Origin of the sequence: Amycolatopsis taiwanensis DSM 45107 (assembly GCF_000519205.1) — a bacterium.
Lineage (GTDB): Bacteria > Actinomycetota > Actinomycetes > Mycobacteriales > Pseudonocardiaceae > Amycolatopsis_E > Amycolatopsis_E taiwanensis.
The window spans coordinates 1-51,319 of record NZ_JAFB01000051.1 but is presented as its reverse complement, the minus strand read 5'-3'; the positions used below and the strand labels follow the sequence as shown (position 1 = coordinate 51,319).

The 51,319-nt window shown below is 67.6% G+C and carries 48 protein-coding genes; 18 read left to right on the top strand and 30 right to left on the bottom strand.

Translation table 11 applies throughout. From position 1 onward, the window contains the following. The 4 genes from A3CU_RS0132190 to A3CU_RS0132175 form a co-directional block, all read right to left on the bottom strand. A partial coding sequence (locus tag A3CU_RS0132190; RefSeq protein ID WP_027945718.1) for an IS701 family transposase occupies window positions 1–659 on the bottom strand: 659 nt, incomplete at its 3' end. Between the two features lie 67 nt (window positions 660–726). Then, on the bottom strand, window positions 727–1,332 hold the full coding sequence (locus tag A3CU_RS0132185) for a transposase (protein ID WP_245617448.1): 606 nt from the start codon (window positions 1,330–1,332) through the stop codon (window positions 727–729). Continuing rightward, window positions 1,311–1,820 carry a winged helix-turn-helix domain-containing protein gene (locus tag A3CU_RS47805; RefSeq protein ID WP_156960670.1) on the bottom strand — a complete coding sequence of 170 codons (510 nt, stop codon included), beginning with the start codon at window positions 1,818–1,820 and terminating at the stop codon, window positions 1,311–1,313. Before A3CU_RS47805 ends, A3CU_RS0132185 begins: the two co-directional genes overlap by 22 nt. A 199-nt stretch (window positions 1,821–2,019) precedes the next feature. Next, window positions 2,020–2,754 carry an SDR family NAD(P)-dependent oxidoreductase gene (locus tag A3CU_RS0132175; RefSeq protein WP_027945715.1) on the bottom strand — a complete coding sequence of 245 codons (735 nt, stop codon included), beginning with the start codon at window positions 2,752–2,754 and terminating at the stop codon, window positions 2,020–2,022. Between the two features lie 81 nt (window positions 2,755–2,835). On the opposite strand from A3CU_RS0132175, the gene A3CU_RS0132170 reads away from it, so the two are divergent. From A3CU_RS0132170 to A3CU_RS47800, 3 genes are all read left to right on the top strand, one after another. Beyond that, the gene (locus A3CU_RS0132170; RefSeq protein ID WP_027945714.1) at window positions 2,836–3,771 is read left to right on the top strand and encodes an AraC family transcriptional regulator; all 936 of its coding nucleotides are present in this window, start codon (window positions 2,836–2,838) and stop codon (window positions 3,769–3,771) included. A gap of 309 nt (window positions 3,772–4,080) precedes the next feature. Further along, on the top strand, window positions 4,081–4,950 hold the full coding sequence (locus tag A3CU_RS0132165; RefSeq protein ID WP_027945713.1) for an alpha/beta fold hydrolase: 870 nt from the start codon (window positions 4,081–4,083) through the stop codon (window positions 4,948–4,950). Between the two features lie 393 nt (window positions 4,951–5,343). Then, complete coding sequence (locus A3CU_RS47800; protein ID WP_052372542.1) at window positions 5,344–5,901, top strand: GlxA family transcriptional regulator; 558 nt, start codon at window positions 5,344–5,346, stop codon at window positions 5,899–5,901. Between the two features lie 62 nt (window positions 5,902–5,963). On the opposite strand, the gene A3CU_RS0132155 is transcribed toward A3CU_RS47800, so the two are convergent. The 7 genes from A3CU_RS0132155 to A3CU_RS0132125 form a co-directional block, all read right to left on the bottom strand. After that, on the bottom strand, window positions 5,964–6,308 hold the full coding sequence (locus A3CU_RS0132155; protein WP_027945712.1) for an MmcQ/YjbR family DNA-binding protein: 345 nt from the start codon (window positions 6,306–6,308) through the stop codon (window positions 5,964–5,966). A gap of 58 nt (window positions 6,309–6,366) precedes the next feature. Further along, the gene (locus tag A3CU_RS0132150; protein WP_027945711.1) at window positions 6,367–8,148 is read right to left on the bottom strand and encodes an FtsX-like permease family protein; all 1,782 of its coding nucleotides are present in this window, start codon (window positions 8,146–8,148) and stop codon (window positions 6,367–6,369) included. Between the two features lie 4 nt (window positions 8,149–8,152). Beyond that, window positions 8,153–8,896 (bottom strand): ABC transporter ATP-binding protein, encoded by a 744-nt coding sequence (locus A3CU_RS0132145; RefSeq protein ID WP_043843296.1) that lies wholly within the window; start codon window positions 8,894–8,896, stop codon window positions 8,153–8,155. Beyond that, window positions 8,893–9,432 (bottom strand): PadR family transcriptional regulator, encoded by a 540-nt coding sequence (locus tag A3CU_RS0132140; RefSeq protein ID WP_211246569.1) that lies wholly within the window; start codon window positions 9,430–9,432, stop codon window positions 8,893–8,895. The genes A3CU_RS0132145 and A3CU_RS0132140 overlap by 4 nt, the downstream gene beginning before the upstream one ends. Window positions 9,433–9,574: 142 nt before the next feature. Then, on the bottom strand, window positions 9,575–13,717 hold the full coding sequence (locus A3CU_RS47795; RefSeq protein WP_156960669.1) for a hypothetical protein: 4,143 nt from the start codon (window positions 13,715–13,717) through the stop codon (window positions 9,575–9,577). A gap of 79 nt (window positions 13,718–13,796) precedes the next feature. After that, window positions 13,797–15,275 carry a DUF6461 domain-containing protein gene (locus tag A3CU_RS52960; RefSeq protein ID WP_027945708.1) on the bottom strand — a complete coding sequence of 493 codons (1,479 nt, stop codon included), beginning with the start codon at window positions 15,273–15,275 and terminating at the stop codon, window positions 13,797–13,799. Between the two features lie 106 nt (window positions 15,276–15,381). Next, complete coding sequence (locus tag A3CU_RS0132125; RefSeq protein WP_027945707.1) at window positions 15,382–16,050, bottom strand: TetR/AcrR family transcriptional regulator; 669 nt, start codon at window positions 16,048–16,050, stop codon at window positions 15,382–15,384. Window positions 16,051–16,233: 183 nt separating this feature from the next. Here A3CU_RS0132125 and A3CU_RS0132120 point away from each other — a divergent pair, with 183 nt between their 5' ends. Continuing rightward, window positions 16,234–17,067 (top strand): SDR family oxidoreductase, encoded by an 834-nt coding sequence (locus A3CU_RS0132120; protein ID WP_027945706.1) that lies wholly within the window; start codon window positions 16,234–16,236, stop codon window positions 17,065–17,067. 300 nt (window positions 17,068–17,367) lie between these two features. On the opposite strand, the gene A3CU_RS50230 is transcribed toward A3CU_RS0132120, so the two are convergent. From A3CU_RS50230 to A3CU_RS0132105, 3 genes are all read right to left on the bottom strand, one after another. Next, complete coding sequence (locus tag A3CU_RS50230) at window positions 17,368–17,763, bottom strand: hemerythrin domain-containing protein (RefSeq protein ID WP_052372537.1); 396 nt, start codon at window positions 17,761–17,763, stop codon at window positions 17,368–17,370. A gap of 92 nt (window positions 17,764–17,855) precedes the next feature. After that, window positions 17,856–19,103 (bottom strand): HNH endonuclease, encoded by a 1,248-nt coding sequence (locus A3CU_RS50670; protein ID WP_084144055.1) that lies wholly within the window; start codon window positions 19,101–19,103, stop codon window positions 17,856–17,858. 216 nt (window positions 19,104–19,319) lie between these two features. Further along, window positions 19,320–19,919: a TetR family transcriptional regulator gene (locus tag A3CU_RS0132105; protein ID WP_027945705.1), complete on the bottom strand. Its 600-nt coding sequence runs from the start codon at window positions 19,917–19,919 to the stop codon at window positions 19,320–19,322. A gap of 86 nt (window positions 19,920–20,005) precedes the next feature. Here A3CU_RS0132105 and A3CU_RS0132100 point away from each other — a divergent pair, with 86 nt between their 5' ends. Continuing rightward, window positions 20,006–21,202, top strand: a complete 1,197-nt coding sequence (locus A3CU_RS0132100) for an FAD-dependent oxidoreductase (RefSeq protein WP_245617447.1) — start codon at window positions 20,006–20,008, stop codon at window positions 21,200–21,202. 131 nt (window positions 21,203–21,333) lie between these two features. On the opposite strand, the gene A3CU_RS0132095 is transcribed toward A3CU_RS0132100, so the two are convergent. Then, window positions 21,334–22,173, bottom strand: a complete 840-nt coding sequence (locus tag A3CU_RS0132095; protein WP_027945703.1) for an LLM class F420-dependent oxidoreductase — start codon at window positions 22,171–22,173, stop codon at window positions 21,334–21,336. Between the two features lie 239 nt (window positions 22,174–22,412). Between A3CU_RS0132095 and A3CU_RS52955 the strand changes: the two genes are divergently transcribed. The 3 genes from A3CU_RS52955 (at window position 22,413) to A3CU_RS0132085 (ending at window position 25,288) form a co-directional block, all read left to right on the top strand. Continuing rightward, window positions 22,413–22,601, top strand: coding sequence for a hypothetical protein (locus A3CU_RS52955; protein WP_156960667.1), 189 nt, complete (start codon window positions 22,413–22,415; stop codon window positions 22,599–22,601). 135 nt (window positions 22,602–22,736) lie between these two features. After that, complete coding sequence (locus tag A3CU_RS0132090; RefSeq protein ID WP_156960666.1) at window positions 22,737–24,383, top strand: LuxR C-terminal-related transcriptional regulator; 1,647 nt, start codon at window positions 22,737–22,739, stop codon at window positions 24,381–24,383. Between the two features lie 98 nt (window positions 24,384–24,481). Then, window positions 24,482–25,288, top strand: a complete 807-nt coding sequence (locus A3CU_RS0132085) for a class I SAM-dependent methyltransferase (protein WP_027945701.1) — start codon at window positions 24,482–24,484, stop codon at window positions 25,286–25,288. Window positions 25,289–25,312: 24 nt separating this feature from the next. Here the strand turns inward: A3CU_RS0132085 and A3CU_RS47780 are convergent, their stop codons facing one another. Then, on the bottom strand, window positions 25,313–26,149 hold the full coding sequence (locus tag A3CU_RS47780) for a helix-turn-helix transcriptional regulator (protein ID WP_043843315.1): 837 nt from the start codon (window positions 26,147–26,149) through the stop codon (window positions 25,313–25,315). An 84-nt stretch (window positions 26,150–26,233) separates the two neighbouring features. Between A3CU_RS47780 and A3CU_RS47775 the strand changes: the two genes are divergently transcribed. After that, window positions 26,234–27,637 (top strand): MFS transporter, encoded by a 1,404-nt coding sequence (locus A3CU_RS47775; RefSeq protein WP_084144053.1) that lies wholly within the window; start codon window positions 26,234–26,236, stop codon window positions 27,635–27,637. A gap of 43 nt (window positions 27,638–27,680) precedes the next feature. Here A3CU_RS47775 and A3CU_RS54095 read toward each other — a convergent pair whose 3' ends face one another. Then, a complete protein-coding gene (locus A3CU_RS54095; protein ID WP_211246568.1) occupies window positions 27,681–29,534 on the bottom strand; it encodes a plasmid pRiA4b ORF-3 family protein in 1,854 nt (617 codons plus the stop codon). Between the two features lie 307 nt (window positions 29,535–29,841). Between A3CU_RS54095 and A3CU_RS0132065 the strand changes: the two genes are divergently transcribed. Continuing rightward, the gene (locus A3CU_RS0132065) at window positions 29,842–30,453 is read left to right on the top strand and encodes a TIGR03086 family metal-binding protein (RefSeq protein ID WP_052372534.1); all 612 of its coding nucleotides are present in this window, start codon (window positions 29,842–29,844) and stop codon (window positions 30,451–30,453) included. A 90-nt stretch (window positions 30,454–30,543) separates the two neighbouring features. Here A3CU_RS0132065 and A3CU_RS0132060 read toward each other — a convergent pair whose 3' ends face one another. Both A3CU_RS0132060 and A3CU_RS47770 read right to left on the bottom strand, forming a co-directional pair. Then, a complete protein-coding gene (locus A3CU_RS0132060) occupies window positions 30,544–32,712 on the bottom strand; it encodes an MMPL family transporter (protein WP_027945698.1) in 2,169 nt (722 codons plus the stop codon). Window positions 32,713–32,739: 27 nt separating this feature from the next. Beyond that, the gene (locus tag A3CU_RS47770; protein ID WP_052372532.1) at window positions 32,740–33,138 is read right to left on the bottom strand and encodes a DUF6223 family protein; all 399 of its coding nucleotides are present in this window, start codon (window positions 33,136–33,138) and stop codon (window positions 32,740–32,742) included. A 197-nt stretch (window positions 33,139–33,335) separates the two neighbouring features. On the opposite strand from A3CU_RS47770, the gene A3CU_RS0132050 reads away from it, so the two are divergent. The 3 genes from A3CU_RS0132050 to A3CU_RS0132040 all read left to right on the top strand — a co-directional run bounded on the left by A3CU_RS0132050 (window position 33,336) and on the right by A3CU_RS0132040 (window position 35,876). Further along, window positions 33,336–34,454 (top strand): sensor histidine kinase, encoded by a 1,119-nt coding sequence (locus A3CU_RS0132050; protein WP_027945697.1) that lies wholly within the window; start codon window positions 33,336–33,338, stop codon window positions 34,452–34,454. Next, entirely contained in the window at window positions 34,451–35,113 is a 663-nt protein-coding gene (locus A3CU_RS0132045; protein WP_027945696.1) for a response regulator, read from the top strand. The genes A3CU_RS0132050 and A3CU_RS0132045 overlap by 4 nt, the downstream gene beginning before the upstream one ends. A 145-nt stretch (window positions 35,114–35,258) precedes the next feature. Continuing rightward, a complete protein-coding gene (locus A3CU_RS0132040; RefSeq protein ID WP_027945695.1) occupies window positions 35,259–35,876 on the top strand; it encodes a nucleotidyltransferase family protein in 618 nt (205 codons plus the stop codon). 12 nt (window positions 35,877–35,888) lie between these two features. Here the strand turns inward: A3CU_RS0132040 and A3CU_RS50225 are convergent, their stop codons facing one another. Next, entirely contained in the window at window positions 35,889–36,323 is a 435-nt protein-coding gene (locus A3CU_RS50225) for a hypothetical protein (RefSeq protein WP_052372530.1), read from the bottom strand. A gap of 201 nt (window positions 36,324–36,524) precedes the next feature. Between A3CU_RS50225 and A3CU_RS0132030 the strand changes: the two genes are divergently transcribed. Next, window positions 36,525–37,199 carry a GntR family transcriptional regulator gene (locus A3CU_RS0132030; RefSeq protein WP_043843293.1) on the top strand — a complete coding sequence of 225 codons (675 nt, stop codon included), beginning with the start codon at window positions 36,525–36,527 and terminating at the stop codon, window positions 37,197–37,199. A gap of 93 nt (window positions 37,200–37,292) precedes the next feature. Here A3CU_RS0132030 and A3CU_RS0132025 read toward each other — a convergent pair whose 3' ends face one another. Further along, on the bottom strand, window positions 37,293–38,117 hold the full coding sequence (locus A3CU_RS0132025) for an alpha/beta fold hydrolase (RefSeq protein ID WP_027945693.1): 825 nt from the start codon (window positions 38,115–38,117) through the stop codon (window positions 37,293–37,295). A gap of 59 nt (window positions 38,118–38,176) precedes the next feature. Further along, window positions 38,177–39,490, bottom strand: coding sequence for an alkyl sulfatase dimerization domain-containing protein (locus A3CU_RS47760; RefSeq protein WP_052372528.1), 1,314 nt, complete (start codon window positions 39,488–39,490; stop codon window positions 38,177–38,179). 59 nt (window positions 39,491–39,549) lie between these two features. On the opposite strand from A3CU_RS47760, the gene A3CU_RS0132015 reads away from it, so the two are divergent. Both A3CU_RS0132015 and A3CU_RS0132010 read left to right on the top strand, forming a co-directional pair. Beyond that, a complete protein-coding gene (locus A3CU_RS0132015) occupies window positions 39,550–40,188 on the top strand; it encodes a TetR/AcrR family transcriptional regulator (RefSeq protein ID WP_027945692.1) in 639 nt (212 codons plus the stop codon). A gap of 127 nt (window positions 40,189–40,315) precedes the next feature. Next, window positions 40,316–41,776: an MFS transporter gene (locus A3CU_RS0132010; protein WP_027945691.1), complete on the top strand. Its 1,461-nt coding sequence runs from the start codon at window positions 40,316–40,318 to the stop codon at window positions 41,774–41,776. A gap of 24 nt (window positions 41,777–41,800) precedes the next feature. Here the strand turns inward: A3CU_RS0132010 and A3CU_RS0132005 are convergent, their stop codons facing one another. From A3CU_RS0132005 to A3CU_RS0131975, 7 genes are all read right to left on the bottom strand, one after another. Next, entirely contained in the window at window positions 41,801–42,334 is a 534-nt protein-coding gene (locus tag A3CU_RS0132005; protein WP_027945690.1) for a nuclear transport factor 2 family protein, read from the bottom strand. Continuing rightward, window positions 42,331–43,083 carry an SDR family NAD(P)-dependent oxidoreductase gene (locus A3CU_RS0132000; RefSeq protein ID WP_052372526.1) on the bottom strand — a complete coding sequence of 251 codons (753 nt, stop codon included), beginning with the start codon at window positions 43,081–43,083 and terminating at the stop codon, window positions 42,331–42,333. Before A3CU_RS0132000 ends, A3CU_RS0132005 begins: the two co-directional genes overlap by 4 nt. Window positions 43,084–43,085: 2 nt before the next feature. After that, window positions 43,086–43,559, bottom strand: a complete 474-nt coding sequence (locus A3CU_RS0131995; protein ID WP_027945688.1) for a nuclear transport factor 2 family protein — start codon at window positions 43,557–43,559, stop codon at window positions 43,086–43,088. Then, window positions 43,556–44,437: an LLM class F420-dependent oxidoreductase gene (locus A3CU_RS0131990; protein WP_027945687.1), complete on the bottom strand. Its 882-nt coding sequence runs from the start codon at window positions 44,435–44,437 to the stop codon at window positions 43,556–43,558. Before A3CU_RS0131990 ends, A3CU_RS0131995 begins: the two co-directional genes overlap by 4 nt. Before the next feature lie 41 nt (window positions 44,438–44,478). After that, window positions 44,479–45,123, bottom strand: a complete 645-nt coding sequence (locus tag A3CU_RS47755; RefSeq protein ID WP_052372524.1) for a TetR/AcrR family transcriptional regulator — start codon at window positions 45,121–45,123, stop codon at window positions 44,479–44,481. Between the two features lie 41 nt (window positions 45,124–45,164). Next, the gene (locus A3CU_RS0131980; RefSeq protein WP_027945686.1) at window positions 45,165–46,040 is read right to left on the bottom strand and encodes an IclR family transcriptional regulator; all 876 of its coding nucleotides are present in this window, start codon (window positions 46,038–46,040) and stop codon (window positions 45,165–45,167) included. Window positions 46,041–46,448: 408 nt separating this feature from the next. Beyond that, entirely contained in the window at window positions 46,449–47,936 is a 1,488-nt protein-coding gene (locus tag A3CU_RS0131975) for an FAD-dependent oxidoreductase (RefSeq protein ID WP_052372522.1), read from the bottom strand. Between the two features lie 206 nt (window positions 47,937–48,142). Here A3CU_RS0131975 and A3CU_RS0131970 point away from each other — a divergent pair, with 206 nt between their 5' ends. Both A3CU_RS0131970 and A3CU_RS0131965 read left to right on the top strand, forming a co-directional pair. Beyond that, entirely contained in the window at window positions 48,143–49,618 is a 1,476-nt protein-coding gene (locus A3CU_RS0131970; RefSeq protein ID WP_027945684.1) for an MFS transporter, read from the top strand. A 9-nt stretch (window positions 49,619–49,627) separates the two neighbouring features. Then, window positions 49,628–50,602: an alpha/beta fold hydrolase gene (locus A3CU_RS0131965; RefSeq protein WP_027945683.1), complete on the top strand. Its 975-nt coding sequence runs from the start codon at window positions 49,628–49,630 to the stop codon at window positions 50,600–50,602. Window positions 50,603–50,674: 72 nt separating this feature from the next. Here A3CU_RS0131965 and A3CU_RS55275 read toward each other — a convergent pair whose 3' ends face one another. Beyond that, entirely contained in the window at window positions 50,675–50,803 is a 129-nt protein-coding gene (locus A3CU_RS55275) for a hypothetical protein (RefSeq protein WP_281174171.1), read from the bottom strand. Window positions 50,804–51,319 lie beyond the last annotated feature (516 nt).

The window sequence follows — 51,319 nt, the reverse complement described above, 5'->3', positions numbered from 1 at the left end:
GCCAGCACATGCCAGGCGTCCTGATCCTCCAGCCAGGCGCGCAGATAGGGTGCTTGCCCGTAGGCCTCGTCCGCGGTGACCCACGCGAAGGGCACCCCCGCCTCCATCGCCCGCGCCAGCATGGCCATCAACTGNNGNGGCTTGGCCGCAAACTCCACCTCGTCAGGGATACCCGCAGCCCGGCACCGCTGGCGATCCGACGTCCAGGACTCCGGCAGGTACAACTCCCGATCGATCAACGCGTGCCCATGCACCGAGGAATACGCCAGAAACGTCCCGATCTGGCAGTTCTCGATCCGCCCCGCAGTCCCGGAATACTGCCGCTGCACCCCAGCGGAGCGGACACCCTTTTTCAGAAAACCGGTCTCGTCTCCGATCAGCACCCCCTGCGCATCACCCAGGTGCTCGATCACGTAATCCCGCACATCGTCGCGAACCCCGTCAACATCCCAGTCCGCGCGGCGCAGTAACCGCTGCATCCCATCCGGGCTGACCTCGCCCGCCCGCTCCGCCAGCGTCCACCCGTTCTTCCGCTCCAGGCCCGCGACCAGCCCGGACACATACTCCCGCACCCGAGCCCGCGGCTCCGACCGCCCGAACCGGCCCGCGATCCGCTCGCACAACTCATCCAACTGACCCACGACAAGATCCAACACCACGCACACCATGATCCACTACAGACCAAGCAAGTGCCGTTGCAGTATTACAGAAGTTGAATTGTTGGGATTAGGGTGGATCGGGGTCGAGGGTCAGGCCGGTTTGGGTGAGGAAGCTGGTCAGGAGGTTCGGTCGGTATTGGATGCGTTTGAGTCGGTTGCGCACGATCATGGCGAGGTGGTCCACGGTGGTGACGGCGAGGTTGCCCAGGCTGCGTTTGACGTGTGACCAGACACTTTCGATCGGGTTGAGGTCGGGGGCGTAGGCGGGTAGTTGGATGACGTGCAGCCAGTCCCGGGCAGCGACCAGCTGGCGCATCGCAGTGCTGATGTGGGTGTTGAGGTTGTCCCAGATCAGCACGATCGGGGCCTTGAGGTACTGGTGCGCGGCGTCGATCAGGGCGGCGTAGTCGGTCTCGGCGAAGCTGCGGCGTTCGCCCTTGCGGCCGCGGTGGATCTTGGCTCGGTAGAGCAGGTGGGGGCGTTGCCCGGAACGCACGCAGCACAGTCCGGCCACCGAGATCCGTCCGGATCCCTTGCCTGATACCGGAATCACCGGAGTGTTTCCGCGCGGCGCCCAGGTTCGTGCCTTCGGCGGCCGAAGCGTATGACCTGCCTCGTCTTCGAAGCAGATCCACGCCCCACGCTCGACCGCTAGCTTTTTGCCTGCTGCCACGCCTCCCGCCGCCAGTTGGCGACCGCTTCCTCGTCACGTTCGACCGGCCGATGCGCGGGCATCTGCGGGCTGAACCCCATCCGATGCAACAACAACGACACCCCACGAAGCGTGTAACGGATGCGGAAATGTGTGGCGATCAGGTCGGCGACCCTGGCCAGGGTCCACCGCTGATCCTCGGCATAGCCGTGCGCGGCAGGCCCTTCCTCCATCATGACGGCCAACCGATCCAGCTGCGCATCCGACAGCCGGCAGCCTGTGCCCGAGGGGCCCTTGGACGCCAACCCGGCCTCACCCTCAGCCAGCCAGCGTCGCCGCCACACATACACCGCATTCTGCGACACCCGCAGCCGTCTGGCGATCTCCGGCACCGGCACCTTCTGCGCCAGCATCTCCGCTGCCTGCAACCGAACCGCCTCACGCCGGGCCCGGCCCTCAGCCGTCAGCCCACCACCATCGGGATAACGCACCCAAACCACATACAGCATCCAACGCCCACAGACCGACCGACACGCCGAACCCCAACCCTGACAATTCAAGCTGGGTAGCTCACTTTCTCTCGGAGATTCACAGATCGTCGACTTCATCATCTCGGGGTCGGGTTTCTGCACGATCTACTGTCCCTCGTCGCATTCATCGCGCTGGCCGTGGCCTGTTTCGTCTGCGCCGGAGACGGGCCACACTTGATCAACCGTCGAGAAATCCTTCGGGTACCACCATTTCCCGCGGTTTCCGGTCGGTGTGCATGCTCCAGAGCAGTTCGGCCAGTTCGACCGGGTCGGCGGCGGGCAGGTCGGGCATCGGCTGACCCGCGGCCTGCGCCTCCCGGAACCTCGCTTCGAAGGGGGTTCCCGTGATGCGCGCGCCGATATACAGCAAGCCGACGTACACGCCTTGATCGGCGACCTCGGCCGCGAGGGACTGGAGGTAGTTGCGCTGGGCGGCCAGCACTGGCGGCCAGCCGCTCATATGCGGGCGGCCCTGGACGGCGGCGGCTCCCTGGGCACTGAGGATCGCGCCGTCGCCGCGCTCGATCATGGCGGGCAGGAATTCCCCGACCAGCGCCAGCAGGGTATAGAGCGTCATCGGCATCAGTTCGTGCAGTCGTTCGGGCCGCAGTCCGGCCGCGCTGGTGAACTCCGGGTCCCGTGCGGGCCCGTAGTAGAAGACAGTGGGGTCACCGATCTTCGTGCGAATCCGGTCGGCGAGGGCGGGCACGTGGGCGGTCTCGGACAGGTCGGCCGTCACGACGTGCGCGTTGATGCCCTGTGCGGTCAGTTCGCCGGCGAACTCGTCCAGTGGACCTTGGCGGCGGGCGACCAGGACGACGTCGTACCCCGCTTGTCCGTATCGGCGGGCGACCGCCCGGCCGACGCCGGGACCGGCTCCGAACACTGCGATGGATTTGGGTGTGTTGTTCATGTCATGAGCCAACCTCAGCGCAGGCAGACGATCCATGGGTGATCGTCGAGAACTCCTTTGTGAACGTCTAGTGTCGAGGTTGTGGACGTGCTGACCGACCTGTTGCACCGGGCCCGCGCCAGGACCGCGTTGGTCCGGCAGTTGATCCAGCGACCGCCGTGGTCGGTCACCTACGCCGACGCTCCTTCGCTCACCGTGATGGCCACGCTCGGGGGTCAGGCGTCGATCCGGCTCGACGATTACCCAGGCACGCCGGTGCGCCTCGCCGCCGGGGACATCGCCCTGGTCGCCGGGGCCGGTCGGCACACGATCGCCGACGACCCCGGCACCCCGCACCAGGTCACCATTCGCGGCGGCCGCAAGTACCTTCCCGGCGGGGAACAGGCGGCAGGCCACTGGAACCTGGCGCCGCGCACCTACGGCGACGGCCTTCCCGGAGCGACGATCATGCTCCGGGCCGCCTACGAACTCCACGGCGACGTCAGCGATCGGCTGCTTGCCCTGCTGCCGCCGCTGGCGGTGGTGCCGGCCGGGCCGCGCACCGGGGCGACCTTGGAGCTGCTCGCCGCCGAGGTCGCCCGCGACGAACCCGGCCAGGACGCCGTGCTCAACCGGCTGCTGGATCTGGTGCTCGTGCTGGCGTTACGGGCCTGGTGCGCCGAGTCGGCAACCCTGCCCGCCTGGTACCGGGCGCTGGGCGACCCGGCCATCGGCGAAGCGCTGCGCCTGCTGCACACCGACCCCGCACGCCGGTGGACGGTCGCCGAACTGGCCGCCAAGGTCGGCTTGTCCCGCGCCGCGTTCGCGGCCCGGTTCGCCACCCTGGTCGGCGAACCGCCGCTCACCTACCTGACCGGCTGGCGGATGACGCTGGCGGCGGATCTGTTGCGGGACACCGAGAAGACGGTCGCCGTGGTAGCCCGCGAGGTCGGCTACCTGGATGCGTTCGCGTTCAGTGTGGCGTTCAAGCGTGCCCGCGGCGTCAGCCCCTCAACCTGGCGCCACCAGGACCACTGACCCTCCGCAACACCTTCGGACGGCGGCCGTCCACTCGGGCAGCGACGCTAGCGATCGACGGCCGCGGCCAACTCGGGGTCGTCAGGGTGGCGATACACGCAGGCATTCTTGCGTGTGCAGGGCGGTGGCTCTGAGCGGCCTGCATGCGGTCTTGGCCTAGCGAGGGGAGTGGCGTTCGGGTCAGCTTCTGACTGGAGCGGCTGTTCGTCTGACTGATCCTGCCGCGATTCCTCCGGCGGCGCCCTTCTGGTTTTCAATGGCGTGTCGCGAGTTTCGCGGCTGATGGAAAGCGCGTGGAAGGCAGGGTAAATGACCGAGTTCGTGACTCTCGAGGGTGGGCGGATCGCTTGTGACGTGATCGGTGACGGCCCACTGGTGGTGCTCTCACACGGCATGGGCGTCTGGCGGCAGGACTATCGCGATCTCGTACCGTTACTGGCCGACGCGGGGTACCGGGTGGTGAACGCGGACATGCGGGGGCATGGCGAGTCCAGTCTCGACTGGCCGTCGGTGACCGGGAAGGCGGCCATCAGCCGCACCGACGTCGCCGGTGACCTGCTCGGAGTCATCCGGCATTTCGGCGGGCCCGCGGCGATCGTCGGGCACTCCCTGGCCGGCGGCGCCGCCACCATTGCCGCCGCTCAGGCGCCGGAACTGGTCACCGCGATTGTCGAGATCAATCCGTTCACCAGGGTCCCGCGGCTGGATTTCGGCGCATTGTTCACCAATCGGCGATACCGCCGGGGTATGACGCGGTTGCTGGGGACACAGCTGTTGAAGTCCCCCAGATTATGGCGCAAATATTTCGATATCGCCTATCCCACCAAGCCCGGCGATTACCAGCAGCACATCGAAAACCTGATGACGATACTGGGACAGCCCGGCCGGTGGGAAGAGTTCATGAAGACCGGCAAGACCAACCCGGCCGACGCCGAGGCGCAGTTGCCCGGGGTGGAGTGTCCCGTGCTGGTGATCATGGGCGCCGAGGACCCGGACTTCCCGGACCCGCGGGCCGAAGGCGAGGCGATCGTCGCAGCCCTGAAAGCCGGCCTCGGCCGGGTCGCCGTCGTCGAGGACGGCGGGCATTACCCGCATTCGCAATTCGGCGACCGAGTCGCCGAACTGATCACTGCCTTCCTGCGGGAACACGCCGGCGAGCCAGAGCGGCACGCCGGGTAATCGGCCGGGCTGAGACGTTCTCGTGGTTCGTCGGGAGAGTCGTTCGCCGCGAGCGGAACGGCAGCCTTTCGGGGGTATGCCGGCATTTGATCACCGTGATGATAGTGACATGCCAACACTTCGCACCGTTGTCTTCGTGGTGTATGACGGCATTCAGCTGATCGAACTGGCCGGTACGATGGACATCTTCGGTGCGGCGAATACCGCTACCGGAACCACGGCCTACCGTTTGGTGACGGCGTCGCCACGCGCCGGCGTCGTCACCGTCAACGGCGGCTTGACCATAAACGTCGAGCACTCGCTGCGGGGCGTCGCATCCGGCAACGAGGAAATCGACACGTTGATCGTGACCGGGGGCTTTGGAATCCTCGACCCGCCGAGTGTTACCCGCGCGTGCGCGTCGAACCCGACCGGATCTACGTGCACGACCGCAACCGGTGGACCTCGGCGGGTGTCACCGCCGGCATCGATCTCGCGCTGGCCATGGTCGAAGACGACCACGGCACCGAACTGGCGCAGTTCATCGCCCGCGGGTTCGTGGTCTTCGCCCGCAGGCCCGGGGGACAAGCACAGTTCAGTGCCCAGCTGCGCGCACAACCGGCGCGAACCCCGGCCATCCGGGCCGTGCAGCACTGGCTGCCCGACCACCTGGACGAGGACCTCAGCGTGGCCGCCCTGGCGCGGCGGGCGGGCATGAGCGAGCGGAACTTCGCCCGTGCCTTCCGCATCGAAACCGATAGCACTCCGGCCGCCTTCGTGGAAAGCCTGCGCGTCGAAGCGGCCCGCCGCCTGTTGGAGACCACGGACCTGACCGTCGGAGCCATCGCCAGAACGGTCGGCTACAAACACGGCGAGACACTGCACCGGGTCTTCTCCCGGCACCTGGCGACCACCCCGGAGCGTTACCGGCAACACTTCTCGATCATCGCTGGTGTACGAAGCCCGAGGTGATCCTCGAGTACGCCATGGGGTGCAGCAGGACTACCGAGCCAGCCGGCGTCACGAGCCGCTGGCTACCGGGCGAACGGAAGTTCGGCGACGAGCTCTTCCGGAGCGGACAGCCGCCAGGCTTCGTAAACCAATTCGGACAACTCGTCGGCCTCGATCCCCGCCAGGTAGACCACCACCCACCCGAACCCGCCGGCGGTGAACTGCTCCTCGAACACCTCCGGCCGCTCGGAGACCAGCGCCTGCTGCTCGGACAGCGTCTGCTTCAAACCAACAGTCTGGGTCCGCGGCCAGTAGTAGCCGAAACGCTTGCCGCGCACGCTGAACGACGTGTAGTCGTGGCCCTCAGCACGCTCGACGTCGGCGAGCGCGTCCACGATCCGGTGGAACTTGTCACTGCGCACACTCATCCTGGCCCCCGAACTTTCCGGTTCCACAGTGTAGGTGCCTGTGGTCCACTGGCGTTGTCTATGCGGTTTCGGCGTTCAGGATGTCCGCCACCGGTCGGCTCGCCTCGATCCGGGCCGGTGCGGCGGTGAAGACCGTCACGCCGAGCAGCGTGGCCAGTGCGGCGGCCAGCAGCCACCACACTGAGGGCAAGGTCATCGTTCCGATACTGAAGATCCAGGACAGGGCCACCCCGATCGGGACACCGATGAGGGCGCCGGGCAGTGCGGGGAGCAGTTGGGCGACACACAACGCTCCGGTGACCTGTGCCGGGGTCGCCCCGAGCGTCCGCGCGACGGCCAGTGACCGCCTGGCATCCTGCGCGGTGCTCCAGGTGATCACGACGGTGTTGACCACGGCCAAGGCGATCATGGCGAAGGTGACGGCCAGCAGGACCCGGCTGTTCGCCTGATCACGCAGGTTGGTCAGGGTGGAGGGGCCAAGGTCGTATCCGTGGCGGGGTTGAGCGCTCAGGGTAAGCAGGGCGGTGATCGTGACGGACGTGGTTGCCATGCCAGCCGCGGTGAGGACGGCGTGGCGAGGCCGACGCGCGATCAGGCGCAGTCCCAGCAGCAGAGAGGTCGGCAGCCGTAGGGATGCCGGCGTCCGTGCGGCCCGGTGCAGCGGCGGGTGTGCACCGCCTGTCAATGCGTGGACGGTGGTGGTGTTCGCGGCACGCAGGGCAGGGCCGAGCGTCGCGACGATCGCCACTGTCAGGGCGGCGAAGGTTACCCCGACGATGGTGCCGGGGGTGAGTGGGAGCGCGCTGTCCACCATTCCGGAACTCGGGTCGCTGAGCGCCGGGGCCATCAGCCAGCCGATCAGGAGTCCGAGTCCGTCCGCCGCCAGCGCGAGGACCACGTACTCGGCCAGCACCACCGCGGCCACCAGACCCGGCCCGGCGCCGACGGCCTTGAGCAGTCCGACCCGCCGGACCTGCCCCGCCGCGCGTCCGGCCATCAGCCCGGCGACGCAGCAGACGGCGAGGGCGGCCAGCAGCCAACCGCCGACGACCAGCGCCGGCTGGGTGCTTCTGAGCAGACCGGAATCGGTGTCGGCGAGGTCTTGCCAGGTGAAGAAGTTCACCGGAAACGCGGGATTCCTGAAGTAATCGATGAACTCTTCGGTGGCGGTCGGGTCGGCCAGTCGGAGGTCCATCAGGTAGTACGCGGACGTCTGCGGGGACGGCAATGATCGCACGTCATCTTCGGTCAACCACACCAAGCCGGCGCCGTGCTCGGTGGGCCCGCCGCCGCCCGTGAGCAGCCCCTGGGGGTACACCGCGTTCGCCGCGGTCACCGCGACCCCGACGACCGGAAATTCCTTGCCGGCCACCGTAATGCGGTCTCCGACACGCACCTCGATCGCCTCGGCGAAGCCCCGCTCGACCACCACGCCACCCGGCTGTATCCAGGAGCCGGTGGTCACGAGGGGCCGGTCGATCGACGCCGTTGCCACCGCACGCCCCAGCACCATGGTGCCGGCGGCGCGGCCGTGTGCCGTCGACGTCGCCTCGATGACGGGATACGGCCCGCCGTGGGCGACGACGCCAGGCGCGTGCTCCAGCTTCGTCAAGCCGGCCAGATCGTCTGCGGTCGCGTCCCCCGAGACGGCCACCACGTCGGGTCCCAGGGTCTGTTCCCGGGTCTGCTGGTAGAGCGTGCTGGTCGCCCCGTTCAGGGTCAGACCGACCGACAGCGCGGTGGTGGCGGCGGTGATACCGAGCAGGAACACCACGGCCGCGACGGGATGCCGGCGCAGATCCCGCAGTACCAGGCGGCAGATCAGCAGCGTGCGGCCCACCTGGTCAAACCTCGAACCCGAGCAGCGCGGCCAGCGGCATGGTGCTGTCGGTCATCCAGGTGTCGTCGACGAACCGCCCGTCGCGCATGGAGATCAGCCGGTCCGTGGTGGCAGCGACCCGCTCGTCGTGCGTGACCATCACCAGGGTTTGCCCGGCCAGGCGCAGGTCCTCGAACAACCGGAGCACTTCCAGCGTCGCGGCGCTGTCGAGGTTGCCGGTCGGTTCGTCGGCCAGCACGACCAGGGGTTCGTTGGCCAGAGCACGGGCGACCGCGACTCGCTGGCGCTGCCCGCCGGACAGCTCCGACGGCAGGTGCCGGGCCCGATCGGCCAACCCGACCTGCTCCAGCAGTTCGGCCGCGCGCCGTCGCGCCGCCCTCGGCGATCGCCCGGCCAGCAGTGCGGGCAGTTCCACGTTTTCCGCCGCCGACAACTCGTCCATCAGGTGGTATGCCTGGAACACGAACCCGACCGACGCGCGGCGCAGCCTCGCCAGCGATCGCTCGCTGAGCGTGTCGACGCGCCGCCCGCCCAGCCACACCTTTCCGTCTGTGGGCTGTTGCAGCCCGCCCAGCAGTTGCAGCAGCGTGGATTTCCCGCTGCCGCTCGGCCCCATCACGGCGACTGTCTGGCCCGCTGGAACATCCAGATCGATCTCGTCCACCGCCCGCACCAACGCCTCGCCTCTGCCGTGCCACTTGCACAGTCCGCGCACACGCAGCACGTAGTCCTCGCCGGAGTCGTTCATGAATCCCCTGATTCGTCCCTGGGTTTGGACCACGCTCGCTCACACGCCTCCAGCCAGCGCAGATCCGCCTGCAGGCGCAGGACCACGCCTTCCAACAGCAGCCCGGCACGCGACCCGTCCGGCTCGGCCATCGCCGCGCGCTGTGCGTCGCGCAAGCGACGCAGCAGTTCCCGCCGTTGCGTGTCCACCACGGCCAGCGGGTCGGCCAGCCCGGCCGCCGCGGCGGCGACCAGTTTGAGGTGGAACTCCGCCAGGTTCGGCTTCGGCCAGCTCACCTCCGCAAGCCAGTCCGCCACTCGTTGCTGCCCGGCCGCGGTCAGCGCGTACACCTTGCGATCAGGCCGCTGAGGCGACCCGTCCGCTCGTTCGCCCGACACCAGCCCGGCCTTCTCCAGCCGGGCCAAGGTGACATAGATCTGGCCTGCGTTCAGCGTGTCGCCCAGCGGTCCGAGCGCCTGGCGCAGCCGCGCGCGCAGGTGGTAGCCGTGCGATGGCTCCTTCGCGAGCATCGCCAACACGACATCCTGCACCAGCACACCCCTAACAGTTAGCTAATAGATAGCGGTTATCTATGCGGAGTGTCAACCAGACCACGTGCCCCGAGTTGCTGACCTGCCTGGACCTCTGATCGCGATCGGCACGCGGAGGTCCAAACGCGACTCCGCCGGCACTCCTGCGCTACCGCAGCCGGAACCGGGCCACGTCGAACACCGCTATGTCGCAGCCGAAGCCGACGACGACGGTCTCGTATCCGTGGGCCAGGCAACCGACCGGCGCCGGCATCGCGAAATCGTCGAGGCAGTCCCCGCTCCGGGCGTCCCACACTCGCACGGTCGCGTCCTGGCTGCCGCTCATGACGACCGGCCTGCCGTCGACCTCGACGACCGCGACGGCCGTGACCTCGTCGGTGTGGCCGGTCATCGACGGACCGACCTGGCACTGCTCGGCCAGATCCCACAGCCGGATGATCCTCTCCTCGCCACCGGTCACGGCGATAAGACGGCCGTCGAGCCGGGTGACCGCGAGAGCCGGGACGTCGCCCTCGCGCGTGCGGCCGACGACAACCTCCCTCACGTAGCGCTGTTCGGCGAGGTCCCAGATGCGCACCCGGTCGTCGCAGCCGGTGATCACGGCGGGCCTGCCGTGCCACTCGGCGACCGTCACCGCCGAGACACGATCCGTGTGGCCGGTGATCGGCTCCCGGACCTCGCGCTGCTCGATCAGGTCCCAGAACCGGACGGTGCGGTCGCCGGAACCGGTGACCGCGACCGGGCGCCCGTCGAGTTCGAATGCTGCCGATGCCATGACGTACACGGCGTGGCCGGTCATCGGCGTGCCGATCTGGCGCTGCCCGGCCAAATCCCACATCCGCACGGTGCTGTCCCGCTCGTTGCCGCCACCAGCGGTGACCGCGACGGGCCTGCCGTTCAACTCGGCGACAGCGAGGGTTGCGATCTCGTCGGTGTGACCGGTCATCGGCTCACCGATCTGGTGCCGTCCCATCAGGTCCCACAGGCGTACGGTCGCGTCCTCGCCGACGGTGACGGCGACCGGACGGCCGTCCAGCGCGGTCACGCTGACCGCAGTCACATCACCGGTGTGCCCGGTGACCGGGCGAGCAGGCCGGTCCTGCTCGGCCAGGTCCCAGACCCGCACCGTGGCGTCCCGGCTCGCGGTGACGGCGACCGGCCTGCCGTCCAGTCGGGTGACGGTCAGGCCCTCGATTTCACCCGTGTGGCCGGTCAACGGCGCACCGATCTGCTGTTGCGTCGCCGCATCCCACAGTCGTACGGCTCCGTCGCGGCCGCCGGTGACGACGACCGCGCGACCGTCCACAGTGGTCATTGCGGCGGACTGGATACCGTGCGCGGTCTCGATGTCCCGTCTGCCGATCAGCCTCCGCTCGGCCAGGTCCCACACCTGCATCGTGTTGTTCTCGTCGACGATGACGGCACCGGGACGGCCGTTCAGGTCACCGGTTGAAAGCGCATTCAGATAGTTGCTGTGCCCGGTGGCGAGGTGATCGACCTCGCGTCGTGTCTCCAGATCCCACAACCGCACCCGTTTCGGCCCGCGCATCCCCGTGGAGTCTCCGGTGAGGACGATGCAACGCCCCGCCACGTCGGTCACCGCCACGCACTTGTGGCTGTTCTCGCCAAGATGCCACAACTGGCGCTGTTCGCCGATGTCCCAGACACGTGCCGACCATTCGAAGTCGTAGGTGACCGCCACCGGGCTGCCGCCGAGTTCGGCCGCGACGACACCGAGTATGTCGGCGGATGCCCTCAGAGTTGTCCCGATCCGGTGCTGTTCCACGAGATCCCACACGTTCACCGCGTTGTCGCTGCCGCCGGTGACGGCGATGGGACGACCGTCCAACTCGGTCACGGCGACGGCCCTGACCCAACCGTCGTGGCCGGCCATGGGCTGCCCGATCTGGCCGTGCTCCGCCAGGTCCCACACCCGCACGGTGCCGTCCTCACTGCCGCTGACCGCGACCGGGCGGTCGTCCAGTTCTCCGACGGCGACAGCGTTGACCGGGCCGGTGTGCCCGGTGAAGGTGACAATGGCGGCGGTGGGCAGCGTGTACCCGGTGGCGAAACTGACCCGCCAGTCCAGCCCGCCCTCGGGGATCTCGTCCGCCACGGTGTCGATCCGGCGCAGCAGGTCGGTTGCGTTGAGCCGGGCCGCGTCGAGGGCGAGAAAACGGCGGCGCACGCCAGGACCGGTGTCGCGGTGGTGGTGGCTGGACATGCGGTAGGCCAGCGCCGTGAGCCTGCCATCCTTTGTGGACACATGCGACAGGGCGGCCAGCATCGGTCCCGGCTCGGCGTGCAGGAGGAACCCCATGTCGGCGAGGAGGCCGTCGAGTCGCCCGGCTTGCGCGGCGTGACCAGCGAGATGGGCGCGGGTGTAGGAGTCGGCTTTCGCCCATTCAGCACGCGAACCGTTCCGTGGCACGGCGTCGGCGAGGGCAGTGACGACGGCGCTGTGCGGGTCGCGTACCGCGCACTGCTCGCGGAGGTGCTCGTCCAGCGCATTGTGGTAGAGCCGGTAGCACGGTTGCCCGTCGCTGTTGTCGGCACGTTCGATGAGGTAGTTGGCCGCGCCGTTGAATACCGTCTCCAGCTCAGGAGGCGTGTGAGGGTAGGCGGGGTGGAGTGCGTCGGCGATCACGAGCCAGGTCCTGCCGCGCGACAAGCCCTCGCCGCGGGCGAACGCCAGCGCGGTCAGCAGGCGGCGCACCAGCGCGGCGTCGGGGCCGCACGTGTCGAGGTAAGCGTCCATGGCCTGCCCCACGGTCTCGGGCAGATGGTGTTCCCACGCGGAATCGTCGAGATCGAGCGGCGGTGTGCTCGGGTGGACCAGCCATCGGGTGACCAGCTGGGCGATGAGGAAGTTGTACCGCGCCTTGCGTGCCACCGCCCACGCGATCGCACGCAACTCGCCGGGCGGCCGGTCTCGGTAGCGGACGGACCCCGTCTCCTCGCCGATCAGCCGGCGCGACACGTAATCGACGACGTCGCGGTTGCGCATGAACCGGTGGGATTCCAGATCCAGGTACCGGGCGGTGCGGCCGAACGCCGCCGGCACGCGGGCACGTGCGGAGCCGGCGGGTGCGGTGCGGACCCCGGCGAGCACCCGCACCGCCCCCGTGCCCGCCAGATTCCGCAGCAACACGGCGATCTGACGGGCTTCGTCGACATCAGCGGCTTCCTCCACCGCATCGACCAGCACGGTCAGCGGCGGCAGGCCGGACCGCAGGCGCTCGCGCACCGCGACCAGGAGCTCCTGCGGCGTCGCGGCGTCGACCTGGCACGCGCTCGCGAGACGTGTCACCACGTTGTCGCACCCGAGGCCGGTGGCGTGGACAGCCACATCGAAGGACCGAACCGGTGGCCGGGGGCCGTCGACCGGCACGCCTGCGTGGAGAACCGGGTCGGACCCGACCAGCAGGTGCGCCAGGAGCGCGGACTTGCCGGTGCCCGGTCCGCCGATCACCACGAGCGCGGGCTGGTCCGGGTTCCGCAGCCAGTCGACGACCGCCGCACGGGCCGCGTGACGACCGGTGAAGTACCACGTGCCGGAGTCGGACTCGATCTCCGAGCCGCGTGCGCGCGGAAGCCAGTGGGTGGTCAGCCCGGGATCCAGGTCCAGCCGCCACCGCACCTGGGCGGCCAGCCACGGCCACCGGGACACCGGCAGGACGGCTTCGCCGGACACCACGATGCCCACGACCGCGTCGCTGTCGTGGTCGAACACCGGCGCCCCGGTGAACCCGTCCGCTGCGTCGTGTCCCATGAGCCGGACCCACCGGCCGTCCGGGCCGCAGGCACCGCCGAGCGTGCCGTGGCCCTGGCGGATTTCCGGTCCATTGCTGGGGAATCCGTGCACCCAGAACCGGTGGTCATGCAGCGATGGCGGGCACGCCAGCGGCGCCGGGGTGACCGCTACCGGCTCGGCCAGGCGCAACACCGCCGCATCGGAAACCCGTTCCACCACCCGGCCCCGCCGGGCGGGCTGCTCATCGGCGAACGGGAACTCGACGACGACATCGCCAACATCGCCATCGGCGGGCAGCGCGGTGACGACATGCCATTCGTCCACGAGCATGCCAGCCCCACCGAGCTGCGGCACCCGCGCGAGCCACGGAGGACGCTCCGCCAGCCGGCGCGCCCTGCTCGGCCGCGCGGCCGGCCGAAGGTGCTGGTGGACATGCACTCCACCGGAGATGCTCCCGGCCTGTACCACCGCGCCGATGACACTGTCCGCCACGGTGTTGACCGTGGCGGGCTCGCCTTCGTCCTGTCGCCTGCGCACCACCCCATCATCGCGAACAGCCACGAGTTTGTCCGGACCGTACCGGCCATCTTGCGCGTCTTGGCCCTGCTCCGAATGTTTACCGCGGACTGAGAAGTGTGTGTTGAGTATCGAGGCTGTCCGGGGTGAAGGCGATGCCGGTGACCGCTTCGCCCAGCGCGAGCATCCACGGCACGGCGTTGATATACGTCGGTGCCGGAAGCGAGGTGGCATACGACGCGAGGGGTGCTGGGATGTCGCCTTGGCCCGGCCGGATCACGGTGACGTCGTGGTCCGATTCGGCATAGTAGGCCAGCTTGTTGCCGTTCGTTTCCCAGCCGATGTTGAGCACGGTCGCGTGCGGATGGAGTGCGTCGACGATTTCATCCGCGAACGGATGCCGGTTGAACGCGATCGCGAGTGTCCAGTCGCCTTCGCGTCGAAGCGCGACCTGCCGGGTGTCGGTGAGTGACACCGGTCCCGTGCCAAGCGTGATATCGCCGAATACCGCCGCTACGGTGTCGAGCGGGACGCCTCGTGCGTACGTGACGGAGGCGGCGAGGCCGAGCCAGTGATCGGTGATCCACGCGTGCCGCTCCAGCGGGCCGCCCTCACCGGCAACGGCACCGTCCGAACCAGAGGGTGCCGGCGGGTTTCCCAGTAGATCCAGGAAACCGGCGAGCATCGGCGCCGGATCGAGGTGGTATACCTGCCTGGCGTCTTTCGCCGTCGTGATCGTCCTGAACGCGGCGGTGAGCGGGTTCGGCGCCCTTCGCAGTATGCGCATGGCGTCCAGCGCGAGGAGCCGAAGGCGGTCAGCGTCCTCGTAGCGGGCCATCCGGAGCAACTCGTCGAACTCGGTGTCGTCGCCGGGAACCTCGCTCAGCCCGGCTGAGGCGACCACCTCGTCGACGGCGGCACGCGCGACCGTCAGCAACGACTCATCGTCGGCGCGCCGCAACGCAGCAGCAAGAACCGGGTGGTCGTACTCCAGCTGCTCGTACCCCAGCGTCACTGGGAGCACGTCCTCGACGCGCTCCACAATTGGCGCTATGAGGAACTCACCGGACAGCCAGTCTTCGCTGAACGGCTGCCCGGTGACCCGGGCGGCGAGTGTGAGCATGCCCTCCGGCCGGTGGCCCAGTTCCCAGTCGATCTCCTCGACCAACGATGCCAGGCAGTCGGGGTCCTCGCCCTCCCGCCACGAGTTCGCTCCCGCCTCGAACGATGTCTTGACACGGCCGTCGACGGCGTAGCTGAACCTGGTCAGCGCGTTGACATTCCAGAAGGAGCTCACGGTCTCACCGAGCCGGGACACCCTGCGCAGCACCTCTGGTCGCGAGCCCTGGAACCCGTTGTCCTCGATCGCGACGACATACTCGCCCTGGCGGCAGAGCGCGACCGTGTAAGTATCTTCGAAGTACTCCCATGCCTCGTCGAGCGGAATGGTCTCGGCCTCGCTCGCCATCCCCCCGAACCCACGCAATACGGCGTCCACGTCCGTGGTCTTCACCATGGTCACGCAGGCGGCATCGCCCAGCATCCTCGACACCCAGCCGAAATCGTCATCCGCGGTCATTCGCCCTTTGTAGCAGGAGCCGGACGGCACAACGATTTCCCCTGGTACGCCCGGTATTTTCGGCGATGGTATCGATAGCGAAGGCCGGGATATCGGCGGTGGCGGCTCAGCCGGACCGGGGTGGAAGTGCTCCGTCGACCAGTGCGCGAAGCCCCTCGGCATAAGTGTCTTCGGCGGTGAGCGCGGGCCAGCGATCGGCGAGCCGGGCGAGGTGGGGATAGTCCGTTTCGTCGAGTCGCCCGAAGACTTGGTCGCGGTAGGCCGGACGATCATGCTGGGCGCGGCGGCGGGCGCTGTTCGCACGGATCAGGATTTCGCCGGCGGTGAAGTACCAGATGTTGCGGTAGAGATGTACTGCTTGTGTGGGGTCGCAGCCGCTGTCGACGGCGCCGGCCAGGATGGCTTCGACGAGCCACACCGCTGACTCGCCGAGCAGGTCGTCGGCCGCGAGCACCTCGACGATCCACGGTCGCGCCGCCAGCACCTCGTGCATGATCGTCGCGGCGGCGAGGATCCGCTCCCGCGGATCGACCGGCAGCTCGGGGCGCGGGATCTGGTCGGCGTAGTCGTTGAGCAGGTGGATCAACAGGTCGTCCTTGTCGCGGACGTGGTAATAGACCGTCGCCGGGGATGCGCCCACCTCGGCGGCCAGCCGGCGGATCGTGAGGTTCTGCCAGCCGTCGCGATCGATCACGCGGTGGGCCGCGGCGAGGATCTCCGCGCGGGAGGTGCGGGGCGGGCGGCCGGTGGGGGCGCCTGACGCGGACCGTGACATCGGCTCATCATGTCAAATTCCGCACGCGCCGCGCGCATCGGCAAGTTGCGGTCGGCATCTCGCTCTGCTAGTTTTCGAACATGTTCAGAAACTAGCCCGCGCTGGTCCGGAGCTGGCTCCACGGCCACTACCTGACGGCGGCGTACTGAATGTCGGATCCCCATCAACGACCGGAGCACATCCATGTTCTTGATCACCGGCGCTACCGGCAACGTCGGCCGCGCCCTCATCGACCGGCTTCTCATGGCCGGCGCCGGCGTCCGGGCCCTCAGCCGGAATCCCGCGGCGGGGCGCCTACGACGCGATGTCGACACGGTGTCGGTGCGGCAGGGAAGATTCCCATTGGACGAGGTGACCACCGTATTCCTCAATCCCGCCGCCGTGCACGACACCGCAGACGCGTTGCTCACCCAGGCGATGTCCCACGGAGTCCGGCGCATCGTGCTGCTGTCCTCGTCGTCAGTGCTCGATGATCACCCCGACAACCACACCGGAATCGCCCACCGGGACCTTGAAGAACGCATCCAACGCACCGGGCTGGAATGGACCTTCCTCCGAGCCGGGGTTTTCGCCACCAACACCCTGTGGTGGCTGCCGCAGATTCACGCCGACGGTGTGGTTCACGCCGCCCACGCGGACGCTCGAATCGCGCCAATTCACGAACACGACCTCGCTGCCGCGGCAGCGCAGGCCATGTTGTCGGACGATCTCGTCGGGGCCGCGCCCGTACTCACCGGGCCAGAATTGCTCACCCAGGCCGAACAGGCAAAGCTGATCGGCGATGCCATCGGGAAACCGGTTCGGTTCGAGGAAATCACGCCTACGTCCGCAAAACGGCTCATGACCTCGCAGCACATGCCATCGCACATCGCCGACTCGCTACTCCGCTACTACCACCGTGCGGTACTGCAGCTGATCCACCTTACTCCGGTCTCGACGATAGTCACCTCGGAAAAGCCACGTTCATACCGTCAATGGGTTCTCGACCACATCGCAGACCTTCGTCCGGGAAATTAGCCGAAACCGCATACCCAGTGGGCTCAAGCCAGTCAAGTCGCGAGAGCTGATTCTCCGATTTGACTGGTCAAACATGCTCAGAAACTGGTATTAGGAAAAAACCATTAATCTCGTGCCGATCGAGCTGTTCCGGTCGTCCGCGTTCCGACTCCTCGACGGCGGGCATATCGCCTCGGAAGTGCCGCTCCTGATCTCCATCACGCCGCGCCCCGAAGCTGGAGCAGCGCGGGTGACGAGCCAGCAGGCACCGTCGTGGCGCCAGACCCGGCACGGTCGTCAGGCGCACGTCGTCATGGCTGGCTATCGCCTGGTGGGAGGGCGCCCGTCGCCGACGAGTTCGTAGGCCTCGTCGTGGGTGGTCATGAGCTTGTCGAGCGCGGCGTTGAGCGTGGCTTCTTCTCGGCCGAAATGCTCGCTCATTCGCCGGTGCAATTGGTTGAGGTGCGCGCCGAGGGCGTGCCTTGCTGTCCCGCCGTTCGATGACCAGGCGTCGAGAACTTGTTGGGATTCGGCGATCAGGTCGGCCAGGTGGTCGGCTTTGAGCTGCTCGATCGTGGGTTTCAGGTCGGGGTGCTCGGCGAGCAGGCGTACGAAGAGTCCTTTGTCTTCGCGTACATGGTGGTCGGTCAGTGCCGAGCAGAATCCGTAGCAGTGCGCGAGGAGGCCGAGGTTCGGTCGTTGTGGCCGTGGGCGCATGTTTCAGTTTGCGCTCAAGGCGTTTGAGTTCGCGCTCCAGACGGTGGTGGATCGTCTGTAGCTCGGATTTCCAAGCGCAGGGCTCCAAGCTCTTAGAACGGCGGTTCGAGGGTGTCGTCGCGGTGATCATCCGTTGTGGACTCGTCGGATTTTCCGACGTCCGGTTTGAGGATGGGCTCCGGTCTGGCAGTGTGTTGGCGGCCGGTCGGGGTCGTCACCGTCAACTCGCCCGTCGCCTCATCGAGTCGGAAAACCCATCCGGCAACGTCCTTGAGCTGATGGTGTCTCCGGCATAGGCAGGTGAGGTTGCTTTTCGACGTATGGCCGTTTTTGCCGCGTCGGTAGTCGCGGTGGTGGTCGACGTCGGAGCGTTGCGCGGGGCGTCGGCACCCGGGCGCCCGACACTCGCGATCACGGACGCGGACGAATTCGTCCAGTGCGGCGGGTGGCCGGTAGCGGGTTCGTCCGACGTCGAGGACGGCGCCGGAGGTGGGATCGCACGTGACTTTGCGCCAGACACTGTTGGGATCGTTCATGATCTGGCGGGCGATCTCGCCCGGGATGGGGCCGTGCCCCGCGAGGTTGCAGCCGGTGTCGGTGATGCCCAATGCCGCGTCGATGGGCACGTGGATGTAGACCTGGGCGAGCACTCCCGGCAGGCCCTCGTGCTTACCCAAGGCCAGATCCGCGAGCACATCGCAGCGGAGTTGGTCGAGGGTGCGGTCCTCGTCCTTGGTCTTGAGCTTGCGGGCGATGCCGTCCACACGGGCGTAGATGGCGCTGGCGATCTCGGCGGGCAGATACACCCAGAGGGACGCCATTCCTTCCTCGCCATGGATCAGTTCGACGCGGCGATCCTTGCGGCGCTTCTTCGCCCGCTGCGCGTAGCCATCAGGGTCGATGGCGCAGACGGCGTCGCGCGCGATTCGCCGCACCTTTTCGGGATCTTTGCCCGCCAAGCGTCCGGCGATCCGCTCATCCACCTGCCGAGCCTGCGCATCCGACAGTGCCGCGGTGACGTCGCAGACCTTGCCCGCGGTGCGCAGGTCGATCTCGCCGTTGTCCATCGCGGCCAGCAACTGGGGGAGTCGGGTGGTCAATGCCTCCGCCGTATCGACCAGTCCGGCGGCGGCCTGGCGGCTCACCCCGAGATCGAGCGCGATCTCGTCGGCTACCCATCTCGTGTGGCCTCGGATTTTGCATAGTCGGGCGATGGCGTGTACCTGCCTGGCCTGGGCCCGGCAGATCGCTTCCCGCGCCACGGTCATGGTCTCGACCGCGGCGCGGTCGGACATGCGGACGATATCGTCGGCGCACAACGAAAAGAGGTCGAACATCATGTGGGAGTCCTTTGCTCGGAACTAGAGTAGTTCTAGTGTATCGATCACCTGAACCACAAGCCATCGAACATAGGGTGAAAACCCGTATCCTGGTCCCGATTGATTAGGGCTATGGCGAACGCTGCCCTGCGTCATGCGCGCAGGACTTGGCAGCCGGGGTTTGCTTGCCTCGTCGAGGCCGATGCCGACGCACCGAACCGTGTCGCGGTTGGACGGTCAATGTCGCGTCATTGTGGTGACGGCCTCGACCAGCGCTGTGATTGCTTGCTGAACGCGTGTGTGCACATCAGACTGGGCGGCCGCGGTGAGTACGACATGGTGGAGTACGCCGACGAGCGCGAGGGCCAGCGCCGCGGGGTCGACGGCTGCGGCGACTCGGCCGAGTTGTTGCTCGGCGGTGAGGTAAGTGGCGGCGGCCTTTTCGATCGCGTCGAGGCCAGCTGTCGTGTCTCCGAGGACGGTGCGGACGCGGCCCGTTAGTTCCGGCCGTGCGACCAGGAGCCTGAGCAATACCGCGACGGTCGCCGGTGGTGTCGAGAGAATGGCGTCGCACAGATTTCCGGCGACGCTGCCCGTGCCGGCTCGTTCCGGTAGAGCCGCGGCTGCCGCGGAGACCAGGAATGCGCGGTCGATCGCATAAGCGGCCAGGAATTCGTCAAAATCGGCGAAGTGCGCGTGCAGCAGTCCCGTTGCGACTCCGGCTTCGCTGGTGACCGCCCGGCCGCTGAGCTTGCTCGGCCCGTCGCGGGTGATCACGCGCTCGGCGGCGGCGAACAGTTGCTGCCTGACCTCTGGGATGGCGACACCTCTGGGCACGTCCTGGAGTCTACCCGGGTCGTACCGAGAATGAGCGTGTGTTCATACTAGGTTTGAACACATGCTCATACTTGGGAGGAGATATTGTGGACAGGAGTCGCCGAGCGCTCGTCGTGGGTGCCGGGATCGCCGGATTGGCCACCGCACTGCGGCTTCACCAAGTGGGATGGGACGTGCTCGTGGTCGAGCGTGCCCCGGCCCGCCGCAGCAGCGGCTATCTGGTGAACTTGCTCGGGCAGGGCTATGACGCAGCGGAACGTCTGGGTGTGCTGCCGGCGGTGGCGGCAAAGGATCTTGGGTTGTTCTCCTCGATCCTCGTCAAGGCCGATGGCCGGAAGAAGTTCACCTTCCCGGCCGCGCTGGCGCACGCCGCGCTCGGTGGACGGGCGCTCACCGTGTTCCGAGGCGACCTGGAGTCCGCGCTCTACGAGGCGGTGCACGAGGTCGTGGAGATCCGGTTCGGCACCACCGTGCGAGCCGTCACCCAGGACACGGACCACGTCCGGATCACGCTGAGCGACGGCACATCCGAGCACGTCGCGCTGCTGGTCGGCGCCGACGGCCTGCACTCGGGAGTCCGCGAGATCGTGTTCGGCTCCGAGACCGAGTTCCGGGTGGACCTGCGACACGTGGTGGGAGCGTTCCCCCTCGACGAGGTCCCGCAGGACGTACCAGAGGGCGCGAGCGCCACGTTCATCGGTCCAGGACGCACCGCCGCAGTGATCAACCTGGGCCCGGGACGATCCTCGGCGTTCTTCACCTACCGCACCGATGAACCGGCGGCTGAACTGACCCGAGGGCCGGCGCGAGCACTCACCGCGGCTTTCGGAGACCTGGGCGGAGGTGTGCCCGACGCGCTCCGGCAGCTCGCGGCCGACCCAGCCGGGGCTTACTTCGACTCCGTCAGCCAGATCGTGACCGACAGGTGGAGTCAGGGCCGGGTCGTGTTACTCGGAGACGCGGCCTGGTGTGTCACGCTGTTCGCCGGCTACGGCGCGGCACTCGCGCTCGCCGGAGCCGACCAACTCGGTGCCGCCCTGGAAGAAAGCGGCCACGATGTCCCAACGGCGCTGGCCCGCTGGGAGAGCCTGCTGCGCCCGGAAATCCGCAAGCGGCAGGCATTGGCTCGCAAAGGAACCAGCCAGTTCGCGCCTCCTACCAAGGCGCACGCCTGGGCGCGCGACCTCGCGATCCGGGCCACCCTGCTCCCGGGAATCCGCACCCTGGTCGCGCGCTCGATCCAACGCGCACAGCAAAACGCTCGCAGCGGCAAGCCGCGCTGATCGACCTCCTGCCTCCGTCGAGGGACTGCACGACAGCTCAGTGCGTACAGACCATCCGCCCGGTTCAGTGGGAAAACGCCTGTTGATGGGGCCGCCTACCAACGTGTGTTGTTCTTGAGCGGCCCCACCCTTCAGCGCAGAGGTTCGAGTGCTTTCGCCAATGGTTCCAGTACGGCTGGGGTGTGCGGCGGGGGCAGGTAGACGATAGCCAGGTCGAGGCCGGCTTCGCCGAGTGCTTCCGCTTCGGCGGCGACCCTGGCGTAGTCGAGATCAGGGTCGAGGCGGACGTGTGAGGAGAGGGTGATCTCGCTGGGGTCGCGGCCGATGTCGGCGCAGTGGCGGTGCAGGACGTCGCGCTTGCGGGCGAACTCCTCGGTGGTGCCGCCGACGAAGTTCCAGTGCTGGGCGTACTTCGCGGCCGTGCGCAGGGTGCGCTTCTCGCCGCTGCCGCCGATGCAGATGGGCGGGTGCGGCTTCTGCACGGCTTTCGGTTCGCAGCGGGCATCGGTGAGCTGGTAGTGCTTGCCCTGGAAGGTGGTGGTCTCCTGGGTCAGCAGGCCGAGGAGGACCTCGCAGGCTTCTTCGAACCGGTCGCTGCGTTCCTTGAGCGAGCCGAGTTCCATACCGTAGGCGCCGGATTCTTCTTCGTTCCAGCCCGCGCCGATGCCGATCTCGAGCCGTCCGTGGGAGACGATGTCGAGCGTGGCTGCCATGTTCGCGAGCAGCGCGGGGTGGCGGTAGTGGATCCCGCTGACGAGCGTACCCAGCCGCAGCCGCTTGGTGGCCTGCGCGAGTGCGGTGAGGGTGACCCAGCCTTCCAGACAGGGCCCGGTCGAATCGGAGAAAATCGGATAGAAGTGGTCAAACGTCCAGCCTGATTCGAAAAGCTCAATCTCGTCGGCTGCCTGCCAGACGGCGAGCATGTCGGACCAGGCGGTGTTCTGCGGCGAAGTCTTGATGGCGAATCGCATGTCTGCCAGCGTAAACCTGGAGTACCTCCAGGTGCGGCCCTGCGATCCGGAGGCCCTGTGTACCGGATCGGCGAACTCTTCATCGCCGCGGTTGAGGTCCGTCATGACGGAGACGATCGAATGCCGCCAGTTCGCTGACTTACCGGTGGGCGGGGGGCGAGTACCCGCTGTCCACGTTCGCCGAAATCGTTACAAACTGGATCACTATAAAAGCCAGTGAAGCCCGAGGTGTTGGCCGGGTGCAGTTCGAGTACAGATATCGAGTCGATGCCGACCTGCGGTCGCTTGAAAGGCACAACTCCTGGTGGTTCCGCGAGAGCGAGACGCCGTTCGATGAATGGCTCGTATCGGTGAAAAATGATCCCGTTTGGCGGGTAGTTCGAGACAAGATTCCTGTAGAGTTCGGTGTCTCACCGGAGCTGGCTTGACTTTGGTCGCCGTACTTGTGCCTTTATCTGCTCGAAGGCCTGGGGTTCGTGCGCTGGAATCCCACGACATGACCCACCGTTATGGAACGTTGCGCTGACGGGTCGTGGCCTGCCGGGGTGCCAACCTTCCCGCTGGTGAGCGAAGATGCGGGTATGACGGTGATCGCCGCCCGGTTGCGGGAAGGACGGGACCTCGTGAGACGTGGTGCGTGGGCCGAGGCCCGCAAGGTGTTCGCCATCGCCTTCGAGGAGTCTGGTGATCCGGCCGCCGCGGAGGGGATCGCCAGGGCCGCATGGTGGCTGGAGGACGACACGGAGGTCACCGCACGGTACGAGGACGCCTACCGCGGTTACCGCGCCGCGGGTGACGACCGTGGGGCGGGCAGGGTGGCGGCGTGGCTGGGCAATGGCGCGCTTCAGCTACGCGGTGAGGCCGCGGTCGCCCAAGGCTGGTTCCAGCGGGCGGAGCGGCTGCTGGCCGAACAGTCCGAAGGCGAGGAGCACGGGCTGCTGGCGTTGTTCAAGGGAATGGCGGCGCGTTCTCGGGGAGACATGCGGCAGGCGACCGAGCTGGCCGCGCGTGCCGTCGAGATCGGCCGCCGGCTCGGGTCTCCCGACCTCGAGATCCAAGGCATGGCGCTCAATGGAATGGCGCGCATCGGGCAGGGAGAAGTCGCCGACGGCATGCGGCTTCTCGACGAGGCGGCGGCCGCGGCACTCGCCGGCGAGGTGCGCGAGGTCGGGTCCGTGTGGATTCCCACCTGCTTCCTCGTTCAGGGGTGTGAGCAGGTGCGGGATTGGGATCGGGCCGAGCAGTGGCGTGCGCGTGTCATGGACTTCTGTCGCCGTTTCGACCTCGGCACACCGTTTTCCCGCTGTCGTACCCACTACAGCACGATCCTGCTGTGGCGCGGTGACTGGGCGGCGGCAGAAGCGGAACTGCTCCACGCCGCCAAGGCGTTGCGGATCCAACGACCCCTGTTCGCGGCCGAGGCATGGGTGCGGCTCGGCGAGCTGCGGCGTCGCCAGGGCCGGTGGGAGGAGGCCGCCGAACTGTTCGCGTTGAGCCGGTCGCTTCCCGCCGCCCGCATCGGACAGGCCGAACTCCGTCTGGACCGGGGGGATCCCGAGGGCGCGCTGGACATCGCGGGCCGCCTGCTGGACGCGCTCAGCGGCGCGGAACGCGGTCCGGCGCTGGAGGTGTTCGTCCGGGCGGGCGTGCGGACGAAGAACCCCGACGTGGTCGCGCGGGCGGTCGAGGAACTGGCCGAGATCGCGCGCGTGTCCGGCATTGAGGCGGTGGAGGCCGCGGCGTTGTGGGCCCGGGGCGCTCATCGTGCGGCGCTCACCGACACGGCCGGGGCCATTACGTTGTTGGAGAAGGGGATTGAGCTCTACGAACGCGCGGGTGGGCCGTACGACGCCGCCCGCGCCCGGATCGAGCTTGTCTCGGTCCTTCTCGCGAGCGGCCGGGCCGGGCCCGCGGTGGAAGAGGCGAGGGTGGCCCAGGAAGTATTCGAACGGCTGGGCGCCACCGCTGACGCGCGGCGGGCGAACCGCCTGGTGACCCGGGCACAGAGCACACCGACCGCCGAGTTGACGTCGCGCCAGGTCGAGATCCTGCGGCTGCTGGCGGTCGGCCTGACCAACGCGGAGATAGCGAACCGGCTGGTCCTCAGCGAGCACACCGTCAAGCGGCACGTCGCGAACATTCTCGGGCGCTTGGCGTTGCCCTCACGGACGGCCGCCGTCGCTTATGCCTCCCGGGCCGGCCTGCTTTAGGTCGGCCGGTGGGAGTGGCCCGTTCGGGCCATGGCCCACGGAAGGTTGGCTCGCTCGGGCGAAGATGGCAGACGCGGGTCGGCCGTAGCGTCCCGAGCATGGTCGAACACGCGCTCATTACCGAAGGCCAGCGCAAGGCGTGGTCCAGTGGTGACCTCGCCAAGCTGGCCGCTCGCCTGCCGCCCCTGTACGCCGAATTGCTCTGCGAAGCGGCCCGGCTGCGTCCCGCCGAACGGGTCCTCGACGTTGCGGCCGGAACCGGAACAACATCGATCGCCGCGACACGTCGCTTTTGCGACGTCGTCGCCGTCGATTTCGTGGGCGACTTCCTGGCCAAGGCCAGGCAACTGGCCGAATGCGAGGATCTGGAACTGGAGACCCGTGAGGCGGATGCGCAGGACCTTCCGTTCGTAGACGATTCCTTCGACGTCGTCCTGTCCACATTTGGCGTCATGTTTGCCTCGGACCAGCAACGCGTCGCCGACGAACTCCTGCGTGTCGTACGTTCCACCGGCCGGATCGGCGTCACCGCATGGACTCCCGACGGTCTCATCGGCCGCTACGCACGCACGATCGGTAAGTACCTTCCGCCTCCTCAAGGAGTCCGTTCCCCGTTCATCTGGGGAACCGAGGAAGGCATCCGCGAACTGTTCGGGGAACGCATCAGGTCCGTCAACTTCGCCCGCCGCGCTCAGCCGTTCCGCTACCCGTCGGTCGAATTCGCCGTCGAGTATTTCCGCGCGTGGTACGGGCCGGCTCGGGCGGCATTCGGCCGGCTGGACGAGAACGATCATAAGGCGCTGCACGACGACATGGTCGCCGTGTGGGAGAACGCCAACGAGGCCGATGACGGCACCCTCGTCGCCCACGCCGACTATCTCGAATGCGTCATCGAGACGACCTGATGCGGTCAGCGGACGCGAGACACCTCAGATGCCGTGTTCGCCGGCCAACCGGGTCAGTTCGGCCATGGCATCGTGGTCCGCGGTGCCGGGAGTGGTCTGATAGATGCCGATCCGCTGTTCGTCCTCGATGTACAGCACGTCGAAGTCGAAGGTGATCAGACCGGCCTGCGGGTGGTGGAACGGTTTGCGTTCGCTGCGCCGTCGCTGCACGTCGTGCCGCTGCCACAGGCGCGCGAAATCGGGGCTGGTCTGCTGTAGTTCCGTGATCAGCGTGACCACGTCCGGTGCCGAGGGATGCGCGGCGGCCACGGTCTGCAGGTTCGCCACCGCGTCGGCGGCGCGGGCTTCCCAGTCGTCGTAGAGCTCCCGGGCGGCCGGATGGCAGAAGGTGTAGCGCACGGTGTTGCGCTGCTCGGCCGGCCAGTCCGTTATTCCGGTGAACAGTTCGAGAACCTCGGGGTTGGCGGCCAGCACGTCGCTGGTGCGGCTCAACACGTAGGCGGGGCAAGGCCGCACGGTGTGCAGCAGCCGGCGGATGCTGGTGCGTACCTCGGCCTTACGCACCGTCGGCGCGGAGGTGCCGCGCTCGGCCACGCGGGCCAGCGTGTACAGGTGTGCGTGTTCTTCCTCGTTGAGTCGCAGTGCGGACGCCAGCGCGGTCACGACCGCACCGCCGGGATGGCGTTCCCTGCCCTGTTCGAGCCGGGTGTAGTAGTCGACGCTGACGCCGGCGAGCGTGGCCAGTTCCTCTCGGCGCAGCCCGGGTGTGCGGCGCAGCCCGGGCCCGGTTGCCAGCCCGGCATCTTCGGGACGAACCCGGGCGCGGCGGGCCCGCAGGAACTCTCCCAGCTGTGACGACATGGCCCGATGGTAAATGGGTGGTTGTTTCGCAACCAGGAACACCACGGTCTGCCTGATCATGCCTGGTGGCAACAGGATGTGCAGATGGCTTGCGCAACGCTCACCCCGCGATCGACAGACACCCGAGCGGAACGCATCGGTTTCGGCGCCCGGTTCGTCAGCGCGGTCTCGATCGGCTCGCTGCTGAACCCGATCAACTCCTCCATCATCGCGATCGCGCTGGTGGCGATCGGTCACACGTTCGCGGCCGGTTCGGACCGCACCGCCTGGCTGGTGTCCGCGCTGTATCTGGCCACCGCGATCGGGCAGCCCACCATGGGCCGGTTGGCCGACCGGCTCGGTCCCCGCCGCGTCTACCTGTCCGGCGCCGTGCTGGTGATCGTCGGCGGCGTGCTCGGCTACGTCTCGCCCAGCCTGGGCGTTCTGGTGGTGGCCAGGGTGGTGATCGGCCTTGGCACCTCGGCCGCGTATCCGGCGGCGATGGCGCTGATCCGGCGGCAGTCGGCCCGGCTGCGCCAACCGGCACCCAGTGGGGTGCTCAGCTCGCTGGCCATCGCGGGACAGGTCAGCATGGCCGTCGGCCCGACCCTGGGTGGGCTGCTCGTCATGCTCGGTGGCTGGCGGTTCACTTTTCTGGTGAATGTGCCGCTCGGCCTGCTCAGCGCACTGCTGGCAATGGTGTGGCTGCCCTCAGACGAGCGGGACGAGCGGGGCGAGCAGCGCGAACCGCTGTGGCGGGCGATCGATCCGACCGGGGTGGCCCTGTTCGCCGGGGCGCTCACCGCGCTGCTGGTGTTCCTGATGGACCTGGCCCGCCCACAGTGGTGGCTGCTGGCCCTTGCCGTCGTCCTGTTCGCCGCGCTGGCCGGCTGGGAACTGCGTGCTGCCACGCCGTTCGTGGATGTCCGGATGCTGGTGCACAACCGCGGCCTGACCACGACCTACCTGCGGTACGGGCTGACCATGCTGGTGACCTATTGCTTCGTCTACGGCTGGGCGATCTGGCTGGAGCAGGGCGCGGGCCGGTCCGCGTCGGCCGCCGGACTGCTCATGACGCCGTCGTTCGCCGTGGCCACCGTGGTGTCGCTGGTCGCCGCCCGGCCCAGGCGGGTGTGGGGGCTGCTGGTCGCCGGGGCAGCCACCCTGACCGCCGGCAGCGCGAGCCTGCTTGTCGTGCACGGCAACGCGCCGACCTGGCAGTTGCTGGGGATCGGCCTGGTGTTCGGGGTGCAGAACGGACTCACCGTCGCGCCCAACCAGACCGCGCTGTACGCGCAGGCGCCGGCCGAGCAGACCGGCGTGGCCGCCGGGCTGATGCGCAGCTTCATGTACGTGGGCGCGATCGCCTCGGCCAGCCTCATCGGCCTGACCTTCGGCGACACCGCGACCGACCACGGCCTGCACAGTCTCGGCGCCGTGCTCACCGTGGGTTCCGCCGCGCTCCTCGTCTCCACCCTGATCGACAAGACCTTGCGCACGGGAAAGTAGGTACGCGTGCGACCAACCCCGCTCCGTCGGGGACGGCGGGCTCTCAGACCGAAGGGCTGAGCCTGCGATTTACGTCCACTGTGGAGAACTCGTGGGGATCGAAGTTATCGCCCGAGGCAAGGTTCAACCATTCGACCATGGTGTCGTGCTCGTGGGCCTTGGGGTCGGCGAGTGTTGCTTTCAATTCTTGGTAGCCCCACGTGCCGCCGCAGTCTTCGGGCGGGCACGCTCCCCTGCCAGCGGTGCAGACCGCGCTGGTCACCTCGGAACCGGCAGGCAAGATCTTCTCCAGGGTGATGTCGTGTTCCCAGCCGTCGCCGAAGTCGTAGGTATAGCGGATCTTGTCGTCGACGCCGGTGAGTATCTGGGACAGGCGCACTCCGCGCTCGTCGCGATGGCCGAGTTCGGGGTCCGGCCGTCCGTATTCGGTCCAGCCGTCGGAGAATACGTGGAGGTGACAGTCGTACCAGCCCATTGCGGCTTGGATCACGTCATGAAGCCGGTCGAGGCTCAGGTCGGCCGGTACCTCCAGGCGCCGCCACACCGGCGGTTTCGCCACGCCGCGTAGCTGGACCTTGATCTGGTACCGGGCGGCGGAACGACCGGAGCGCGCGGGCGAGACCGGGCGATCCGCGGGAGCCGGGGTATCCAGGCTCATCCCGGGCAGCAGTCCGCCCAGCTCGGCGAGCGCGTCCACCGGACTGCTGGTCAGCAACTCGACCAACCGGGGTGCGGCCGGAGGGCCGCTGCCGGCCAGCAGCGGCAGGACCCTGCCGATCTCGGCACCGGCTTGAGCCTGGATTGCGGCGGACAGCAGCTCCGCGGGTAGCTCGGGCGGCAGCGACCTGAGCAGGACGTCCAGCGTGTCGGCGGTGATCCAGGCCAGGTCGGTGTCGGCCGGCTCGGAGTCGTCTTGCTCGGCCAGCCAGACTCGGGCATGGGCGCCGAACCCGTCCTTGGCCGCCCATTCCCGCCATGCGGGTGCCGCGTCCGGGCCGCACTCGCGGGCCAGGGTGAGGGCGGTGAGGCGCTCCTGTCCGGAGGTGGCTTCACCGGTGGCGATCAGTTCGCGGGCGGCTGCGGCGGAGGTACGGGCGGACAGCCAGGGGCGGGACATCAGCGCGATGACGGGGTCGGGGAGCGGAGCCACCGTATGGACCATGGTGGCCGCATCGGCGTCGGCGGTGGGAGCGCTCTGCCGGAACAGGAAGTCGGTGAACCAGCGGCCCAGTGGCGTCAGCTCGGCGCTTTCGCCCCGCAGGACGGCGATCCCGAACTCACTGAGGGCCGCGACGAGATCCTCGATGTCCTCCGTGCTATCGAGAAAGTCGACATCGTCGGACAGAAGCCTCCGCGGGGAGCCGGGCATACAGTCCGGACACGAGCAGTGGAGCGCGTCGTCGTCCGGGAAGAGGTTCTCACCCAACTCGTCCATTGTGGCCGCGCCATCACGCTCGTGCAGCGTGGCCAACAGGACCAGGAAGTCCAGATCGGCCGGATCCGTCGAGCCCGCAAGGCCGAGCGCCTCCGCTGCGCATCGGGTCCAGATCGCCACGACGTCTTCCGAGGTGCCGGCTGTCCACTGCCGGAGCGCGAGCCCAGTTGTGACCCGGCCACGGTCCACCTCGATGAAACCGGCCGCGGACGCCGCTGCCCACACCATCATCAGCGGCCCGATGTCCAATGCGCTGCGGGGCTTGCGTGTGGGCAGTTCGATACCAAGCAGGTCACATGCTTCGACCGCGGCGGCTGGTTTCAGCACACCCCGCGTGGTGACCGGTCGGCCGGTCCCGATCCACTCGGCCAACGTCCCCGCGGCAGCGAGCAACCGGCATTCCCGGGCTGCCGACGCCAACTGCTCCAGCGAGAGTGGGTGTTCAACAACATGGGGTCGCATGCGGGCAGGCTATATGTCCATAGGTGCGCAGGGCGTGGAGGGTGTTGGAGTCCGCCCGCTCTCATGGCGGGGAGTACCGCAAACTCCGGCAATCCTAGCCGAGATCGGCATGACTGGGTCCGCAGACGGTTTCCCGATGGTGCGTCGGCTCATTGGTGGCTAGCCATGCTGGGCACCGCTCCGGACGGGAGCCTGCTGGGGGTCATCGAGAACGCTCGCTTCCCGGCGACATCGTCCTGAGCCCGGCTGGAACGTCGTGTCGGATATCCGCCAGCATCGACCGCCGGCTGAGTACAGACTGTCCGATATGGACAAGTCTCTGGAAGGGGTCGTTGATCGGTTCGTCACCGCCAGTGCCGGATTCGAGCGGACATTGCGGTTGGTCTGCCCCGATCGATGGGCGTTGCCGACTCCGTGCACGGAGTGGAACGTGCGTCAGTTGGTCAATCACATGACCCGGGGAAATATCAACTATGTTGCGCTGCTCGCGGGTGGTACCAGCGCGGAGTTCCTGCGGATGCGTGACCTCGACGCGCTGGGCAGCGATCCGATTGCGGCGTACGTCGCGTCGGCGCGGGAATGCGCCGACGCGTTCGGTCAGCCGGGAGCCCTGCAGCAGATATTGGATTACCCCTTGGGCCGAGTGTCCGGGCAACAGGCACTTGCCGTACGCACCACGGATGCCACCATTCACACGTGGGATCTTGCCCGGGCTCTCGGTGTCGACGACCGCCTCGACCCCGACCTGGTCGCGTGGATCGATGATCACCTTGAAGCGATCTACGCTGGGTTGGCCGAAACACCCGTCGCCGCCGAGACGACCCATCGGTTCTTTGCTGCTCCCGCAGGAACGCTCACTCGGGAAGCGTCCAAACAGGACCGGCTGTTGCACCGGATGGGCAGGAACCCCTCAATGTGACCGCTGAATCCGCGGTGCGACACGTTTCCACCACGCAGGCGGCCTGCCGATGGTCTTCACCGGCAGGCCGCCTGCGTTCTTCGGGAAGGGTCAGACTCTGGCCTCTTCCCTGGCCTCGGCCGGGGGACCCGAGGTCGCCTTGGGCGCGCGGCGTCCGGGCATCCACCAGTTGGCCTTGCCGCACAGTTCCATCACCGCGGGGACGAGGACCATCCGGACGATGGTGGCGTCGATGAGCACCGCGACGGCCATGCCCAGACCACCCTGCTTGACCGCGACGTCCGGGCCGAGCAAGGAGGTCGTGAAGACGGCGACCATGATGGCGGCCGCGGCGGTGATGACCTTGGCGGTCCGCGCCAGCCCGCGCGCGACGGCCTCCCGGGTGTTCCCGGTGCGCTCGTATTCCTCGCGGACCCGCGAGATCAGGAACACCTCGTAGTCCATGGACAGGCCGAACAGGACCGGGAAGATCATCATTGGCACCCAGGTCGTGAGCGGCATGGCGGTGGGGAAACCGAAGGCAGGGCCCAACCATCCCCATTGGACGACCGCGACGAGCACGCCGTAGGCGGCGCCTATCGACAGCAGGTTCATCACGGCGGCCTGCAGCGCGATCGTGACCGACCGGACCAGCGCGATCAGCAGTACCAGGGACAGCGCGATCACGACCGCGATCATCAGCGGCAGGCGCGAACCGATGTCATCGGCCTGGTCGATGGTGAGGGCGTTCGGGCCGCCGACGTAGACCTCTCCGCCGCCGGGTGCCTTGGGCAGCACGTCGCTGCGGAGCTGGTGCACCAGGTCGGTGGTCGCCTGGTCCTGGAATCCGGTCTTGGGGAAGGCCATGAAGGTCGCGGCCTGCCCGTCCGTGCTGACCTGAGCCGGCGTGACGTAGGCGACGCCCTCCGTGTTGCCGACCGCTTCGACGACGGGACGCAGATCCTCTGTGGACTTTGCCTGGGCGGCGAAGATCAGCGGTGCGCCGTAGCCGGGACCGAAGCCCTCGGAGAGAATCTCGTATGAGGTGTAGCTGCTCCGGTCGTGGGGCTGGACGCTGGCGTCGGGCAGGCTCAGCCGCATCGACAGCGTGGGGGCGGCCAGCACCAGCAGGGTCGCGCCGGCCAGAATCGTGGCGACCAGCGGCCGGCGCTGCACCACGCCGGCCCAGCGCTCGGCAAGGGTACGGCGCTCCGGGGACCCGGCGGCCTGCTGCCGGCGGGACGTGCGACGGGGCAGGCGCAGCGAGTTGATCTTGTGGCCGGTGAAGCCCAGGAACGCCGGCAGCAGGGTCACCGCGGCGATCATCGTGACCAGCACGATCACCGACGTGGCGACGGCTACTCCGGTCATCAGCCGTTGTCCCATGACGGTCAGGCCCATCATCGCGATCACGACGGTCGTGCCGGCGAACAGGACCGCGTGACCGGCCGTGGCGACGGCCTTGACCGTGGCGGTCTCGGGTTCGTCTCCGGCCTGCAGGCCGTCCTTGTAACGAGTCACTATGAACAGCGCGTAGTCGATGCCGACGCCGAGCCCGATCATCGCGGCGATGATCGGGGTGAAATCCGGTGAGGGGACCAGGTAACCAACCAGCTTCATGAGGGCGATGCCGGCGGCAATCGCCAGCAGTGCGGTCACGATCGGCAGGCCCATCGCCACCAGTGACCCGAAGGCGATGAACAAGATCACCGCTGCCGCCAGGATGCCGACGCTCTCGGCCGACCCCTGTGGGGGTGTCTCGGCCTTTTCCGCCTGAGTCCCGCCCATCCCGAGCGTCACGCCGTCGCCGGAGGCGTTCTTCACCATGTCCACCAGGGGCTTGACCTCGGTCTTGTCCACCTCCTTGTGGGTCAGCGGGATCGTCGTACGGGCGATATGACGATCCTGGGTCACCAGATGCTCGTCCCGATACGGCGAGGTCACCGGTCCTACCACGGGCGAGGTGGCCAGCTCGGCGAGGACCTTCTCGATCTTTTGCCGGGCGGCGGGGTCGTCGATCCCGTTGTCCGCCTTGATCGCGAGCGTCAGCGTGTCCCCTTGCCGTTCGGGGAAGTGCTCCTCGATCAGCGCCTGCGCCTTGGCGGAGTCGGTGTCTCCGCCGGAGAAGTCGTTGTCGGGGGCGGCGCCGTAGCCGAAGCCGGCGAACGCCACCGCGATCACGCCGACGATCCAGGTCAAGAGGACCAGGCGGCGCCGCCGGTAACAGAACCGGGCCAGGCCCGCCAGAACTCCGTCGGTACGGGCAGTGTCGGTTGCCATTGTCTTTTCCTCGGGTCTCGTCTTGTCTCAGCCGAGCACGCGCTCGTGGTGGATGCGGTCAGCCGGCGAGGTGGCGCGACGGGAGCGGGCCAGCGCGAGTCCACTGAGGACGGTGGCGATCAGCCCGACCACCAGGTCCACGAAGCCCCCGACAATTCCGTAGCCGGTGCCGGGACCACCGTCGGCGGCGGCCACCACCACGCCGCCGATGACCAGGCAGGCCAGCCCCGCCACCAGGGCCACCATGGCTCCCCTTTTCCCGGGGCGGGCGCCGGCACGACGGGAGCGGGCCAGCGCCAGCCCGCCGATGACCAGGCCGGCCAGCCCGGACACCGTGCCCACCAAGGACAGGAGACGCCCGGTGGTCAAGGTGTAGGAATCGACGGCTTGCTCGACCGCTGGTGCGGCGGTGGCTAACACGGACATGCGGTGCTCCTTCTTCTCCCCTGGGGCGGCGGTCGCCTGATCATCTCCGCCGGACCCACTGCCGGTCGTTCCCTGTACGCAGGCAATTTGCGTTGCTACCGCTGCCGTAGGAGCCGCGAACCTGCTGCGTGCGTAGTAGGCGACTGATCGTCTGCGCGCAGGAGTTGCCCGCGCGGATGTCCGGTTAGAGTGCAGGCATGAGCAGGGGACGGATCGCGGTCAGCGATTGGGCGATCGCCGCCGGTGTGGCGGCGGTTTTGCTGGTCGTCGGGCTGTCCGAGCAACACCCCGCCACGAGTTTCGGTCCGCTGGGCTACGTGTTGTTGATCGCCGGCGGCCTGGCGCTGGCGGCGCGCCGCTGGGCCCCGATCACCGTGTTGACCGTGACCGCGCTGTGCGCCCTGGGTTACCAGGCCCTCGGGTTCGACGTGCCTGCCGCCGCATATGTGGTCGCGGTGTACGCCACGTTCCGGACGGGACATCGCGTGGTCACGGTGGCGGGTTCGCTGATCTTGGTGGCAACGCTGCCGTTCGCGGTCCTGGTATCTCCCCGCGACCTGTCCCTGGGCGAGGCGTTCACGCATGCCCGCGGCGCCCTCGAAGCTGCCTGGCTGATCGCGGCCGGCGCGGCGGGCGAGGCGCTGCGACAAGCCGAGCGACGGGCGGATGAGGCCGAGCGCACCCGCGAGGAGACCGCGCGGCGCCGCGCCAACGAGGAGCGGCTGCACATCGCGCGGGAGCTACACGATTCGCTCACCCATCAGATCTCGGTCATCAAGGTGCAGGCCGAAGTCGCCGTCCACCTGGCCCACAAGCGAGGTGAACAGGTGCCCGAGTCGTTGCTGGCGATCCGGGAGGCCGGCCGTGAGGCGGCCAGGGAGCTGCGCGCGACTCTGGAGGCGCTGCGCGACGACGACAAGACGCCGCCGCGTGGGCTCGATCATGTTCCAGACCTGGTGCAACGAGCCCGGACGACCGGACTGGACGCGAAGCTGACGATCGAGGGAGACCGGAACGACGTGCCGGCCGCGGTGGACCGGACCGCGTACCGGATCGTTCAGGAGTCGCTGACCAACATCGCCCGTCACGCCCGCGCCGCCACCGCGTCGATCCGGATCGACCACCGTCCCGACGCTCTGGTCATCCGGGTCGATGACGATGGCAAGGCCACGCCGGACTCCGTGCCGGAGCCCGGCGTCGGGTTGCTCGGGATGCGCGAACGCGTCACCGCCCTCGGCGGTCGCCTGCGGGCGGAACCGCGCAGCGAGGGCGGCTTCACCGTCCAAGCCGAACTTCCCGTGGACCAGACGTCGTGATCCGTGTCCTGCTGGTCGACGACCAGCCGCTCATCCGCAGCGGATTCCGCGCGCTCCTTGACGTCGAGGACGACATCGAGGTGGTGGCCGAGGCCGCGGACGGTGCCGAGGGTCTGGCCCTGGCCAAGGAACACCTGCCCGACGTCGCGCTCATCGACATCCAGATGCCGGTCATGGACGGCATCGAGACGACCCGGCGCATCGCGGACGACCCGGCCCTGGGCTCGATGCACGTCGTCATCCTCACCAATTACGGCCTGGACGAGTACGTCTTCAACGCGCTGCGCGCCGGCGCGGCCGGGTTCCTCGTCAAGGACATCCAGCCGGAGGACTTCCTGCACGCCGTGCACGTCGCCGCCCGTGGCGACGCCCTGCTCGCACCGTCGATCACCCGCAAGCTGATCAACCGGTACGTCACCCAGCCGCTCAACCCCGGCACCGACACCGAACTGAAGGAACTGACCAATCGCGAACGCGAGGCCGTCGCACTGGTCGCGCAGGGCCTGTCCAACGACGAGATCGCCGACCGCATGGTGATCAGCGCACTGACCGCGAAAACCCACGTCAACCGGGCCATGACCAAGCTCCATGCCCGCGACCGCGCGCAACTCGTGGTCCTCGCCTACGAATCGGGCCTGGTCATCCCTCGAAACCGTTGATTGCGTGGTGAGGAAATCCCGTTCGTCGGGCGGGGTGAACTGCAGGGCCGGGGGAAATCTTGTCGCAAGCACCGTCCCCGGCGGGCCCATAACGCCGCGTAGGCGCTTTCGCTTTTTCGTGATCAGGTGCTGCTAGAAATACGCAATGCGGATCAGCCGGCTCCCGGTGACCGAGCAACTCGAAGCACTCCGCACCGCGCTGAGGCGCAACGAGTTGCTCATGGAGGTGCTCGATCGCGCGGCGACGCTTGCTCTTCCGGGCTGGTACCTGACCGCCGGCTGCCTGTTCCAGACCGTGTGGAACGTGGTCACCAACCGGCCGCCGAGCGAGGGCATCAAGGACTACGACCTGTTCTACTTCGACGGTTCCGACCTCAGCTGGGAAGCCGAGAACGAGGTCATCCAAGCAGGCAACCGCGTCTTCGGTGATCTGCCGGCCGTCGTGGAGATTCGCAACGAGGCGCGAGTCCACCTGTGGTACGAGGATCATTTCGGCGTGCCGTGTCCGCCCTACCCGTCCACCGAGGCGGCCATCGACTCGTTCGCGGCAACGACCTGTTGCCTGGGCGTCCGGCTCGATGGCGACGATCAGTGGCGCATCTACGCGCCGCACGGTCTGGCCGACGTGTTCAATCTCGTGGTCCGGCCCAACCCCGGGCAGGCTCCCCGTGACGTTTACGAGACCAAGATCCGGCGATGGCGCGAGCAGTGGCCCGGGCTGACGGTGCTGCCCTGGCCCGAAAACGAACTGCACCTACCTTGATGGTGTGAGCTTTCAGGGCGTTGTTTTCGTGTAATTGATGTTGAAGTCGTGTTGCCAGTTCTCGCCTGCGTCGAAGGATTTCTCCCAGCGGCCTTCAATGGTGGTGCCCTCGGTGCCGATGGTGGCTTCGAAGCGTTGGGAGAACTCGGCTGTGTTCCGCTGTAGCGTCCATCGGTGCCCGTCGAAGGTCATCCGGTAGACCCGGGAAACGCCGCGGTTGTCGGAGTACAGCACGTGAAAGTCGTCGGCGGAGTCGTCCCGGCCGATGATCCAGGTCGCGTTGTCGCCTTGGCGCATCACCAGGGCAGCGCCTTGTTCGACCCAGGCGAAGGTGGCCGAACCACGCACCCTCGTCTCGGGGTCGGGCAGGAACTCGGCGTTGAACAGGTCCATTTCCCAGTCGCCGACGAGGAGTTCCAGCGGTTGCAGGGCGGGATTCGTGGTCATCTCCGATTCCTTACCGTGAATCGAGCAGGTCCGTGCTCATCTATAACCCTAAGTTATTCAACCTACTGGTTGATAGTGGCCTCATGTTGGTCCGCTGTCAAGACGCCGAGACGTCGGAGCCGCCATCGAACGGTGACCCCGGGACTGGGATATCAGTTCCAGCTGAGTCGTATGTGAGTGAATGGTTTTCAGTGGACTAGGATGTTGCCCGTGACCGCTGCGCCGCAAGAGCTCCAATCGGCTCCGATGTCGCTGGCCGAGCGCGCCTATGCCGACATTCAGGACCGGTTGATCATGCTGGAGATTCCGCCGATGGCACCCATCGACGATCTGGCGCTGGCCGAATCCCTCGGCATCGGCCGCACGCCCGTGCGCGAGGCGCTCAAACGCCTCGAGGTGGATCGGCTGGTGGTGTCGTATCCGCGCCGGGGGACGTTCGCGACCGGGGTGGACATCACGGATCTGGCCCACATCTCGGAGATCCGGGTGCAGCTTGAACCGCTGGCCGCCCGCCGTGCCGCGGAGAAGGCCCCGCAGCCGGTCCGCACCAAGATCAACGAACTGGCCGAGACGATAGCCGGCACCGACGTGCGCTCGATGGCACGCAACGAGCTCATGCAGTGGGATCTCCGGGTACACCGGGAGATTTACCGCGCGGCAGGCAATCCACACCTCGAGGACACACTCGTCCGCTACCACAACCTCGCCACCCGGATCTTCTGCCTGTTCATCGACCGGATGACCGACTTCGACCGGCACATCGGCGAGCACGCCGGGCTTCTCCGTGCGGTGGCCGTTGGCGACGGCGACAGTGCGGAAAAGCGCGCGCATGCGCATGTCGTCGGGTTCGAGAAAGCGATCCGGGCGATCATTTGACCTTCGAGCCACCGCACCGGGGGTGGCAGCCGCATGGTTCGACGGGTGTCACATTCCACCGGTCCCGCACGGGCGAACGCACGTGCCGTGGGCTTACCGCTGGAGTTGGCGGGTCAGCCACCGGTGCAGCGCGACCGCGAGTTCGACGGGCGCGTCGTAGTGGATCAGGTGCCCTGCCTGGTCAATGATCTCCAGTGCTGCCCCGGGAATCGTCGTGGCCAACTGGTGCGCTCGATCGACCGGGATCCAGGTGTCCGCAGCGCCCCAGATGACCAGGACGGGCAGGTCGATCTCGCCGTACCGATCCTGGATCTCGTCGGTGAATCGCTCGTCGGCCGCGGCGATCTGCCGGTAGAAGGCAGGTTGCCCGTCGGAGGACAGCCACGGCGTGGTCAAGGTGTTCAGCTGGTCCTTCGACAGTCCCCGATGGGTCGCGGTGGCGATATAGGCCTCCAGCGCACCACGGTGCACCGCCGGGGGCTGCGCGGCGAACACCTCGTGATTGGCGGCCACGAGCCGGAAGTAGTCCGACCCCCACGGCCGCAGCGCCACCACATCGACCAGACACAGCGACGAGTACCGCGCTTGATGCAGCAGGTGCGCCCGTAGCGAGACGGCCCCGCCGTAGTCATGGGCGATCACATGCGGCTGGTCCAGGCCCCAGTAGGCCAGCAGATCGGTCAGCAACTCGGCTTGGGTACCGAGATCCACGGCGTGCCCGGCGTGCTTGGACGACTGCCCATAACCGGGCATGTCCCAGAGATAGACCGAAAACTCCGCGCTCAAGGCCCGGGCGAAGGGCACCCACAGCTGTGCCGACCACGGTGTGCCGTGGCACATCACGACCGCTGGGCCGGCACCGATCTTGTCCCACGCCACTGACCGGTCCCGCCATCGAAAGGTCTTCTTCAGCTGCATGACCGTATTCTGACGCGAGCGAAACACCGGGATGACCGCCAGGGGTGCCGGGATCGGCCTTACCCTCGCTGGCGGGCGCGTACGGCAGCGACCCGGCGGGCGGGCTCACTGAACGCCAGCTTAACCATGATCGACTGCTCCGCGTCGCGCCGTCGATCCCCGATTCGCACGTAGCAGTCCTGCGCGTCCGGGTTCTGCTCGTCGGCGAGGAACGCCCACTCGGCAAGGTGGAACGCCAGCCGCAGGTCGGAGTCGGCAAGTTCGAGCGCGCGTGCCGCGAGCACCTCCACACCACCGGCGAGGCGGGCGACCTCTCGCGCCCGGTCGGCCATTGGTGCGGGCAGCAGGTTGGCCGGGTACCGGTCCCACCAGCCGGCGTAGCGGCGGATCACGTTGCGGCAGATGAACTCAGGGCGGTCGTAGTGGGGCTGCAATCGCGGATGACCGGCGAGGTGTTCGGGTACGGCGAGTGAGTCGACGATCTCGTCGGGCAGCAGCCCGGCATTGAGCCCGTCGAGCGTGTGCCTGACGATGAACCGCAGGTATTCCGACATGGTCAGCAGTTCGTCGCGGATCGCCTCCGCGCCGCGCACGCACTCCCCGTGCCCGGTGATGATCACCTCCGCCGCGAGGGCCGCCATCTCCTCCGCCGCGTCGGCCCACTCCTCGGCGTACCGCTGCACCTTCCGGGGGTTGCCGGCGTTGGGGAGGTAGCCCACGACCAGGTCACCGGCCGCGATCACACTGCGCTCGGGAGCCCATACCCAGGCGGCGTCGTCGGTCTCGCCCTTGGCGTGGCGGACGACGAAACGTTCATCGCCCAGCCGCAGTTCGCAGCCGTCCTCGAACAGCATGTCCGGCCGGGGGAAGTCCTCGGGTTCACTGGGCCAGGCGCGCCCGCTGGCGCCCGGCTCCTGGAAGTTGATAACCGTGTTCAACCCGGCTGTCTTGCGGTATCGGTCGAAGTGCGTCACCAGGTTGCGGTGAGCGATGACGCGGGGCCGCTCGCCGTCGGCCAACAGCGCCCAGAGCCCGAACGCGTGGTCCACGTGGCCGTGCGTGAACACCACGGTGTGCAGCGGCTTGTCGCTGCAACTGCGGATCGCGTCCCGCAGCGTGGGGCCGTCTCCGGCGCAGCCACAGTCGACGAGCAGTAGCCCGGCGTCGGTCTCGAACAGGGCGACGTTCGAGATGCCCGGCTGGATCATCCACGTGCGAGCGGCCACCTGCTCGACCCGGGCGGGATGGCCGGCAGAGACCTCCCGCGCGGCGAGATGCCTGTTCTGGATCGGGTTGATGTCACCGAACGCACGCCGGGACAGGGCCACATGTGTCTCCGTGTCAAACCAGTCATCGGTGGTCGCCTGGGACATGGCCGCTCCTAAGTCAATCTGTCTTATTCGGATAAGTCACAGCGTCTTATAATGGCGGCATGTCTGTCAACAGCGAGTCCCGGTTGCGTATCCTCCTCGCCGCGGAGCGGCTGTTCGCCGAGCGTGGAATCGACGGCGTCTCGCTGCGGGAAATCGGCAGTGCATCGGGACACCGCAACAACTCGGCCGTCCAGTACCACTTCGGGACCAAGGACTCGCTCCTCGCTTCCTTGTACGAGCTGCGGATGGCGCCGCTGAACGAGCGCCGGAAGGCGGTGTTGCGCAAGATCCGGAAGGACGGGCGCCAGGGCGACCTCAGGGCGCTGGTCGAGGCATACGTGCTCCCGTTGGCCGAGTCGGTGAGCGAGGCGGAGGAATCGAGCTGGTACGCCCGGTTCGCGAACCGGTACGTGTTGTCCCGGAAGTCGTTCCCGGAGAGCTTTCGCGACGGTTTCGCCAGCGGCGTGTACGCCCTGCACCGCATGATCGCGGCTTGCCTTGAGGAGCTTTCCGTTCCGGTACGACAGGAACGGATCCGCCAGCTGCAGTTGCTCGTGGTCGGGGTGCTGGCCGACCTCGAGCGGCGGCGCGACGAGGAGCAGCTCTCGCCCGAGGACGCCCAGCGCACGGTGGCGGAACTCGTCGAGACCGCCGTGGCGCTGCTGGCGGCTCCCGCATCGGCCGGAACGCAGCGCTGACCGCGCGGCGCCCTCCGGCGGGGTCCCGGTGTGTGAGACCACCGTTCTTGGGGCGGTGTAACGGCTCTTACCTTCCTACAAACCCGGGCGCTGCCCAGCCACCCGGTAACCAAGGAGGGTCCCCGCCATGCCCCTCGACCGTAGTGAGCTCGCGATTTCCGCGAAGGCAACCACAAACCACGGGCGGCATCCCGTCCTGATCGTCGTCCTACTCGTACTGCTCACCGAGGTGTTCGCGTTCGAATTTACGGTGGTCACGCCCGGCCTGCCGGACATGGCCGCGGCCTTCGGCACCACCAGCATCGGCCTGGTGCAGTCGGTACCGCTGCTGGCCAGCGCGGTCGTGATACCGCTGTTGGCGAAATGGGGCGACGTCCACGGCAAGAAGCTCACGCTGTTGCTGGGGACGCTGCTGTTCGTGCTCGGCACGGTGCTGTGCGCACTGGCCCCGTCGTACGCGCTGTTCCTGACCGGGCGGGGGCTGGAGTCCTTCGGCCTGGTCGGCACGGTGATCAGCTACGGGTTGGTGCGTGACCTGCTGCCGCCGAAGTGGGTTCCGATCGGCATCGGTGGCCTGGGCACCGGTTTCGGCGCGTCCGCGGTGCTCGGACCCCTCGCCGGCGGCGCGCTGATCGACGCCTTCGGCTTCCGCAGCGGTTTCTGGTTCCTGCTGGTCTACGCGGTCATCACCGGACTGCTGGTCCTGCTGTTCGTGCCCGAGTCGGACGTCCGGCTCAGCCACACCCTCGACTTCACCGGTGCGGCCCTGTTGGGGATCGGCGTGGGCGCACTGATCTTCGCCAGCACCGTGCCGGCGTGGCGGCTGCCGGCCGCCGCGCTCGGCATCGTGCTCCTTGTGGTGTTCGTCCTGGTGGAACGACGCAAGAGCCAGCCGCTGATCTCCATGCGACTGCTGGCCCGGCCGGCCATGTCCATGACGCTGGCCTGCGCCGCGGCGGTGGGGTTCGTCGTCGGGTCTGAGGCTGTGCTCATGCCCCTACTGCTCCGTACGCCCGCCATACCGGGAGCGGAGCAGGGGTTGGGCCTGTCCGCCTTGGGCTACGCCCTCAACTTCGCGCTGGTCATGGGAGTCTGCGCGGCCGCCTGTGGTGTTCTCTCCGGTTTCCTCAGCAGAAGGTTCGGTCCCCGCACCGCCTTGCTGATCAGCGCCGCCGGATGGACGGTGTCGATGTGCCTGGTCGCTGCCGGGTTCGCCGACGACCGTTGGAAGGTCTGGGTGCTCGGGGCGCTGATGGGAATCGGGCAGGGCTTCTACTACGCCGCCGCGGCCAACCTCGTCATCGAGGCCGTGCCGGCGAAGGTTCAGGGGGTGAGCGCCTCGATGAAGTACACCGTCGAGCAGGGCGTGGGGTCGATCGCGGGCGCGATAGCCGGGGCGATCATCGCCGCCGACGTGGTGAAGATCGTGCCGAAATCCGGGGCGATCATCTACGGTATGGCAGGATTTCAGCAGGCTTTCCTGGTCCTGGCGGTGGCTGCGGCAGTAGGGCTCATCGTGGCGCTGTTGATGCGCCACGGCCGGAAACCCGCGACCGGTGGCGTCGCACCCGACGCCGCCGGGGATTGACCGGCGATCGCGGGGGCCAAGCCATCAGCCGGTTGGTTCCTCGGGCAGCACGCGACGGCGCAACTCGAAGACCGGGTCGAGGCCGTCACGCCGGCCGCGGGGCCCCTTCGCCTCCGGCTCGATCCGGGTGTCCACATCGGAGTGTGTCCATTCCCGCACCGCGAACCGCTCCACGATCGCCCACCGACCGTCCCGCCGTGCCATATGGTCGACATAACGGAAACCGGTGGTGAAGTTGCGGCGCGGATCCGATGGCGGGTCGCCCCAATGCACCGCGGTGCCGTACGTTTCGGCGACCGCGACATCGCCGCGGATTTCCGAGAGGTGGTTACCGACGATATGAGTGGTGCCGCCGAAAAGACGCAACAACGGAGCCACCCATGCGAGGTAGTCGTCGACCGGGCCGTCGAATCCGGTGTGGTGATCGACGCCGTCCGCGTGGTACACCGAGCGGACCAGGTCGAAGTCCAGCCGGTCGATGCCGCGGCAGTAGCGCATCACCACCTCGCGGATCGCCTGCTTGTCCAGGAGAATGCGCAACTCACCGGGCTCGGTCATTGGGCCACCAGCCAGCCGCCGTCGACCGGGAGCACGACCCCGTTGATGTAGGAGGCCAGCGGCGAGAGCAGGAAAAGGGTGGCGTACGCGATGTCGTCGCCGGTCGCCATCCGCTGCAGGGGGTTGCGTTGCAGCGACCGTTTCCCGACCTCACTCGCCGCGAAACCCGCCAGCCTCGGCGTGTCGACCATTCCCGGCGCGACCGCGTTGCTGCGCACCTGGCCGGTGCGATAGGTGGCGAGATATCTGGTGTAGCCGCTGACGGCGGCCTTGGTCGCGCAGTACCAGGGGGACTCGGTGCCGAGGAAGTTGCCCGCCACCGACGCGACGTTGACCACGGCGGCCCCGTCGGGGACTTCGCCGGCAAGCCAGGTCTCGGTCATCCGGCGCACACTGCCGACGCCGGCCAACAGACCATCGTCGAACGGCATCTCGACGGCGGACGACGGGCCGGCGTTGTTCACCAGGTAGCGGATCGGGCCGAGGTTCCGCGTGGTCGCGGCGAAACCGCGCTCGACCGCGGCGTTGTCGGAAACGTCGGCGGTGACCGCGATCGCGGTGCCGCCGGAATCGCTGATCGCACTGACCGTCTCACCGACCGTCCGCTCGTTGAGGTCCCACGCCGAGACGGCGAGCCCGACCTGTGCGGCACGCAGCGCGACGGCTCGTCCGATGCCACTGCCGGCGCCGCTGACCAGCAGCACATCGCCGGGGGTGAAGCCGAAGTTGAGATCGTCGTGACCGCTCATCGTCACCTTGTTTCCGTCTCGATGCGCCACCGCCTGGGTTTGCCCGTCTCTATCCAGTCGATGTGGACCTCGCGCCTGGAGAAGAGCCAACCCGCCCTGGTCTCGACGTAGCGGTCGGCGTAGTGCAAGTGCCAGACGATATTCCCGACTTCACCCGGGGCACGTTCACGGAGGTGGTGGGCGATGCAGGCCACTCGTCCGGTCGCGGTTCCCGGGTGCGTGCCGGGGTCGAAGACCGATCCGGTGATCGCATGCCGGGTCAACGGGAAGTCGTCGAGCGCGGCAAGCGCGGCACCGATTTCAGATCGTCCAGTGTGGACATCGACGGGGTCGAGGCGCCCCGGTGGTGACGGCATGACGAGGACGGCGTCCGTGCAGAACAGTTCGGGGGCCTCAGGCGAACGCTCATCGACGTAGGCGGCGTAGCGGGAGACCAGATCGGTCAGCTCGATTCGGTCCGCGGCGGACAGCCTCACGGCGCGCTCAGCTCCAGCCGCTTGGCGCATTCCGACAGTTCTTTCTTGGCGGCGGCGAGATCGGTCGTCGGCGAGGGCCGGAGCACGATGCGGCCGACGCCCCGTGCGGCGAGTTTCTCCGACTTCTCGGGCGTGATCGCGGAGACCAGGTGCCCCAGTGAGAGTTCGAGCGCGCCGGGATCGCGGCCGACGGCTTGGGCCTCGTCGCGCATCACGTCCACCAGCGTTGCCAGCTTTTCGCCGCTGACCCCAAGCGGCTGCAGGCCGTCGCCACGCCGCCCCGCCCGTCGCGCCGCGGCGAGGCTGTGCCCGCCGATATGGATGGGAACCCGGTGGGCCGGCTTCGGCCGGGTCACCGCGTTGGAGAAGGAGAAGAACTCACCGTGATGGCTCACCCCGGTTTCGGTGTCACCGGACCACAGCGCACGGAGCACGTCGATCTGTTCGTCCGCACGTCGTCCCCGGCTGGCGAACTCCGCGCCGCAGGCTTCGACTTCTTCCTTCATCCAGCCGACGCCGACGCAGAGCCGAACCCGGCCGTTCGACAGCGCGTCGATGGTGGCCACGCGTTTGGCCAGCACGACGGGGTGATGATTCGGCAGCACGAGCATTCCGGTGGCCAGCCCGAGCCTGCTGGTGCGGGCGGCGAGAAAGGCGAGCAGATCCAGCGGGTCGGGGATGTCGCAGCTCGCCCCCAGCTCCATCTTGCCGGACGAGTCGTAGGGATAAACGCTGGAATACGTGGCGGCCACGACGGCGTGCTCCACCACAACAATCGACTCGAATCCGCACTCCTCGACGTGCTCGGCGAACTCGCCGATCCACTCCGGTCGTGCGGTGACTCCGGCGGCAACGGGGGCCAGGACCGCATATTTCATGCTCGTCATGCTACCCAAGCGAGCGTTTGGTTGGCTACCGGTCAGCAGCCGGTCGCGCTGCGATCCCGGTGCCGGCGGGCAGCGGGCGGAATGGCCGGACGTGGCTTGGCGGAGAACCCGTCCAGGAAGATCGAGGTGACATCCTCGGCGAGCCGCTCCGTCGGGTTAGGACCCTTGGGGCGGTGCCATCGTGTCGACAGCCAGACGGCGTCCCGGATCGACCGGTAGAACACCCTTGGCTCGATGTTGTCGCGGAAGCTGCCGTCCCGCACGCCCTCGTTGATCACCTGCAACCAGGTCTGCTGGATATCCGCGGCGGCGAGCTGGACGTGCCGGAACCGCGGTTGTTCGCGAAGATAATGCAGTTCGTTCTGGTAGATCACGGTCGCATGTGGACACTCCTCCGCGACCAGCAGCGAGGCGTATACCAGCTCGTGCAGCCGTTCGGCCGGACTCTTCTCGCCGGCCATCACCTCGGCGTAGCGCTTCTTGATGTTGTCGAGATAGTAGCCGAGCACCTCGTCGACAATCGCATCTTTCGACTCGAAGTGATGGTACAGGCTGCCCGATAGAATGCCGACCGCGTCGGCGATTTCGCGGACGGTCGTCGCACCGACACCCTTGCGCGCGAACAGTTCGGCCGCACAGGAGATGATGAGATTCCGGCGGTCTTGCGGCTCTGCCATACTGCTGCCTCCCGCGTTTCGAATACGCCGGATGCCTCGAGCTACATCCAGTTCCCACCGGATCCTACGGCGAGCAGCGAGTTCATGGCCTCGGGTGACCATGTTTCGGGCAGTTCGGGTGCCGGACGGTAATGCCGGGGGCGTATTGCGCGTCGTTCGCCGAACAGCTCGATCGAAGCCTCTTTGGCGGCACGCGCCACCAGCGGCGCGACCCGCTCGAGTTGCGCGTCCACCTTCCCGCACAGCGATATGCCGGCCACCGGTCCCTCCGCGGAGCGGATGGCCGCCGCCACGCTGGGAAAACACTCGTCGCGCTCGAAGGCAAGCCCGTTGCGTCCCCGGATCCTGGCCAGCTCCTGGTGCAAGGTTTCCAGCCGGCGGCCGGACCGATTGACCTGGCGGGTCATCGCGCCGCCGACCTGCAGGTCAACGTGTTCCGGAGGCAGCCACGCCAACATCGCCTTGCCCAGCGCGGTGGAATGCGCCGGTGCGCGACCGCCGACCCAGGACGGTACTTTCGCCGCGAAGTGCCCGCCCACCTTGTCGAGATAGCAGATGTCCGCGTCCGCGAGGACCGCGAGATGCGCGACCATCCCGGTGCGCAGAGCCAAGTCGTGCAAGGATGCGGCGGTTGCCTCCCGCAGCCGCCCGTGCCCGCCGTCGTTGCCGAAGGACAGCGCACGGCTTCCGATGCAGTACCCGGACGGGGTCTGTGCCAGCCAGCCAAGTCTCACCAGATCGACAAGGATGCGGTGGGTCGTGGACCGGGGCAGGCGGGTGGCCCGGGCGACGTCCTCGATGGAAAGCCGTACCGCCCGGCCGTAGAAGCAGTCCATGATCAGGGTCATCCGGTCGAGCATCGACGGCGGAGGCGGCGTGGTACGGCACTGCCGGGCGGCGGGAACGCTAGTGGTCATCAGTGTTCCTCCGCGGCTTTGCGCGCGACCGTGTCCTGTGGGGGCTCGGCCCCCACACCCCGACTGGGGGCAAGCCCCCAGACCCAGCGCCTTGCGGGGGCTCCGCCCCCACACCCCCGACTGGGGGCAAGCCCCCAGACCCAGCGCCTTGCGGGGGCTCCGCCCCCACACCCCCGACTGGGGGCAAGCCCCCAGACCCAGCGCCTTGCGGGGGCTCCGCCCCCACACCCCCGACTGGGGGCAAGCCCCCAGACCCCCTTGACTGTGTCGACAGGGCGCTGCATACGGGGTCGAGTCAAGTCGGCGATGAGGGCGCCCCGCCGCCCCGATGGCGGGACAAAGGCGCGCGCTCGGTGGTCACCGTGATTGCCGCGAGTCAACACAAGAGGTGTCATCGATGCTCCAATCTCAGCGCGCGGCCGCGCGCCCCGCGACCCGACCGAAGGCGAGCGCATCCGCGATGTGCATGCCGCCGTCCTTGCACCAGCTGTAGGTGGAGCTGACGCTGCCCGCGGCGAACAATCCCTTGATCACCTCACCGTAGGGGTCGAGAACCTGGCAGTTCTCGTTCCGGCGAGGCCCGCCGTTGCTCCACCCCACCATCGGGGCGGAGGTGAACCCGTAGTACGGAGGTGTGCGCAACGGCACCAAGGTCCGATGTGGACGACCGAACTGGGTGTCTTCGCCCTGCTCACAATCGGCGTTGTAACGCCGCACCGTCGCGGTAAGCACCGCCGGATCGACGTCGAGCTTGTTCGCCAGTTCCCCGATCGTTTCCGCCTTGTGAATCCAGCCCTTCTCGATCTCGACGCTGTTGTCAGCGCTCCAGTCGTATCCCTCGACGAGGAGGTTCCAGCCGACCGGCAGCATCTCGCGGCGTGGCGAGATCGGGCCGGCGACCCGGGTCGCCTCGTCGAAGACCACGTGCAGGCGACGACTCGGCACGTGCTCGTATCCACCGTGAATCCTGGCCTGCCCATGGCCGGCCTGTGGCAGCTCGTTGATGCACCTGCGGCCGTCGAGGCCGACGAAGATGAAGCCCTGGGCGAAGGAGAACCGGGTGTAGAAGCCACTGGAGAAACCGGGAACGCGTAACCCCTCGATGGTCATCATGTTGTCCATGTGCCACAGATCGGCGCCGGCCTTTTGCGCCATCTTGTGCCCGTCGCCCGTGGCCGCCGGATTACCCCAGGTAAGCGTGTCCGGCAGGCGGAGGTAGTCCCGGACCATCTCCGCGTTCGCCTCGAAGCCCCCGGTCGCGAGCACGACACCGCGAGCGGCACGGACCCGCAAGGTATGGCCGCTCGGCTCGGTTGCCACCACGCCGAGCACCGCACCGGTGTCTCGATCCTGCACCAGCGAACGGGCGGGCGTCTCGGGTCGCACCTCGATTCCGCGGGTTTTCACCGCCTGTAGCAGCGTCTCGGCCAGTACCGCGTTACCCATCTGGCCGTTCACCGCCCGGTAGCCGCCGTAGGCGTCGCTGCCGTCCAGCTCAGGGAATTCCGGGGGTATCTCGCTGTCGCCGCCATCGCCGATGGCCGCGCTCACCGCCGCTACGCGCGCGCCGACCCGCTCCTGCATCCATTGCGTGTTCAACGCGGTTTCCTCGGCCCAGGTCCTGACGACCGGTTCCGGCAGCGGATAGCCGGCGCACAGGCTTCGCAGGTACACCGCGGCCCGTTGTGGATCTCGGTTGTGGAACCAGGCGCCGCCGGAAACCCGGGTGTTGCCACCCTCCTTGCCGTGCGGCAGCTTTTCCAGCACGAGCACGCGAGCACCGGCGTCGTGAGCTTCGATCGCGGCCGCGCATCCGGCGGCGCCGGCGCCGAGCACGACGACGTCCGCCTCCGCGTCCCATTCTTCCTCGAGTGTCGCCGCGACCTTCGCGTCCATCCCTGACCAGCCCTTCTCGACCAATGACTGACCGTTGCAGCTGTATCAAGCGCTTGGTTGAGGTTAGCAATCGACCCTGCGTCATGCAATGCTGCGCCGGTGCCCGAGGCAGTCGCCCACTGAGTGGGACGGGCCGGCCGAGATCGCGGGTGGCCATGGTTGGTTCCAGGCGGGCTCAGCGGAAAACCGGAGGCGGTGGCGCACACATGAGACGCCTGGCGAACCGACCAGCGGCCGAAGGGCCGACGTGGTACTACGTGCTGATCGTCGTGGCGATCGCGCTGGTCACCGAGAACGCGAATTTCGAGTTCACCCTGGTGAGTGTCGGCCTCCCCGATATCGCGGCGGAATTCCAAACCAAGCAGGTCGCGCTGACCATGACCGTCGTTTTCGTGGCCTCTCTCGTTTTCCTTCCCGTTGCGGGAAAGCTGGCCGACGTGCACGGCAAGAAAAAGGTATTGATAGGCGCCGCGATACTGTTCGCCATCGGATCGGTGATCTGCGCACTGGCCCCGTTCTTCTGGCTGTTCCTCCTCGGCCGGGTCATGCAATCGGCGTTCGTGATCGCCTACGTCACTGGGTACGGGCTCATCCGCGACCTGTTCCCGCCGCGACTGGTGCCGCTGGGAGTCGGCGCGCTCGGTGTCGGCACCGGGGTCTCCGCGTTCGCCGGTCCACTGCTCGGCGGCTACCTCGTCGAGAATTACGGATTCCGGAGCGCGTTCTGGTTCGTTTTCGGCTATGACGTCATAGTTACCACACTGGTGTTGCTGGTGGTCCCGGAAACACGAGTTCGCGCGAAACATCGAATCGACGTGCTCGGCGGTGTGCTGCTCGGCTTGGCCATGGCGATACTGGTGCTGGGCGTGGTCCAGCGGCAGACGCTTGCCTACGCGATCCCGCTGTGCGTGGTGCTGTTGGCCTTGTTCGTGCTTCTGGAACGGCGGCGTGCCGAGCCATTGGTCGACGTCGGTCTCGTGAGGCAACCGAAGGTATGGCTGACGTTGCTCGCGGCAGGCGCCGGCATTTTCGTGTCCACGGCCAACAGTTCGGTGCTCGCGCCTCAGCTGCTGCGTACTCCTCGCGTGCCCGGTGTGGCCGAGCATGGCCTGGGCCTGAGCGCGTTGGACTACGGTGTCTACTATGGACTTTGGTTCGGGTTGGTCGGTGCGGTGGCAGGGTATGTCGCGGGCTGGGTCAGCCGGCGGTTCGCGCCACGGACCACGCTGCTGATCGCCATCATCGGGTCGATGGCCGGCGTGATATTCATCCTCGCCGGTCAACCGAGCAACCACGTGATGATCGGGCTGATCGCCGCCTTCATGGGCGTCGGTCTTGGTTTCTTCTACGCGGGCGCGAACAACCTCATCATCGAGGCGGTTCCGACGAATGCGCAAGGCGTCACGACTTCCCTGCTCTACACGGCGCTCGGCGTCATGAACTCGGTCTGTACGGCCGTCGCTGGTGCGATCATGGCGGCGTATTCGGTGCCCGTCGGCAGCGGTAAGACGATCACCAGCGATACCGGGTACCAGGTTGCCTACCTCGTGCTCCTCGGGGTGAGTGTGCTGGCCCTGGCCCTTACGTTGGCGATGCGGCACGGTCGCAGACCCGCCAGCGGCGGTGCGGCACCGGACCGTGCGGCGCCGACGACCGACAAGCACCAGCCCGCCACGAGTTAGGTGAGCGATATGGGCGAGTGGGAACACCGGTTCTGCCGGATCAACGGGCTGGACGTGCACTATGTCGAACAGGGCAGCGGGCCGTTGGTGGTGCTGCTGCACGGTTTTCCGCATCTTTGGTACAGCTGGCGCCACCAGATCGGCCCGCTCGCCGAAGCGGGATTCCGGGTCGTCGCCCCCGACATGCGCGGTATGGGGCGCACGTCAGGTCCGCGGGACTGTCGCGGCTACGACGTGCCCGCGGTCACCGGTGACCTACTGGGGCTGCTGGATCACCTCGGAGGCCGGAGGGCGATTTTCAGCGGACTGGACTTCGGGATGTTCGCCGCGTACGACCTTGCCCACCGCCACCCGGAGCGGGTCGCCGCCCTCATCGGACTCCAGAATCCGTTCATCAACCAGCCCGAGAAGCCGCCGCTGGCGCTCGCCGCCGAGGCCGGCCGGAAGCACTTCTACCACATTCACTACTTCATCGAACCCGGCGTGGCGGACCGTGATCTCGATGCCGCACCCCGAACCTTCCTCCAGAAGGTCTTCTTCGCGCTCTCCGGGGACGCGGACTACCTGTCGTCATGGCAGCACCCGCCAGGCACGACATACATCGATGCGCTGCCGGAAGCGCCGCCGCTGCCGTGGAAATGGCTGTCGGCGGCGGAACTGGAACTCTACGTGGAGAACTACAGCGCGAGCGGCTTCACGGGCGGGCTGAACTGGTACCGGGTGTCGGATATCAGGTGGGAGCAACGCAAGGCGTACCAGGGAAAGAAGATTACCGTTCCGTACTTCTTCATCGGCAGCGAGAAGGACGTCGATCTCGCCGTCTGGCACGGTAAGGAGCCGTTGGAGCAGTTGCACCAGCGGTATCAGGATGTGCGTGACGTCCGCATTCTCGACGGTGCGGGTCACATGATGCAGATGGAGCGGCCCGATGCGGTCACCGAGGTTATGGTGGAATTTCTCGAGTCACTGAGAGCGGGTCTGTAGCGGGTGATGGCGGCCGCGAGGGCGAGGACTGGGTGGGTTTCGGTTTGTAGCGGGTGCTCCCACGATGTCGCGTCACCGTGGCCGCCAGTCGGCCTGTAGGACGAAGAACAGGAACCTCGGGGCGGGCGCGAGCAGGTCGACGTCGTCGGGGAACAGTTCGCGGGCGGCCGGAACTGGCGGCGTGTTCGAACTCGGTGCCATGTTGGTGTGGGAGCGGCCGGAGCCGCCGTATCGACCGGCGGCGCGGCGGCATTGTTGCTCCGCGGTGGGTGGCACGAGCCGTTGCCATTGCTGATCGGACAGGTCGCGCCGGCTCAGCCATTCCTAATCCACGACAGCGACCTACCAGATATATCCATCAAGATCCGCGGGACACGTGCTGGAAGAAATTTCTACAAGCCGCTACATGAGCCACGCTCGTACGTGAACTTCTTTCGCGTGTGACGTTCGGTCATGGGTTCGATACAATGGGTGCATGTCGTCTCAGAGTTCCGAGTCCGTGCCTGAGCAGATGCTCGTCGATGTCTTGACTGCCGAGGAGATGTCGGTGTACTGCGTGTATGAGCCGGATTTGGTGGATCCGTTTCCGGAGANTCCGGCGCGGGTGCTGGCTCGTCGTGGGTTGTTGCGGCGTATTCAGTCCACGCAGGCCGAGATCTGCCGGTTGCAGGCGATGCAGTACGAGGCGGTCGCCGAGTTCGCCGGTAAAGCCGAGGA

Bases quoted from the DNA above. Each gene is read 5' to 3' on its own strand.
- A3CU_RS47775 (WP_084144053.1), top strand. From the start codon at position 26,234: ATGGCTTGCGCAACGCTCACCCCGCGATCGACAGACACCCGAGCGGAA.
- A3CU_RS0132125 (WP_027945707.1), bottom strand. From the start codon at position 16,050: ATGTCACGGTCCGCGTCAGGCGCCCCCACCGGCCGCCCGCCCCGCACC.
- A3CU_RS55275 (WP_281174171.1), bottom strand. From the start codon at position 50,803: ATGGCACCGAGTTCGAACACGCCGCCAGTTCCGGCCGCCCGCGAACTG.
- A3CU_RS0132050 (WP_027945697.1), top strand. From the start codon at position 33,336: ATGAGCAGGGGACGGATCGCGGTCAGCGATTGGGCGATCGCCGCCGGT.
- A3CU_RS0132030 (WP_043843293.1), top strand. From the start codon at position 36,525: ATGTTGCCCGTGACCGCTGCGCCGCAAGAGCTCCAATCGGCTCCGATG.
- A3CU_RS0132000 (WP_052372526.1), bottom strand. From the start codon at position 43,083: ATGAGCGGTCACGACGATCTCAACTTCGGCTTCACCCCCGGCGATGTG.
- A3CU_RS47760 (WP_052372528.1), bottom strand. From the start codon at position 39,490: ATGTCCCAGGCGACCACCGATGACTGGTTTGACACGGAGACACATGTG.
- A3CU_RS52960 (WP_027945708.1), bottom strand. From the start codon at position 15,275: ATGACCGCGGATGACGATTTCGGCTGGGTGTCGAGGATGCTGGGCGAT.
- A3CU_RS0132175 (WP_027945715.1), bottom strand. From the start codon at position 2,754: ATGAACAACACACCCAAATCCATCGCAGTGTTCGGAGCCGGTCCCGGC.
- A3CU_RS54095 (WP_211246568.1), bottom strand. From the start codon at position 29,534: ATGCGACCCCATGTTGTTGAACACCCACTCTCGCTGGAGCAGTTGGCG.
- A3CU_RS0132155 (WP_027945712.1), bottom strand. From the start codon at position 6,308: ATGAGTGTGCGCAGTGACAAGTTCCACCGGATCGTGGACGCGCTCGCC.
- A3CU_RS0132120 (WP_027945706.1), top strand. From the start codon at position 16,234: ATGTTCTTGATCACCGGCGCTACCGGCAACGTCGGCCGCGCCCTCATC.
- A3CU_RS0132015 (WP_027945692.1), top strand. From the start codon at position 39,550: ATGTCTGTCAACAGCGAGTCCCGGTTGCGTATCCTCCTCGCCGCGGAG.
- A3CU_RS0132065 (WP_052372534.1), top strand. From the start codon at position 29,842: ATGGACAAGTCTCTGGAAGGGGTCGTTGATCGGTTCGTCACCGCCAGT.
- A3CU_RS0132095 (WP_027945703.1), bottom strand. From the start codon at position 22,173: ATGCGATTCGCCATCAAGACTTCGCCGCAGAACACCGCCTGGTCCGAC.
- A3CU_RS0132085 (WP_027945701.1), top strand. From the start codon at position 24,482: ATGGTCGAACACGCGCTCATTACCGAAGGCCAGCGCAAGGCGTGGTCC.
- A3CU_RS0131975 (WP_052372522.1), bottom strand. From the start codon at position 47,936: ATGGACGCGAAGGTCGCGGCGACACTCGAGGAAGAATGGGACGCGGAG.
- A3CU_RS0132165 (WP_027945713.1), top strand. From the start codon at position 4,081: ATGACCGAGTTCGTGACTCTCGAGGGTGGGCGGATCGCTTGTGACGTG.
- A3CU_RS50670 (WP_084144055.1), bottom strand. From the start codon at position 19,103: ATGATGTTCGACCTCTTTTCGTTGTGCGCCGACGATATCGTCCGCATG.
- A3CU_RS0132060 (WP_027945698.1), bottom strand. From the start codon at position 32,712: ATGGCAACCGACACTGCCCGTACCGACGGAGTTCTGGCGGGCCTGGCC.
- A3CU_RS0131980 (WP_027945686.1), bottom strand. From the start codon at position 46,040: ATGACCACTAGCGTTCCCGCCGCCCGGCAGTGCCGTACCACGCCGCCT.
- A3CU_RS47755 (WP_052372524.1), bottom strand. From the start codon at position 45,123: ATGGCAGAGCCGCAAGACCGCCGGAATCTCATCATCTCCTGTGCGGCC.
- A3CU_RS47805 (WP_156960670.1), bottom strand. From the start codon at position 1,820: ATGCTGTATGTGGTTTGGGTGCGTTATCCCGATGGTGGTGGGCTGACG.
- A3CU_RS0131965 (WP_027945683.1), top strand. From the start codon at position 49,628: ATGGGCGAGTGGGAACACCGGTTCTGCCGGATCAACGGGCTGGACGTG.
- A3CU_RS0132010 (WP_027945691.1), top strand. From the start codon at position 40,316: ATGCCCCTCGACCGTAGTGAGCTCGCGATTTCCGCGAAGGCAACCACA.
- A3CU_RS47770 (WP_052372532.1), bottom strand. From the start codon at position 33,138: ATGTCCGTGTTAGCCACCGCCGCACCAGCGGTCGAGCAAGCCGTCGAT.
- A3CU_RS0132145 (WP_043843296.1), bottom strand. From the start codon at position 8,896: ATGAACGACTCCGGCGAGGACTACGTGCTGCGTGTGCGCGGACTGTGC.
- A3CU_RS0132005 (WP_027945690.1), bottom strand. From the start codon at position 42,334: ATGACCGAGCCCGGTGAGTTGCGCATTCTCCTGGACAAGCAGGCGATC.
- A3CU_RS50230 (WP_052372537.1), bottom strand. From the start codon at position 17,763: ATGCGCCCACGGCCACAACGACCGAACCTCGGCCTCCTCGCGCACTGC.
- A3CU_RS0132040 (WP_027945695.1), top strand. From the start codon at position 35,259: ATGCGGATCAGCCGGCTCCCGGTGACCGAGCAACTCGAAGCACTCCGC.
- A3CU_RS47780 (WP_043843315.1), bottom strand. From the start codon at position 26,149: ATGTCGTCACAGCTGGGAGAGTTCCTGCGGGCCCGCCGCGCCCGGGTT.
- A3CU_RS0131990 (WP_027945687.1), bottom strand. From the start codon at position 44,437: ATGAAATATGCGGTCCTGGCCCCCGTTGCCGCCGGAGTCACCGCACGA.
- A3CU_RS0131970 (WP_027945684.1), top strand. From the start codon at position 48,143: ATGAGACGCCTGGCGAACCGACCAGCGGCCGAAGGGCCGACGTGGTAC.
- A3CU_RS0132025 (WP_027945693.1), bottom strand. From the start codon at position 38,117: ATGCAGCTGAAGAAGACCTTTCGATGGCGGGACCGGTCAGTGGCGTGG.
- A3CU_RS50225 (WP_052372530.1), bottom strand. From the start codon at position 36,323: ATGACCACGAATCCCGCCCTGCAACCGCTGGAACTCCTCGTCGGCGAC.